This is a genomic window from Proteus vulgaris, assembly GCF_016239305.1.
In the GTDB taxonomy this organism is placed as follows: domain Bacteria; phylum Pseudomonadota; class Gammaproteobacteria; order Enterobacterales; family Enterobacteriaceae; genus Proteus; species Proteus vulgaris_C.
The window spans coordinates 57,672-115,342 of sequence record NZ_JAEHOQ010000005.1 but is presented as its reverse complement, the minus strand read 5'-3'; the positions used below and the strand labels follow the sequence as shown (position 1 = coordinate 115,342).

The following is a 57,671-nucleotide window of genomic DNA, read 5'->3' as shown; positions in this document are numbered from 1 at the left end:
TACACCAGAATATTGTGCAAGCGCATCTACCGTTTTTTGCCCATAACCGCGATACTGAATACCATCATACATACGGCCTAATACTCGTGCGGTATCTTTTATCGATTCTTTATGTCCAATTTGGCTTCCGCCCCCTAAATAAGTCACTCTGGCACCTTGATCAAAAGCCGCAACTTCAAAGGCACAACGGGTACGAGTTGAGTCTTTTTCAAAAATAAGCGCGATATTTTTTCCTGCAAGATATTGAGTTTCTTCACCTGATTTTTTGGCTTTTTTTAATTGTGCTGACAATGTCAGTAGTTGTTGAATTTCAGCAGGTGAAAAATCCAGTAAACGTAAGAATGATTTTTGATAAAAAGGGTTCATAGAGTGATATCCTATTATTGAATTTATATTCAATTTATATTAATAAATATTCATCATCAACCCCTAAAGAAAAACTTTTAATTTAAACAGTCTGCGATAAGCACATCATATTAGGTATGGAGTGTTGATTCGCCCTGTGGGAGAATGAACAAGATACCTTTTCAGACTATTGCGGAGCATGATTATGGCGGACAGCAAAGAATTAGCAGAACAACGTGAAGAAACACGTCTTATTATTGAAGAATTACTGGAAGATGGTAGTGATCCTGATGCGCTGTATGCTATCGAACACCACATCTCTTGTGAAAACTTCGAAACACTAGAAAAAGCTGCAGTTGAAGTATTTAAATTAGGTTATGAAGTGACTGAACCTGAAGAAATCGAAGTAGAATCAGGTGAAATTTTAGTTTGCTTTGATGCTGTGAGTGAAAGTGGTTTAAATGCTGAGCTTATTGATGCTCAAGTTGAACAGTTAATGAATTTAGCTGAAAAGATGGGTGTTTATTACGATGGTTGGGGAACTTACTTTGAAGATCCTGACGCTGAGTATGATGATGAAGACAGTGAAGACGAAGACGACGAAGAGGAAGAGTCTGATAAGTCATCACGCTTACATTAATTTTTGCTAAATGTTGTCCCTTTGTACCTGATTTATCAGTGCAAAATAATAGCACCAGCCACAAAATTATTGCTTTGTGACTGGTGTTATTGGTTTTAAGGGTAGAGCCATTAATCCATTACACCAAATTTGCCATTGTCATAATCATCAAAAGCTTGTTGTAACTCTTCTTGAGTGTTCATTACAAAAGGCCCTTGTCCTACAATAGGCGCATTAATCGGCTCACCTGTTAGAATTAAAATAATGGTGTCACCCATTGATTCTAATATCAGTGTATCGCCATGATTATCTAACACTACCATATCATGTTGACGTGCAATTTCACTGTCATTGATATGTACAGCACCTTTCACCACAAACAGCATTGCATTATGACCTTCAGGAATACTGTAGTGTGAAACACCTGCATGATTTAAGCGCAGATCCCACACATTAAGTGGTGAGTAAGTCATTGCGATACCTTGGGTATCAGCATAATTACCTGCAATCACCCGGACATAGCCTTGATCATTAGGTAATTCAACATGAGGGATATCCTCTGCTTTCAGCGCCTGATAACGAGGCTGTGTCATTTTGTACGCTGTCGGTAGATCCACCCAAAGTTGCACCATCTCTAGTACGCCACCTTTTTTGGTCATTTTTTCAGAGTGATACTCTTTATGCAAAATGCCAGAAGCAGCTGTCATCCATTGCACATCACCTGCGGTAATAGTTCCAGCGTGACCTTTAGAGTCATGATGAGAAACCTCACCTTGATAAGCGATTGTTACGGTTTCAAATCCACGATGAGGATGCGCTCCTACACCACGGGCATTGGTAACAGGTTTAAACAGTGTTGGCTCGGCGTAATCCATCAGCAGAAACGGGCTATGTTTCTCACCATTTTCCTGATAGGAAAATAAGGTACTGACTGGAAAGCCATTACCTACCCAGTGTGAATTTGGCGCCGAATAAATATGATTAATCTGTCTGATAGTCATGATTGTTCTCCGAGTTAAGGAAAGAAACCGCAATAACCAAGACACAGAAGGAGGTAATACAGATTATTGCGATTTCTTAATGAGGCTGATCATAAAGTGTTCGCGTGATGAACAAAATAGGGGGAATTTGTTGATGGTGTTCAAAAAAAATGAATAACTTTAATGGCTAGAAATAAAATAAATGCAATAAAGAGAATAGAAATAATAAATAGGTTATATTTTAATAATTGATAAAATAGTTTTTAGTGTAATAGGCTTAATTGTTGATCTTTATTTTCAGAAGATGAAAAATAAAAACCACATTCTTTCTTAGCAACAATAAGTCAGAATGTAGTTTATTAATAGATTTATTTCTTAAATCTTATTTGCTTGTGTCGCCACAACCGCCAATGATTTTAGAAATAGAAACTGCTGGGTGCAGTAAGTAGTCATAGTTACAGTCTTTTTCTTTATTGTATACGCTACCAGTACAACCGGTCATTACAGTAATTACAGAAGCAATAAGTGCAATTTTAACAAAGTTTTTCATGAAAAAATTCCTTTTAAATTTTAGAGTTATAAAAGCCATTGCATGACTTTATCTGCATAAAGATATTAAATTAGCTATAAATAGCAATCTAAAAAATAAGAAAATTTTAAATAGAAAAGATGCTAAAAAATATTTAACTTAAGAAGTGAAATATAATTATCTAGAGTGAAATGAATAAAAAAATAAACTTGTGTTTTTTAATGATATTTAAGATAAGGAATTAATGAATAATAAATAACTAATAATTTAATAATAAATCAATTTGAAAAAATAGAGGATAAATAGAGCTCTTTTATATCATTTTAAAAAATAGAATTTGTGTTTATAGATGCTATTTTTGATAATAAAAACCCGCATAAAAATGCGGGTAAAGTCGTGGTCACTTTATTTATTGTATTACGTAGAGAACAACAAGAACGGCTTAAAGTGATTTCACCATACGGATCTCACAATCACTATGTCCTGTATTACCTAAGGCTTCATCAATAAATTCGAATCCTAATTTCTCATATAAGCCCACCGCAGCTTTTAAGATGTCGGTGGTTTCCAAATAGCAACGGTTAAAGCCTTGTGCTTTACCAAACTCAAGAGATTGCAGAACGATTTTTTTTGCAATACCTTTACCGCGCAGTTTGGCTGAAAGATACATTTTTTGTAATTCACAGGTATTGCCATCACCACCAGCAAGTGGAGCGACACCGCCACCGCCAACAACTTCTCCATCCATTTCAACAACCCAGTAAGCGCTACGTGGCTGGTGATAAACTTCATAGAGAGTATCTAAAATCGGATCGGCAACCGCAAAGCCTTTATCGGCTGTTAAACCATGTTCTGCGGAGACTTCACGAATAACGCGTGCAATGCCTGCGTTGTCTTTTTCTTCAATCGCTCGGATAACAATATTTGAGGTTATAGTTTGGGTTGCAGTCATAGTTGCACTCATCGTTTTCACTTGTTAGTAGAATATTTTTTGATTATTTATTGAGAGAGCACCGGAAAGGAACTTCTTCATTGAAAGTAGCACTGATGGCTACGAAAACTATCTTAATTGATTAAACATATTTGTAAACCGAGGATCTTTTTTCTTTACCTACTTATTCCCTTTATTCCTAGTATTATATTTTAGTGAGTGATTAAATTTAAGTGAAAATAAGAAATGGAAAGGAGTATTGGCGAGAATAAAACCGAGAATAATAAGAAATGAAGTGAAAAATGGTTTTATTTTTTGGCTGAAAGAAACTAAGCAAAAACCCGCGATAAACGCGGGTTTTTATTATCAACCTCAGTGTCTTTAAAGCGATAGTGCTTATAAAGAGGCGATAGAGACTTTCTGTGCGATCAGTTTTTCTTTGGCATTTAAGCAAGTTGCTAAGCGTTCACGCTCTTTAGCAACAACTGCTTCTGGTGCTCGACTCACAAATCCATCGTTAGATAATTTGCTATCTAAAGTTGAGATATCTTTTTCTACTTTTTCTAGTTCTTTATCTAAACGAGCAAGCTCTGCATCTTTATCGATAAAGCCTGCCATTGGAATAAGCAATTCTGCACCGCTAACCAATTTAGTCACTGATAATGGCGCTTCTTCACCTTCTGCTAATGGACGAATATCGGCTAAACGACCCATGGCTTTTAAGAAACCAATGTTGTCGCTGACACGGCGCTTAGCATTGTCATCCGCACCACGTAAGATAACATCAAGTGGTTTGCCTGGAGCAATATTCATTTCAGCACGGATATTACGAACTGCAACAATAACTTCTTTGATCCACTCAAGATCGCTAAGTGCGTGTTCATCCACTAATGAAGCATCAAATTCAGGGAAAGCTTGTAGCATGATGGTTTCACCTTCAATGCCTTTAACTTCCTTGACTCGTTGCCAGATTGTCTCTGTGATAAATGGAATGATTGGATGAGCAAGACGCAATAAGCCTTCTAACACTTCAATCAGAGTATGACGAGCTGCGCGTTTTTGTGCATCATTACCTTTGTGTACCGCAGGTTTTGATAGCTCAAGATACCAGTCACAGAATTGGTTCCAAGTGAACTCATATAAAATACCCGCGGCGATATCGAAACGATAGTTGTCTAACGCTTCACGATAGGCTTTAACGGTATTGTTAAATTCAGCTAAGATCCAACGGTCAGCCAGTGAGAATGTCATCTCACCACCTTGGTAGCCACAATCTTGATCTTCAGTATTCATCAGAGCAAAGCGGCTTGCGTTCCACAGCTTGTTACAGAAGTTACGGTAACCAGATAGACGTTTCATATCCCAGTTAATATCGCGACCCGTTGAGGCTAATGCCGCTAAGGTAAAACGCAGGGCATCTGTACCGTGTGCTTCAATACCTTCTGGGAACTCTTTGCTAGTACGTTTAGCAATTTTTTCAGCCATCTGTGGCTGCATCATATTGCCAGTACGTTTTTCTAGTAAGTTTTCTAATGAAATACCGTCGATCATATCCAGAGGATCAAGTACGTTACCTTTGGATTTTGACATCTTCTGGCCTTCTTCATCACGAATAAGACCTGTCATATAAACCGTATTAAATGGAACTTGCGGTTTACCGTCTTCGTCTTTGATAAAGTGCATGGTCATCATGATCATGCGAGCGATCCAGAAGAAAATTATATCAAAGCCACTGACCAATACATTTGTTGGATGGAATGTTTTCAGTGCTTCGGTATTTTCAGGCCAGCCTAAGGTTGAGAATGTCCACAGTGCAGATGAGAACCATGTATCTAATACGTCATCATCTTGGCGTAATGCCACATCAGCTACGATATTGTTTTCACGGCGAACTTCTTCTTCGTCACGGCCTACATAGACGTTACCTTCATTGTCGTACCAAGCAGGGATACGGTGACCCCACCACAGTTGACGAGAAATACACCAATCTTGGATATCGTTCATCCATGAGAAGTACATATTTTCGTACTGTTTTGGTACAAATTGGATATCGCCATTTTTAACAGCTTCAACCGCTGGTTTCGCTAAAGGTGCAGCGCGAACATACCATTGGTCTGTCAGTAAAGGTTCGATAACAACACCACCACGGTCACCGTAAGGTACGGTTAAATCGTGAGGTTTGATCTCTTCTAATAAACCTAAACGTTCAAATTCAGCCACCATCGCTTTACGTGCTGCGAAACGTTCCATACCTTGGTAGGCTTCTGGAATTTCAGTGCTATAAACGTCAGATTCAACACCGTTAGTGTCTAAGACTTCTGCACTAACACGGATATTGCCATCAAAATCCATGATATTAATCATTGGTAATTGATGACGACGTCCAACTTCATAGTCATTAAAGTCATGGGCAGGGGTAATTTTTACGCAACCGGTACCTTTTTCCATATCCGCGTGTTCGTCCGCTAAAATAGGAATACGACGGTTGACGATTGGAAGAATAATTTCTTTACCAATTAAGTCTTTATAACGTGGATCTTCTGGATTAACCGCAACACCAGTATCACCTAACATGGTTTCTGGGCGTGTTGTTGCGACAATCAGGTAATCTTTACCTTCAGCTGTTTTTGCCCCATCCGCTAAAGGATAACGCAAGTGCCACATTGAACCTTTAACCTCGCGGTTTTCGACTTCAAGATCAGAGATTGCAGTGTGTAATTTAGGATCCCAGTTAACAAGGCGTTTACCACGGTAGATAAGATCTTCTTTATGTAAACGCACAAAGGCTTCTTTAACGGCTTTAGATAAACCCTCGTCCATGGTGAAACGTTCACGTTCCCAATCAACAGAGTTACCTAAACGACGCATTTGGTTAGAAATATTGCCACCTGATTCGGCTTTCCATTCCCAAATTTTGTCGATAAACGCATCACGACCATAGTCATGACGATTTTTACCTTCTTCAGCAGCAATTTTACGCTCAACAACCATTTGAGTCGCGATACCCGCATGGTCAGTCCCTGACTGCCATAAGGTGTTTTTACCTTGCATGCGCTGATAACGGATCATGGTATCCATAATGGTCTGCTGGAAAGCATGGCCCATATGCAGGCTACCTGTGACGTTTGGCGGTGGGATCACGATACAGAAGCTTTCTTTCGTTGTATCGCCATTGGCTTTGAAATAGCCATTCTTTTCCCAATGCTGATACAGAGGTTGTTCAATCTCTGCTGGATTATAAGTTGTGTCGAGCGATGGCTCTTTCGGTGCGGATTTATTTTCCATATTTTTTACGTATTCAATAGGTTGGCGGCGTAGCCATTGTCAAAGTAAAGCCGACGCTACGATAAATTTTGTATCGTTCACGCGCCAACTGTTTCAATTGTTCATCAATAGGTACAAAGTCTATCACTTCATGGAAAGCTGTGGCAAAGTCTACGAATTGCGATTGCAAATTAATCAGAAGATCACGAGGTGCATTACCACGTTTTCCAGGCCAACATAACTCAACAGGAGCGCCATAACGAGGGCCTTCCCCTGCAAGATTATGAGGAACAAACTGATGAGGTTCTCTTGCCCATAATGCCTCATCAAGCAATTCAGCTTGAGCCTGAGACTCACAAACCAACAAAATACGTTTGCCTAATCGCCAATGTTCAGCGGTAAGTTGACAGGCAAGCCACTCATGGGGCTGTAAATCGTCGTGTATTGATGGGTGTTCCATTAAATAAAACGTGGCGTTTTTCATGATATCCCGATAACAGAAGGGTATTGCGTTGCAATACCCTTCTTGGAGTCTGCTCTATTTACCATAATAATAGGTTAATACCTTAACCCTGATAATTATGCGGTATTACTCGTCGCTATTCAAACCCGCGCGATTAAGTAAGAACTGAGACAGTAAAGAAACAGGACGGCCTGTTGCACCTTTTGCTTTACCAGAGCGCCATGCTGTGCCTGCAATATCCAAGTGAGCCCAGTTATATTTCGTCGCAAAACGCGCTAAGAAACAACCGGCAGTAATTGCACCACCTAAACGACCACCTGTATTTGCTAAATCAGCAAAATTAGATTCGATTTGTTCATAGAACTCATCGCCTAATGGTAAACGCCAAGCGCGATCACCGGCTTGTTCTGATGCATTCATTAACTCATGTGCTAATGGATTATGGTTAGACATTAATCCACTGTAGTGATGACCTAAAGCCACCATACATGCACCTGTTAATGTTGCGATATCCACAACTAACTCAGGCTCAAAACGCTCAACATAAGTTAATGTATCACATAGCACTAAGCGACCTTCAGCATCAGTGTTTAATACTTCAACGGTTTGGCCGGACATGGTTGTTAAAATATCACCCGGACGATAGGCTTTTCCACCCGGCATATTTTCACAACCTGCTAGCACACCAATGACGTTAATCGGTAATTGCAGTTCTGCAACCACACGCATCACACCATAAACTGTTGCTGCACCACACATGTCGTATTTCATTTCATCCATGCCGTCAGCCGGTTTGATAGAAATACCACCAGAGTCAAATGTTAGCCCTTTACCCACCAATACGATTGGGCGAGCTTCAGGATCTTTACTGCCTTTGTACTCAATGATAGACATTAAAGATTCATTTTGAGAGCCCTGACCTACTGCAAGGTAAGCGTTCATGTTGAGCTCTTTCATTTGTTCTTCGCCAATAACACGCGTAGAAACATTTGAAGAGGAGTCTGCCAATTGACGCGCTTGGGAAGCTAAATAAGCTGCATTACAGATATTTGGTGGCATGTTTGCTAAATCTTTACATGCTTTAATACCTGATGCGATAGCTAAACCATGGGCAATGGCACGTTCGCCACTAGGTAGTTCACGGCGAGTTGGAACATTAAAGACCATTTTACGTAATGGGCGACGTAATTCTGTCTTATTGCTTTTTAGTTGATCAAAGGTATAGAGGCAGTCTTTTGCAGTCTCAACCGCTTGACGTACTTTCCAATAGTTATTACGACCTTTAACATGCAACTCAGTGAGAAAGCAGACCGCTTCCATTGAGCCAGTTTCATTGAGCGTGTTAATGGTTTTTTGAATGATTTGTTTATATTGACGTTCATCCAACTCACGCTCTTTACCGCAACCGATCAGTAAAACGCGCTCAGAGAGAACATTAGGTACATGATGTAACAGCAATGATTGCCCAACTTTGCCTTCAAGCTCACCTCGGCGTAATAAGGCGCTGATATAGCCATCACTGATTTTATCAAGTTGCTCCGCGATCGGAGATAAACGACGAGGCTCAAACACCCCCACGATAATACAAGCGCTGCGTTGTTTCTCTGGGCTGCCGCTTTTTACATTAAACTCCATGCGTTCTCCTGAATATTAAAGACAAAAACGGAAAGTATCGTTTAGAATAGTGATCCGCATTAATCTACCCCATAGAAAGTTTACTTTTTATGTTAAGCTAAATGCATTAATTGAACACAACTAATTTAGCTAACTTATAAGCTTGTTCTTATTGGGAACCTGTTTATAGCATGTTTTGATATCATTTGGGCTGCAAGAATGTCTAACTGAGATGCACAAATGATAGATATACAACGAAGTTAGCGATTTTCCTGCAAAAAGACAAGTTTTCACAGGCATAACTAGCGTGATTATAATTCGATATTTAGCTCGGGAAACCCTAAAAAGTCAGATAGCCATCTTATTTATCTTGATGCTTATCTTCTTTAGCCAAAAACTGGTTGAAATTTTAGGGGCTGCTGTAGAAGGTAATATTCCTACAAACCTTGTGGTTTCTCTGCTGTGGCTGGGGATCCCCGAGATGGCACAGCTTATTCTACCATTAAGCCTTTTTCTTGGTCTTCTGATGACTTACAGCAAACTTTATGTTGAAAGTGAGATAACCGTCATGAATGCGTGCGGAATAGGTAAAAAAGCATTAGTGCAAGCAGCACTATTGCTTTCATTACTGACCAGCGCATTAGCTGCAGGAAATGTAATTTGGCTTATTCCATGGTCATCAGCACATCAAGAACAAGTGCTTGAGGATGCCAAGGCAAACCCAAGTTTAGCTGCCTTGATGGAAGGACAATTTAAAATGTCCAGTGACCGTAATATGGTGCTTTATCTTGGTAGCGTGAAAGGTAATCAATTCCAAGATGTGTTCCTCGCACAGTTACGTCCAACGCAAGATCAGCGTCCGTCGGTTGTGGTGGCGGATAAAGGCTATACCAAGGAATTGCCTAACGGAAATCAGATTGTTGTACTCAGTGAGGGAACTCGCTATGAAGGTACAGCTGTATTACGTGATTTTCGTATCACCGATTTTAATGACTACCAAGCTGTTATCGGGCATCGTGAATCTACCATTAGTAGTAATCGTGTAGAACAAAAAACGATGACAGAACTTTGGCATTCTAAAGAGACAGAATCTATTGCTGAATTCCATTGGCGATTAACCCTGATTTTCTCTGTTGTCATTATGGCTGTGATGGTGGTGCCTTTAAGTGAGGTTAATCCACGTCAAGGTCGCGTATTAAGTATGTTACCCGCAATGTTGCTTTATCTGGTCTTTTTCTTATTACAAAGTTCGCTACATTCTAATGGTGAAAAAGGAAAAGTTGATCCTCTCATTGCGATGTGGAGTGTTAATGGCGTTTATCTTGGCTTAGCTATCTTATTGAATATTTGGGATACCTTGCCTATGCGTAAATTCCGAGCTCGCTTTAAGAAAGGAGTTGCCTGATGTTTGGTGTATTAGATAGATATATCGGGCGTACTATTTTACAGTCGATTTTGATGACACTATTTTTGCTGGTTTCTTTATCTGGCATTATCAAATTTGTTGATCAGCTTCGTAAAGTAGGGCAAGGGGATTTTACCACACTGGATGCAGGTATTTATGCGATCTTAAATATCCTGAAAGATGTGCAGATCTTCTTCCCTATGGCTGCGTTACTCGGTGCATTATTAGGGTTAGGTGCATTGGCAACACGCAGTGAGCTGGTGGTGATGCAGGCGTCTGGTTTTACGCGTTTGCAAATTGCCGGCTCTGTGATGAAAACCGCTATTCCATTAGTACTGTTAACAGTTCTGATTGGTGAATGGGGGGCACCACAAGGTGAACAATACGCACGTAACTATCGCGCTGAAAAAATCATGGGTAACTCTTTAGTTTCCACTAACCGTGGTATGTGGGCTAAAGATGGCAACCAATTTATTCATATCAACCGAATAAAGAGCCAAAACGAGATGCAAGGCATCACACTCTATGATTTTAATAATGATAGAAAACTAGAAACTGTGCGTTATGCATCAAGTGCAACCTATGATGTTGATAAAAAAACGTGGATGTTGAAACAGGTCGAACAGTCAGACTTAACAGATCCACAAAAAATCACAGGTAAAAAGCAAGTATCACTTGAATGGCCAACACGATTAACGCCAGAAAAATTGAGCGTTGTGGCATTAGATCCTGATGCATTATCGATTAGTGGACTCTATCAATATGTTAAATATCTCAAACAGAGTGGACAAGAATCAGCGAACTATGAGCTGAATTTCTGGAAAAAAATCTTTGCTCCAGTCTCTGTTGCGGTAATGATGCTAATGGCATTGTCATTCATCTTTGGCCCATTACGCACAGTGCCAATGGGATTAAGAGTTCTAACTGGTATCTCTTTTGGCTTCCTGTTTTATATAGTCAATGAGGTTTCAGGACGATTAAGCCTGGTTTATGGTATACCAGCAGTGATTGCGGCATTAGTACCAGGAATATTATTCCTAACATTAAGTTTATGGTTATTAATGAAGCGTAATCGCTAGGTAATATCGATTTCTGTCAGAAAAATAAAAAGCGCCGTATAAGGCGCTTTTTATTTATATAACATGGTGATATCAATGATAAAAGTCTTTTGCTAACGCACGAACAAGAGCATTGGTACCTTGAGTTACTTCACTAAATTTAGTGCCATTCGGTTTACGAGTGATCACAACAAACACACCAATATTTAATTCAGGTATCGTTGCCATATAGGTATTAAATCCACCACCACCGCCAGTTTTTTGGTAGATAGCTGGAATTCCATTGGCTGGTGCCATATAAACCCAGCCTAACCCCACACCATCGGCACGACCCGCAACATCCATTCCTTCTATTGAAGAGAGTCGATTACGAGGAAAATAGACAGACTGCTCTTTACTTGCCGTTATCTTTCGCATGGCATTATGAGAAGTCAAAAAGCCTTGCATCCAACGTTGCATATCTGCTGGCGTCGAATACACGCCACCACTTCCTGCAGCTGCTATCGTGTCAGAGCATGGGCTTGGTTTATATCCGACTAATAATCGTTGGCATTGCGTGGCTGTTGGCGTCAATGTGGTATTGGACATTCCTGCGGGTTGGGTAACATATTGTTTTAAGAGTTGCGGATAACTTTTGCCTGATGCTTTTACCAAGGCGTCCGCTAATAAGTCATACGCTAAATTTGAATATGCAGCTTGATTACCGGCGGGTGATGTTAATGTTGCTTTTTTTAACCAGTTCCAACGATCGCCATGGGTTGGCCAAATAAAAACAGGTCTTCCCCATTTTCCACCTGGTTGTTCTCGTGGAAAACCACTGGTATGACTGGCTAAATGATAAAGACGGATAGGTGATTGAGCACTCACTAATGGGATATCAACACCATAGTAATTGTATTTTTGTAATGGATCAGTAACTAATAATTTCCCATCATCTTGTAGTTTTAGCATGACTTCACTGGTCATTAATTTTGTAATTGAAGCAATACGAATAAGTGAGTTCATTGATGGTGCATTGTGGCTTTCTGGTGTCGTAGTTCCAAAAGCACGGTTTAAGGTTTGAGAGTTATTGATCATGACAATAACCATGCCTTGAGGATTACTTTTTTGATAGATCTGAGAAGCATATTTATCAAACAACACACGAGAATCACTCACATTAGGGCTTAATACTGTCGGCCATTGTGTAAGTTCAGGTACATTATTATTCTGCTGATTTAACATAGAAGGTTGGGTTGCTGGTGGTAGTGATGAATGCTGACTACACGCATTCAATGTCAGCAAGGCGACTGGGATCATAAGATATTTTAGAAAATATTTTTTCATTTTTACTTTCAACAGAAGTCAGTGAGGTGAAAGGAGTGCGATCAACATAAATGTTTTATGTTTTAATTTGATGCCTTTCTTATCGCGCTATTTTTTCTTTATCATTTTTAATACAGCACCTAAGATAATACCAACAAATATGCCCGTTATAATCCAGCCAACAATACCCATAACAACGCCTTCTAATCAGATTTAAACCAAATTTTGATTATATTATCAGAAATAAGAATGTCTATCAGTGCAAGTGCCAGTTATCAGAAAGTTGGCATTAAATGTGTCAAATTGTCTCTGATATAAAGATAGTGAAGAAAAATTGCATCATAAAAAGATATTTTTCTCCTGTTTCTCATCTAAAAATGAGATAATTATTACCATTAAGTTACAATCTCTCTCGTTTATCGTGCATTTCAACTCTATTATTAGCTTTTCTTTATTATTAAGTTAAAATGTGTATATCAAGAAAATGTTAATGAATGGTGTTATTCTCTAAATAACTTTTGTTTTTTGAGTTAACTAACTAATAATGTCTGTGGATTTGGCTGTATTTGGTCGTTTATAAAGATAATATAAGAGTGTGTCATATTTTGTAATAATTTAATGATTGTGGGATTATGAAATTAAACTTATTATAGTTTCATCAAGTCGAGAGACTGAGAATATAAGCGTTACAGAGCAAAGATAACACAGCAGTAATAGAGTGAAGTAATAAGAAGGCATATTATAAACTAGCCTCTTAAATAATAAATAAGTTATATATTAGTAGTAATATTTCAACACCATTATATTAAATAGTAGTACCTTTATCTTTAAATTAAATTTACTAAATTAGTTATAAATACCTTGATATTAGATAGCAGTACCTTCGTTATAGTAACAAAGCAGTACCTTTATATTAGATAGTAGAACTTTCGTTATAGTAGTTATGTTATACCTCTGTTTTAAAAGTAAGTTTGTTAATTTAGTAGTAAATACCTTGATATTAGATAGCTGTATCTTCGTTATAGTAGTAAAGCAATACCTTTATATTAGATAGTAGAACTTTCGTTATAGTAGTTATGTTATGCCCCTGTTTTAAAGTGAGTTTGTTAATTTAGTAGTAAATACCTTGTATTAGATAGCAGTACCTTCGTTATAGTAGTTATGTTATACCTCTGTTTTAAAAGTAAGTTTGTTAATTTAGTAGTAAATACCTTTATATCAATAAAATGCAGTATCGATAAAGAAGTTTATTTATCATATATAAAATATAATTACCTTCTTCCTCACACCAGGGAAGAAAAGGGCAGTGACGCTATAAAAATAACTTATAGTCATTAAAATAAAATCAAGCCCTCTATTAGCAGTACTGTTGGATCAAAACACTAACCCAAGTTTTGATCCTTTTTTTGTTTATCGCTGTATAAAAAATAACATATCGAATATATTGGATAATAATTAAAGATTATTTATATGAAAAAAATATTGCTATAGAAGAGTAAGTAAATATATTTACTATTAACTTTCTTTTAACTAAATGAGAATAAAATAAAATATATAAAAAGAATAAAAATAAATAAAAATTTAAAACTGGATAAAATTGCCTCAAAGAATTTTGATGATTGATACAAGGCGATTTAAACCTACACAATAGTAGTTTTTGAATAACACAAGAATTGTACTTTTATGGTAACGCCACAACATAAATGCACTTTTTTTCGCCAATCAAGCTGAAAACTAACAATAATTGTTGCGAGGGTTCACCATGCAAGTATAATGAGCAGGTTTTCCAGACACACTTCTAGTGCCGGAGTGGCGAAATTGGTAGACGCAGTTGATTCAAAATCAACCGCCTTCGGGTGTGCCGGTTCGAGTCCGGCCTTCGGCACCAAAAAATCAGACGCTAACAGCGTCTTTTTTTATGCTTAAATTTTATGATTTTTAAGGTTTTCCTTTCTTCTTAACCTTTCTAGTTATACTCAAGTTAATCAATATCAAGTAGTTACTATTCATGGGCTGATCTTTATCGACGATCATAACCCTAGAAAGCCAATGAGTGAAAATACGGTAAACAACGCATTACGAGTGATGGGTTATGACACTAAGACCGAAGTCTGTGGACATGGTTTCAGAACAATGGCATGTAGCTCGTTGATTGAGTCAGGGCTATGGTCGAAGGATGCAGTAGAAAGACAAATGAGCCACCAAGAACGCAACTCAGTGAGAGCGGCTTATATTCATAAGGCAGAGCATATAGAGGAAAGGCGGCTGATGGTGCAGTGGTGGGTAGATTATCTGGATGCGAATAGGGAGAGGGAGATTTCGCTTTTTAGTTTTGCTAAGTTGAGTATGGGCTGGTTAAAAGGGATTCTGGAAGGTATGCATCTAGCATGCCTCATTTTTTTGCTAATTTTGATATTTGTAGGTGTATAACTCAGCCAAAAAATTCTATTAATTGCTCTAGTAATCTGTGAATGCTAAGGTACTTTCATCTTTGTTTTCTAACAGTTTGACTTAACTGCTTTGCTTCCTGCGAGACTGAGCAGAACATGGAAGACGCATGAATAAATCCAACTTCGATTTCCTGAAAGGCGTTAATGACTTCATTTATACTATTGCCTGCGCAGCAGAAAATAACTACCCAGATGACCCCAACACTACACTTATAAAAATGCGCATGTTTGGCGAAGCTACAGCCAAACACCTGGGTATGTTATTGGATATACCCCCTTGCGATAACCAGCACGACCTTCTGCGTGAACTGGGCAAGATCCCCTTCGTTGATGATAGCATACTCTCAATTTTTCATAAGCTACGCCGCATCGGTAACCAAGCTGTCCATGAATATCATAATGATCTGGATGATGCGCAGATGTGTCTGCGGTTTGGTTTTCGTTTGAGTGTTTGGTACTACCGTCTGGTAACTAAAGATTATGACTTCGCGCTTCCAGTATTTGTTCTGCCTGAAAGGGGGGAGAGTCTCTATCATCAGGAAGTTTTGGTACTCAAGCAGCAACTGGAGCAACAGGCAAAAGAAAAAGTACAAAGCCAGGCCGAGATAAATGCTCAGCAGCAAAAAATGATTGTGCTGAATGGCTATATTGCCATTCTCGAAGGCAAACAGCATGAAACAGAAGAACAGTCCAAAGCGCGAGTTTCTGCTCTGGAAGCACAGCTAGCGACAAAAAATGCAGAGCTGGCGAAGCAAACTGAGCAGGAACGGAAGGCCTATCATAAAGAGATAACCAACCAAGCAATAAAACGTACGCTGGATCTGAGTGAAGAGGAAAGTCGTTTCCTGATCGATGCTCAACTGCGTAAAGCTAAATGGCAAGCTGACAGTAAAACATTACGTTTTTCTAAAGGTGCTCGCCCTGAGCTTGGTGTAAATAAGGCGATTGCTGAATGGCCAACCGGTAAAGATGAAAATGGTAATCCAGGCTTTGCAGATTATGTATTGTTTGTCGGACTCAAACCTATTGCCGTCATTGAAGCCAAACGTAAAAATACCGATGTTTCTGGCAAACTTCCTGAATCATATCGCTATAGTAAATACTTTGACAATGCCTACCTGCGTGAAGTGCTACTTGAGGACAATTCACTTGATGAGGTTCACGAAGCAGTTCCAGAGTATGAAGTTAGTTGGAAGGACACCAGCGGTAGTCAGCGATTCAAAATTCCCTTCTGCTATTCGACCAATGGGCGTGAATACCGGGTGGCGATAAAAACAAAAAGTGGTATTTGGTATCGTGATGTTCGTCATCCAGCCAATATGCCAAAAGCCCTACCAGAGTGGCATCAGCCGGAAGAACTTATGGCTATGTTGGGCGGAGACCCCCAGAAGCAAAATCAATGGTTTGCTGATAATCCGAGTATGAGCGAATTGGGGCTTCGCTACTATCAGGAAGATGCTGTTCGCGCGGTAGAGAATGCGATTGTTGCAGGGCAACAAGAAATTCTTCTGGCCATGGCAACTGGTACCGGGAAAACCCGTACTGCTATCGCACTAATGTTTCGCCTGATCCAGTCCCAGCGCTTTAAACGAGTGTTATTCCTTGTTGACCGCCGCTCACTCGGTGAACAGGCTTTGGGGGCATTTGAAGATACACGTATCAACGGGGACACTTTTAACAGTATTTTCGACATCAAAGGTCTGACGGATAAATTCCCTGAAGACAGCACTAAAATTCATGTTGCTACAGTCCAATCACTGGTTAAACGAACTCTACAGTCAGACGAACCGATGCCGGTGGGGCGTTATGATTGCATCGTGGTGGACGAAGCACATCGTGGCTATATTCTAGATAAAGAGCAGACCGAAGGCGAGTTGCAGTTCCGCAGCCAGCTAGATTATGTATCTGCCTATCGTCGTATTCTCGACCATTTCGATGCGGTAAAAATTGCCCTTACCGCCACTCCAGCCATACATACAGTCGATATCTTCGGCGAACCTGTTTATCGTTATACCTACCGTACTGCAGTGATCGATGGTTATCTTATCGATCAGGAACCACCGATTAAAATCACTACTCGCAATGCCCAGGACGGTGTGTATTTGGCGAAAGGTGAACAAGTGGAACGTCTGAACCCACAAGGTGAAGTGATCAACGACACACTGGCAGACGATCAGGATTTTGAAGTTGCAGATTTTAACCGAGGTTTGGTTATCCCTGCTTTTAATCGTGCAGTTTGTGGTGAGCTTACTAAATACCTGGACCCAAAGGGACAGCAAAAAACACTGATTTTTTGTGTCACCAATAGCCATGCAGATATGGTAGTAGAAGAGTTACGTACAGCATTAAAAAAACAGCATCCGCAGTTGGAACATGATGCAATCATCAAGATCACGGGCGATTCCGACAAAGACCCGAAGAAAGTGCAGACGATGATCACACGCTTCAATAAAGAGCGTTTGCCAAATATTGTCGTCACAGTTGATCTGCTGAGCACCGGCGTAGATATCCCGTCGATCTGTAACATCGTGTTCCTGCGTAAGGTAAAAAGCCGCATCCTTTACGAGCAAATGAAAGGTCGTGCTACTCGTCTTTGTCCTGCGGTGGGGAAAACTAGCTTCAAGATTTTCGACTGTGTGGATATATACAATACTCTGGAAAGTGTAGACACGATGCGCCCGGTGGTGATACGCCCTAAGGTTGAACTAAAAACGCTGGTCAACGAAATCACCGACTCTGAAACGTATAAAATTACCGAAGCGGATGGTCGTAGCTACGCCGAGCACAGCCATGAACAGTTGATTGCCAAACTGCAGCGTATTATCAGCCTAGCAATGTATAACCGAGATCGCAGCGAAGTAGTAGATAAGCAAGTACGCCGTCTGGATGAACTCTGTCAGGATACTGTTGGAGTCGGTTTCGGTAGTTTTGCAATGTGCTTACGTGAAAAGGGGCCACAGTGGAGTGCAGAAGTATTTAACAAGCTACCGGGATTTATCGCCCGGTTAGAAAAATTGAAGGCTGATATTAATGCCCTGCGCGATGCGCCTATCTTCCTCGATATTGATGACGAAGTGATCAGTGTGAAATCCTTATACGGAGATTACGATACGCCACAGGACTTCCTGGAAGCGTTTGATGAACTGGTAAAACGAGCCCCTAATGCTCAGCCCGCGCTTCAGGCCGTCATCAATCACCCAAGGGATCTCACCCGCAAAGGGCTCGTTGAACTTCAGGAATGGTTTGACCGGCAGCACTTCGAAGAATCGTCACTACGTAGCGCGTGGAAAGAGACACGTAATGAGGACATCGCCGCAAGACTTATTGGCCATATCCGTCGTGCTGCTGTTGGCGATGCGTTAAAACCGTTTGATGAACGAGTCGATCATGCTTTGGCGCGGATTAAAGGCGAAAACGACTGGAACAGCGAGCAGAAGGGCTGGCTCGACCGTCTAGCTACCGCATTGAAAGAGAAAATCGTGCTTGATGACGATGTGTTCAAAACTGGTAATTTCCACCGTCGTGGCGGTAAGGTAATGCTACAACGTACCTTTGATGATGGTCTTGATGGCGTGCTGGATAAATTCAGTGATTACATTTGGGACCAGCAGGCCTGACGCGTTATCATCTATGGTAATTAAATCTTTTGCGGTCCTAAATGAGGGCTGCTGCTTTTTAGGGAATTAAACATGAATAATAACGATCTGGTTGCTAAGTTATGGAAACTTTGTGACAACTTGCGCGACGGCGGTGTTTCTTATCAAAACTATGTCAACGAGCTCGCCTCGCTACTATTTTTGAAAATGTGTAAAGAGACCGGTCAGGAAGCGGAATATCTGCCAGAAGGTTACCGTTGGGACAACCTAAAATCCCGTATTGGTCAGGAGCAATTACAGTTCTACCGTAACCTACTGGTGCACTTGGGCGCAGATGAACAGCAGCTCGTACAAGCGGTGTTCCAGAACGTTAATACCACTATTACCCAACCTAAACAGTTGACAGAGCTGGTCAGCAATATGGATTCACTTGACTGGTATAACGGCAGTAATGGCAAATCTCGCGATGACTTCGGCGATATGTACGAAGGGCTGTTGCAGAAGAATGCCAACGAAACTAAATCCGGTGCAGGCCAGTACTTTACCCCACGTCCGTTGATTAAAACTATTGTTCATCTGCTGAAGCCACAGCCACGTGAAATCGTTCAGGATCCAGCAGCGGGTACGGCAGGTTTTTTGATTGAAGCTGACCGTTATGTAAAATCACAGACTAACGATCTGGACGATCTTGACGGCGACACCCAGGATTTCCAAATTCATCGTGCCTTTATCGGCCTTGAGCTGGTACCGGGTACCCGTCGTCTGGCGCTGATGAACTGTCTGTTACACGATATTGAAGGCAATCTTGAACACGGCGGTGCTATTCGCTTGGGTAACACGCTGGGGAGTGACGGCGAAAATCTGCCAAAAGCGCACATTGTCGCCACCAACCCCCCGTTTGGTAGCGCGGCAGGCACCAATATTACCCGCACCTTTGTTCACCCAACCAGCAACAAGCAGCTGTGCTTTATGCAGCACATTATCGAAACATTGCATCCCGGCGGCCGTGCAGCAGTGGTTGTGCCAGATAACGTGTTGTTTGAAGGCGGTAAGGGTACCGATATCCGTCGTGACCTGATGGAAAAGTGCCATTTGCACACCATTCTGCGTCTACCGACAGGTATTTTTTATGCTCAGGGTGTAAAAACCAACGTGTTATTCTTTACTAAAGGTACGGTGGCAAATCCTAACCAGGATAAGAACTGTACTGATGACATCTGGGTGTATGACCTGCGTACCAATATGCCAAGCTTTGGCAAGCGCACACCATTTACCGAGCAGCATCTGCAGCCGTTCGAAACCGTCTACGGTGAAGACCCGCACGGCTTAAGCCCGCGTACCGAGGGTGAGTGGAGCTTTAATGCCGAAGAGAGTGATATCGCCGACAGCGAAGAGAACAAGAATACTGACCAGCACCAAGCCACCAGCCGTTGGCGCAAGTTCAGCCGCGAGTGGATCCATACCACCAAATCTGATTCGCTGGATATCTCTTGGCTAAAGGACAAGGACAGCATCGATGCCGATAATCTGCCTGAGCCGGATGTGTTAGCGGCAGAAGCAATGACCGAGCTAGTACAAGCGATGGGAGAGCTGGATGCGCTGATGCGCGAGCTGGGTGCTGACGATGAAGCTGATGCCCAGCGCCAGTTGCTGAACGAAGCATTTGGTGAGGTGAAGGTATGACCAATTTTGCATTTCCACCAAACTGGGAAAAAGTGGAACTTAGCGATATTGCAATATTTCAGAATGGGTATGCTTTCAAAAGCTCAACCTATTCTGATGCAGGCGATTTTGTTATCCGTATAGGTAATGTACAAGATACAGGCATCAATCTGAATAATCCTGCTTACGTAAATGCCACGAAACTAAATGTAGAGAAATTCAGATTAAGTAAAGACGATATACTCATGTCGCTAACTGGTAATGTAGGTAGAACAGCAATTATAAAAGAAGAACATCTACCAGCCGTTTTAAATCAACGTGTAGCAAGAGTTATTTTTTCCTCTTTGATGGAAGGAAAATTTAATTTTTATTTACTGCGTTCAAGCATTGTTCAATCAGATTTATTAAAGTGTGCAAAAGGTGCAGCACAACTAAATATAAGTACAAAAGATATAGATAAAATTATCGTTGGTATTCCATCGATTAAAGAGCAAAAAATCATCGTTGAAAAACTCGATACTCTGCTGGCGCAGGTAGACAGCACCAAAGCACGACTTGAGCAAATTCCACAAATCCTGAAACGTTTTCGGCAGGCGGTGCTGGGTACTGCATTAAGTGGATTGCTGATTGGTATAAATAAACGACAACATCATCCATTGTGTAGTGAATGGCAATGGCCAGATATTCCATCAACCTGGAGGGTTCATAAATACTCTGAACTTGTTGATAGCAGGCTTGGGAAAATGCTTGATAAAGCTAAAAACATTGGTTCTGCAACAAAATATCTTGGGAATATAAATGTTCGCTGGTTTGATTTTGATTTGGAAAATCTTCAGAAGATATTGGTGTCAGATGTAGAGCGTAAAGAATTATCGCTCAGTTCTGGCGATGTTTTAATATGTGAGGGTGGTGAGCCAGGACGATGCGCTATATGGAATGAACTGCAGGAGACACCTGTTATTTTTCAAAAAGCTTTACATCGAGCAAGGGTAAAAGAAAAAATTATTCCTGAATGGTTAGCTTATAACTTGAAAAATGATTCAAATAATCTCAGTTTATCTCAGCTTTTTACAGGAACTACAATTAAGCATCTTACTGGAAAAGCGCTGGCAAATTATCCAATTAGAGTTCCTCCATTAGTGGAGCAACAAGAAATCGTCCGCCGTGTCGAACAACTCTTCGCCTACGCCGATACCATCGAAAAACAGGTTAACAACGCTTTAATCCGCGTAAATAACCTCACTCAGTCGATCCTAGCAAAAGCGTTCCGTGGCGAACTTACTGCCCAATGGCGCGCAGAAAATCCAGATCTGATCAGTGGTGAAAATAGCGCGACAGCCTTGTTAGAAAAAATTAAGGCCGAACGCGTCGCTAGCGGTAGTAAAAAAGCCTCGCGTAAAAAGAAATAACAGACAAACGCTCCCGACAATGCGTCGGGAGCAATAATCCCTTAAGGTTCCATCACTTCAACGACTACGTCTGTTGACCAGTTTTCCTCGCTATTAATCACTTTTCCTTCTATACAAGCTTTCGCCATTTTGTGGAGCTGAGAAGTAACATCATCATTAAAGTCAAAACTGCGCCAGACATATGGGAAGTCGATACGCCAGTAGCCCATTCCCTGATCAAAGCGGATCTGCAGAACCTGACCATTGTCAAAATTCACCATCAATTTGCGATGGTGTGGAATATCTCGTGAGTAGTCGAATACAGTTATGTCAGCCGTCTTACCCATTGATGCTACAAACCACTGATCAGCAAAATCCTGAAAATCAGCTTCACTCATCCAGTCATGGAACGGGCGATTTCCTGGTCGATCTTTGTTTTTGAATAAGGTATCAATTGCTACTTTTGCATCTTTGGTCATTAATGTTTTTAGTGGCTTAAGTAAAGCGCTGAGTAGCGCCAGCGCCACCGGGTTTTGCAGATAGCGATCGGTATAGTGAATATGTGTAATCTGATTTGTCGTCATCAGGTTTTGCACTTTTTCATGGCCCTCTATAAGTACATCCCAGAAGCGTTGGCCAAACTGTGAAAACGGCCCATTCAGCTCTTTATGAATTTGAAGGTCTTTCACCAAATCACTGAAGTTTGCTGTAAGTTCTGGCAGTATAAACTCACGCAGTTCGGCAGGTTTATAGCATTGGCTACGAACCACCACTTCACCACTCTGATGCCAGTGTGGACCCGGTACCGTTGCTTGCTGACTATGTGATGCCAGTGTTATAACACGATCGGCGAAAGTGATCTGCGCCACAATAGGGAATGACACTTTCTGTTCGGTATGGCACAACCTCACCTCAATAGCTGTAAACTGTGCCAGTTCGCGCAACACTTCCGGATCATCAATATCCTCTGGAATGACAATCTCAACCGCGACATTGTCTTTTAACCGGTAGTTTAGGATTGCCGTGCGGAACTGGCGAGCATATAAATCCCACTCGTTGAGTGGTCCGTTCATCCACAGAGTGAGTTTATCGGCACCTTCGTTAATTGTGCGACGTACGGCATCTTCGATAGTACCAGGGCAATACTGCGCATCGGGTAGCGAGAACTTCTCTTCGTCTGGCAAACCAATATAGTAGCTGAAATCATCCCCCAGCCAGTCCAGTGCCGCTTTACGATCCAAGTGGTCATGATCGTGACGCGTTTGCGAATCAAGTAAACAATCACTACAGGCGGTATCGCAGTGGGTACACCCTAGTTGTTTGACCATTCCCAGCAGTATAGCTTCGATATGTAATGGTGCACTGGAAGCGAAGCCTGCACCGCCGCTAATGACGTCGTAAAGCTGAACGGCCAGGACTGATCCCTCGTTCTCTAGCCTAACAGGACGCACTGCATAGCCCAGCTCTGCTACAGAAATGCCCAGTGCATCTGCGAGTGCCCGTCGTAATGCAACTGTTAGAGTCATAGCTATAATACGCCCTTCTTCTGAGCCATCTGGGATATACTCACCGTCCTGTGGGCGACGTAAAATCAGTTCAAATACATCAGTGCGAGCTAATGCCCCTAATGTAACTTTTGTATTTAATGCGGTAGAACCAGGACAAATAACTCTCTGATTCTGGCTGTCGCGATCGGCTTTTCCTGGGCGTGGTGGATAATGCGCTTCCATTGATTTTGGTACGTCTTTTTCACTTATCATCGATTCCGCACGACCGCAGCTCAGACACAGAGCATAACCATGTCCGCCTTCGCCCATACTCTGCTGGAACACATGGCCATTAGTGCCTGAAGCCATAAATCCCATCTCTGGGTTTGGTAGTGGCAAGCGTTCAGCCTTAACAAATACCCAGGCCGGAACTACAGGGATAAACTTCATCGTTTCAATGTTGTTCGTTACTGAATCATAAGCATCTGTGACAAACCCTGCAGGTTGCAACACTTGACGTGTGTTGTCACGAGTAATTCGCTCACCACAGTCACCATTGGTACAAAATAATTCTACAGAGCTACCAATACCTTCTTCATAGCCTAACGTACCACATTTCTGGCACCGCCAGGCACGGTCTAACCGTTGGGCTTCATTAGTATCTGCATTGATATTGTGCCAGTGTAATGATACACCAGCAGAACGGAACACTCTTCCGTCTAGAATGATTTCCGCTCCTGGCGCATATTCGCGAATGGCAACAGACAAGTTGCGTGAAGGCAGTCCTTTATAACGTGAAACGTTATCTTCACGATCACCCTTGTTACGACTTTTATGTGTTTTTTCGCGGATATAGTCTTCCATAGTGAAGTTATCAAAGTTCACAACATCTGTCGGGAAACCATAGCCAGGTAGGAAGGTTCGCGCTGCCAGGTCGCGCAACAGATATTCATCACAATGCCGTTTTTTCTCTAGCTCTAGGCGCTTACGATATGGAGTATTTGGCTGTGATTCCTTTTTCTGTTTCACTAGATCGTGGTAGATTTCTAGCCAACGCTTTTGTAATCCTGTAATTGCATGGAAAGTTTTTTCTCGTAATAATTCCGCTCGTGCGCCATGCAGAGCTGTACCGTTTACCAGGCACTCAAGCGCATCATCAATTTTAAGGGTAGGGCGTTCAAGCCAAATCTTAAAGCTGTTACATACAGACTGCCCAAACTCTTCACCAAAGAACCACTCACTATTCAGATTGGTTTTTTCTTTCTCAGTTTCTCCTACTACATGACATAAATATTCTGACAGTAGTAGCGAATTAACATGGCGTTGCACCAAACGTTCTGAGTTCATTGCCACCATCGGTGCGGGGATCACTGTCTCAAATGGCCATAGTGGATTGGCGAAAACCTGTTGGTCGTGTGGGTTTCCTTTACACAGAGTGTAGGAGATTGCGCGGGATTCTTTACTACGTCCGGCTCGCCCTGCACGTTGTAAATAGTTTGCCGGATGAGGAGGGACGTTATTCATCACTACTGCGGAAATACCGCCAATATCCACACCCATTTCCATGGTGGTGGAACAGTTAAGGACGTTAAGCTGACCGTTTTTAAACATCTTTTCGTAACTTTGTAGGCGATCAGCTGATTGCTGTGCTGAATGCTCAGCAGTACGGTAGTAAAAGCCGCCCTCCACCACACGGTCGTTAATATCCGTCCAGAGGTTTTGCGAACGTAAATGATCCACAAGTGGATCTTGTGCTACCCATTCCCGGACTTGTGCTAACCCTTCGGCATAATCCAACTGTGAATGGTCGTGTTTCCAGACTTCAGGTAGTATCACTTCTTGTGCCATATAGGTGCTATATTGTGCATTAGTTAGGTGTTCAAACTGGATATGTCTAGGTAGGTAAGGAGTTAGTCCTTTGAAAGTAGTATCCAACAATTTATTGGTAACAGGACAAATATTCGCCTTTTGAATCAATGAGAATGTCAGATGTTCTTTCGGCAAGTAAAAGCGGTTACCGTCAGGTTTTAACACAGCCAGAGGGCCGGTTAATTGGAGCCAAGCCTCTTTCAACCATGCGTTAACTATATCGATGGTAATCGTATTTACGGTTCTGAATTTTGCCGCGAGTATTAGTAACTTAACCAAACGATGGGTGGTATTGCCGTGACGGATTTGGGGCCAACGTTTGACTTGGTTATCGTCAGGATCTTTCGATTCAGGATTGCGTACAAATTTTGCAGAAAAACGGCTACCAATCCAGTTCTTCAGTTCTAAATCCAGTTGAATGAAGTTGTTTTCTCTGACATAAAAATCCAGTGCGACTTTCAGAAAATCACGCCAATCATCCAAAGTTAGCCCTTGTTCATGCCAGTGAATAGGGAGTTTATGTAGCTTTTCTAACCCTTGATAACTAATCTGCACCAGCCCTTGTGTTTCAAGGCTGTTGGTTCGTTTCGGACGGCGCATAAATTCACGAAATAGAAGCATCTCTGAAAGCTTCAGCGGTCCACTGTTCTCAGTGAAAATCTCAGGTTTAAGATAATGGTTGTACTGCAGAATCGAGCCTTTGATATCCGCCTTATCTTTAAGCTCATTAATCATCTCCTGCCAAGTCAGTGAAGTTAAAATAGTATTAACTTTGCCACCTGTTGTTTTTTGTATGATTTGTTCAATACGTTCTGCTTTTTCTTCTGAGAGAATTGCCTCTTCCAGCAAACCCCAGTCACGAAATTTTTTTGCTTCATCTCTGGCCAGTGTCGCCATCTCTTCTAGTTTTGTTACATCAGCTTGATCGTTAGGTGTATTTATAGTCTGTTTTCTCTGATGCCAAGAAAGTATCTCCACTACACTACCACGCAAACGACTACGTTCAGCTTCTTGCTGCATCCTTACTGCCATCCGTGCTGTTCCCTGGCGGCTATCGGTAAAGGTAATTAGTCGTCGTCCTCGTCCTGGCAATGATAATGGGCCTACACCTTTTTTGCCTTCACCGCTGGCGAAATCCTGGCAGTATTCCAACACTGTTGGCACAATATTCGTGACATAAAAAGGACCTCCTAGCAATGCGCGTCTAAAGGGGGACTGACCTTTCCCGCCTTTATAGCCACAATTGCTAGCACTACAAATTTGTTCATTTTCGTTTATTGCTAAAGGAAGACTGTCTTTGTGAACAACGCCAATGCTCCGGGTATTACGATCGAGCCGCTGAATTATATATCCGAGCTCAGCATTGCATTCCGGCGCAATAATTTGTGGAGATTGAAAGTCATGTTCTTTTTGAACTTTTTCTCCCGATGTTTCAAAGTCATCAGGGATATCATCGTGAAGCGAGAATTCATCTCCACCTTTATTATCCCACTGTATGAGCTTCCCTTTTTTATCCTTCGCCAACAGATGCGGTTCGTTACATTCATTACAGAACGCAAGTTCAAAAACAGGGCTACCACACTGGCAGCTTTGTCGTTGATTCACATACACGTAGCCAAAAGGCCAGTTTTCTTCCAGTGCAGTGTTATGCTTCGCTGAACAATCTTTATCTGCGCAGGCCCATATACCTTGGGTATTACGTTGAAAAATATGCGCTCTTACTTTGAGAAAAGCAGGCTCTTGCTCGTTGGGACTTGTGCCCGTACAGAGATCGATCCAGCGTAAAACTTCTTGTTGCGTGTAATGATTTTTTGTCAGCTCGTTTAAGCGTTTTGTCATTACATCTAGTTTCATTGGGTGAGGTTGGCTGACTAGCATCTCGCGTATATAGCGGGCTTCTGGGGAATGTGTTAATGCACTATAACGCTCAAGGCTAATTCCTTCGTTATCGGAGTCTGGAATTTGTTCAAGCTCATCAAGTGTAACTGGATAATTTTTGCATGTATCAAGTTCCGGAATAACGCGATTACCTCCCAAAACATCTATACGTTCTTGTGGTATTCCTGACAGTTCTGATAAGAATTTTTTTAACTGCTTTTCTGAATCGCTTCCGGCAATGGTGGCTGACGTTGCAACAAAACGAATATCATCAGGCGTGACACCGAACGCAGTCATTACACGGCGAAGTTGTAGGGCTAGCTCAGCTGCTTGAGACCCTACATAAGTATGCGCTTCATCTAGAACTATCCAGCGCAATGATTTTTTTGATTTCGATTGCTGAATTATTGGAGCATCAACCTGACGAACCATCATGTATTCCAGCATGGTACCGTTTGTTACTAGTATTGGTGCTGGCTCTTCGCGCATTTTCTCTCGTGATAAAACTTCATTAGGCTTGTTTGCCTGTTCGCTTTTTACCGAGGCATGCAATTCTTCTGTGTTGCCGTTATATAGGCAGTATCGAATCCCTGAGCCAAATCCACTGGTCCATGCATCTAGACGTTCACGTTGCGAATTAATCAGAGCATTCAATGGATAAAGGAATAATGCTCTTACTCCTACTAGCGGTTGATTGTCGCTATCGCGTAACTCTCGATAAAGATCCTCTAGAACTGGCACCATAAAGCATTCTGTTTTACCGGAGCCTGTCCCGCTGGTAACAACAACCGAATGCTTTTTCTCAAGTAATGATCCCCAGCTAGCCAACTGATGAGTAAAAGGTTTCCAATTGGCGCCAAAACGATATCGCCCATTTTTTTCACTATCTAGAGAGTCAACTACCTCTTTGCTCAGCAATAATTTCTCTGTAGCTAGTGTTCTCATGGTGTAGTTTGATTCTTCCCAGCCAAATGTTTGCTCAAATACTGGAGATGCAAGGAAAGAACCTACTGTGCCACAATCAGCCCCCATCTGCTGGGCAAGATGCTCCCGGAGTTGAGGATTTGTAACTCCCATGATGCTAAGTGTCGCTTCTGTTGAGCGAGAGAGTGATTGTTCAATAAGTGAAGAAAAATAGCGTGTAGTCATTCTTGTCCCTTTTTATTTTTCGGCAATATTACGCAATAAGCTGTATTGGAAAATGGCGTTAAACCAACGCGAATCAAAATCTCTGACTTGTCTTAAGAAAAAAACGGTACTTGGTTCATTGCCAAAAACACTTTCAAATGTTGTTTCGCCACTGGCGACAGCGGCACAAAATACGGGTAACCAGGCAACGGAATAGCGGTATTCTGTATCGGGAGAGACATCAATTGCGGAGTCTGTTTGCGACAGGATCCAGTTGTAAAGACGAGAACCACCATATTCAGGCCAACGTGATTCACTATGCTCACGCAGAAGATCCTGATACCAATCCTGAACAATTTCTCTCATCATCGAATGAGGTATTGAACGTGGTTGTTTGCCTAAACTTAACCACTCCTGCACTTCATTGGCATAGGTAGGAAAAATAGTTCCCAATTGCTGATACATTTTATTCAGCAATTTTTTCTGCATTTCTTCCGGTGCCCCTTTATGGGCTAGGAAGGCTTGAAATATTTCTGCTGCGTTTTTAATCTCAAGAATGGGTAAAAATTCCCAGAAAATAGGAAATTCATTTTCAATACGGTTGAGATATTCAACAGACATTTCAAATTTAAACAACGACATTGCTAACGCTTGCGGATGTTGAACAAGCGCTCTCCATATTTCGAAGGTAGCCAGAGGTAAATATCCGTACTGTTCATATAAACTTCGTAGGAACTGCCAGCCTGAATGCGCTGGGCTACTAGCCATTTGGTCAAGAACCAAGGTGATTGTATTTACGTCTGAACGGGGGTTAAAAAGCTGAGTCGCTTTTTGCATAGATTGGATGGCGTTAACTTCAGTCTGTAAGGGGGGCTCGCCACGAATAAAACATGGTCGAAATGCGGTTTCTTCACCTTTTCTGGGAACTACCAGCCAAGGCCCATTCTTCTGTATTACCGAACTCAGCTCAAATTCACCAACAGGTACACCCTCGCTCATTCGTGAAGTGAGAGAAACAGGTTTTCTTTCAGGCTCACTCAGTAGCATGATGACTGGTGATGGGATCAGCTCAGAGCGAGCAGTCATTGAGTTGCTAAAAAGAACCTGCCTTTCATAATCGTAGTTAAGGCTGTATTTATATCGTCGAATTTGCCAGGTATGTATACTTCCAGAGCCATCTATACGCATTTCCACAACTTGGTCAATGCCAGTTTCCAGAGATAGTAAGTTCTCAATATGTTCTCTTAGACTATACAAATTGAGTTCAACCGGACGTTCGCCTGCGGTATAACGCCATTCATGCCACGCTTGCTGTCTCGCTCTGGACATTAAACGTAGTTCAAGGCGGAATCTTGCTGGTTCGCCATTTCGTCCAAAGAGGAATGTTCTGGTTCCCAACAGGTCATTAATAGTTATATTTTTAGGTAGGAGTTGACCATTAACATCTAGAACTAGGCAGCCCTTAGTCGGGAAAGGTAGAATAATTTCAATGGGATTACCAGCAAGATTAGGCGTCACCTGTAATACTAAAGAGGTTGGTGGCACCCCCTCCGCTTTAATCATTATTTCCGTTTTATTTACTGATTTTTTGCGTCCAACTTCGAGCTCTTTATCTTTTAATCTATACCAACAAGAGTGTTGGGTAGAAATAATTATTACACCCTCGTTTGCCTGTTCTCTGCTTTTAATTTCTAGTTGAAAATCTGAAGGTAAAATCCCTATCTTTCGGCGTAATAGCGTTTCATTATTTTCATTTCGAATCGAAATATAATGCGCTCCCATCGTTTCATGTAAATCACATCCGTTAATATTTTTACCACTTAGGAAACGTTCATAACGAATACTCTGTGCTATGGCAAATTTGTGAATGACTTTGGGTATGCCAACAAATGTTTCATAGGGGCTGCATGGCCAGGCGAACTGATTACCTTGTAAAGCTAAATAGGTATGTTTAACCTGTTCCCGACCGGTTTGAATTCGATACGTTTCATTACCTTCAAAAACGACGTCCTGACGTCCTTTTATAGACAATGTAGGATATCCCAGCGCTTGAGTATTAGAAGAGTAATCATCATGATTCGAAGCTAGATGACCTTCCGCAGGAAGAATGATGAGTACGTCACTTTTACGTACACTACAGGAAGCCTGACCTTGTAATAACCAGCCACTTTTGTCACTTACGAATGTTAAAGGAATATCTCCAACTGCAATTTCTCCTCCATCCAGCTTGATCGTGCCGACAATGATGCCTCCAGCTCGAGCCACTAATGATAAGCTTGCTGTTGGTTGCTGTCTGACAAAACGAATTTCGCTCTTGCGAAGCCTCACAGTCGCCTGCATTTTCTCAAGGCTAGCATATGCAGGCCCCAGACTGGCTACTTCTTCATTATCTTCATAAACAGCGAGTTCAAAACGAGTCGTTGATGGCTCACTTGAAATAGCAAACATTAACTCATTAGGAAGGAAAATATGTGCATGAATCTCATCAGGATGTTGTTCTGACCAAAAAAAATTACAACTAGTTGTTCTATTTTTTTGTAATCGAGGTTTAGTTTCAACAGTGGCGGTGCGCAAAAGACCATTAAGGAAACTGGTGCCAGTTTCATCATCTAGGGGCATTGGGAAACTATCTCGCCATTTAGGATGAGCACGGTCAAGTTCTTTGACGGGCTCTAAATGATTACTGAGTTCGTAAGTCTGAACAAGAGAGATAAGCTGATCTGCCATACTACTAATAAGTTCAACTGATGTGTCTTCCTTGAAAACTGTTGGAAGCTGTGACTTATCGACAACTATTTGCACTAAGGATAAAGCTGAATATCCTGATGAATGAGATTGGCCGTACTGATTAAGAATTTGAGAAAAAACAGAGTGGAAACGGCTATCTGATTCTTTCAATAGCTTGAAGGGCAGGCCGCCTTCACTAAATAGAGATCCTAAAAAGTTACGCCGTTCTGAATCATAGAAACGAACAGGGCGTCCCCAGTAGCCTTCAAGACCTTTTGGTACAATATGACTCAGTTCCGAAGCGGATAGAGATAAACCAAGAGCTTTATAGATAGGCTCCCAACTCCAGCCATGAATTCGTTCGTACTCCCTTCGATACCATTCTGCGCAAAATAGTGTAAAGCATGCTGCGTAACTTTTATCGTTTTTAAGTCCTTCAGCCTGCCCGACATTGCAAAGTAACCGCTTTAGTTCTTCATACTCATCACTAGTTGCATGGTATTCAAATAACGGGCGACTATCTGTTATTTTCAATCCACGGTGGGTTAGAAATTTAGTTAGCCAAGAAGTACACTTAATTAGATAAATGTATTCTGATCTACTCACAACAAACCTCTCGTTAATTAGAATTTAGCATAAGGTTTAAATATAATACTTAAAAAATATTAAACATTACTAAATTAACATAACAAGCAACTGATGAGATGGAGTAAATCACATTTTTGTGGATTATCAAGGATAGATCACTATCTTCGTGGTTATTCATTACTGTAGTAGTCATTTAAAACAGAAAGTGAGGTGATGTGTGAACGTTTCTATCAACTGAGGGATTTTGCTTCACAACACCTTGAAGCGGACGCCATCTTCTACTTGATTGATTAATCTATTTTACGCATTTTACGCTTTCCTCCCGCCCCTATATTCACCCCATTTTCCTTATCTCTGTCTGCATTATCTCACTGTATGTAACGTATTTATCCAACCAAATAAATTATTTAAGGAATTGATGATGAGTCGATTAGCCTCACACTTTGGACGTGCCAACAGTATTCGTCGAGAGCATACCAAGCATATGTTACGCCTACGTCGTCATGACCAAATTACAGGAATACAAGTGCCTGAAATTATCCTCTTAAATAGCCATGATGGTTCAAGCAGTTATCAAATGTTACCGGGGCTATTTAGAGCGGTGTGTCAAAATGGGCTAGTGTGCGGAGATACCTTTGGTGAAGTGCGTGTACCACACAAAGGTGATGTGGTAGGTAAAGTGATTGAAGGGGCTTATGAAGTATTAGAGACCTTTGATGCTGTCGCTGAAAAGCGAGAACAAATGCAATCGTTATTGTTACCGCCACCAGCACAGCAAGCCTTAGCGCAAGCTGCACTTACGTATCGTTATGGCGAGGAGCATCAACCAATTACTGAGGACCAAGTATTACAACCTCGTCGTTGGGAAGATAAAAAAGACGATCTCTGGACGGTATATCAACGTTTTCAGGAGAATTTAATTAAAGGAGGGTTATCAGGCAGGAATTCAAAAGGTAAGCGAGCTCGCACACGTTCGGTGAATGGTATTGATGGCGATATCAAATTGAATAAAGCGCTGTGGGTAATGACAGAAAAGATGTATGAGTATATTGACAAATGAAGCTCCATTGAGTGTTTAGGGAGGGTATAATGTGGGTAGAGACTAGGGCTCTACCCTATATTAACGCCGTCCTAAAGATTCTAATGTCCATATCATTTTTAAATAAAATAATAAAATGATCACAGCTGAAATAAATATACTCCAATTGAATAATGTATCTTCTTTTAATTCTGAGGCTAAATAAATACCATAGGCTACAATAATATAATCAGAAATGATTAAGAGTCGTCTTGCAAGAATTAATCGCTTTGAATAATGGTAATTCGTGGTATAACGTTTTTTTATTTCAAAATAGGCTATTACCCCTAATAAAGCAAAAAAATAGTAAGCAATATAGGGGATCATTTCATAATATCCCCATTAGTGTGATACTTCTGCTCATTCCCTTTATCATCAGTACATTTGTAGTAAGAATTGTTTTCATCATTGTTTGAAATCACAATGTAAAGTTCACAGTTCTCAACAATATCTTTTACATTAGTAATGCTTTGTGGTTCAGCAACAACCATCATCACATTATTAGAGTCTTGGTCTAGAAGAAAAGCATTCTGAATGTCATCTTTTATTTTGAATAAATTGATAGTATCACTAAGTATTTCAATACTTAAAAGTTTATCACTCATTTGTTTGTATGCTTTTTCTAAATCTTGTCGCGCGTACTCTTTAATAAATAGATTTTTCTTTGGATCACCAAATTCATTTAGTTTTGGGACGAGTTTTAGCTTACCATGCACAGATATTCCTAAATCTATAAGGTCATAAATAAGATTTCCAACAGACTCATTAAAACCAAGCTCTTTAGCAGCTATTTGATAACCTTTTCTTAGTGGCCCATGAATATCGTCTCGTCCTTCTACTAAACCTTCTATACCCTCGTAAATACCATTAGCGCCATGTGCAATTAAAGGAGCTCCGATAATACAGCCAAGCCCTGTTCCACATAATGCACCACCAGCCCACACCATGCCTGCACCACCAAAAATTGAAAGACCATTAGTTAACCAGTTTAGTGATTGTTCCAGTAAGCTTTTCTCTTCCTGTTTTAACTCAGCAGAACCTTGTTCATAACTTTTTTGGCCAGATTCAACTTGATCAACAATAAGATAAGCAAAAGCTTCTACTTGGCTTTGGAAGGCATTTTTTATGTCAGGATAATAGAGATGTTTTTCACAAAGCTCATCTGCACAATCAATCAGGTGTTGTGCATCAATTCTAATTTTGTTGCTGTCATTGGCAATAATAGGAGGAGCATAATGATTACTTGGTTGGCTAATTGGTTGCTGAATAGGAGCCTCGGTAGCTACAGGGCTATATGCGCGAGACATCGGTTCATCTTCTTTACTGTAGCAATCTGTGATGGAGTTTATTAGTCTTGCTTTACACGGACAGGAGCTGAAGCTATCCAGTGTCCCAGCCATCATTCTACCATTACTCCATACGTTGCTAACGCCACCAAGTATGTTGTATGTTCCCGAGTGTTTGCCACAGGTGACTATGTCGCCTTGACGTGCAGCAGACCTTCCATAAAATTGAAAGGTATAATCACCCGTTAAAATCTGACCACCACAGGTTGTTTTATCACCAACTCGTAAAAAATATCCTATAGCCATGGCTGTCCCTAAACGTAATTGAACTTAAGTTAAATGTTATTGTTGACCAGTGTTAAGGCATTGACAAGTTATTTTTAACAATTACTAAGGGTTACAATAGATAAGAGTAGAGTATTGACGTTATTAATAATATCCAATGAAAATGATAAAGATGCTATTATGGCAACAGCTTATGTAAGAGGGGGGATGGTGCTAATTAATCTAGTTTTCAAACCCCAAACTACTGGGTATACATTTAAGTATACAAAAAATTATCTATAAATTTATAATCAATAAAAACAACGCATTGCCTATAAAAAGCGAGTCCGGCCTTCGCACCAAAAAATCAGACGCTAACAGCGTCTTTTTTTATGCTTAAATTTTATGATTTTTAAGGTTTTCCTTTCTTCTTAACCTTTCTAGTTATACTCAAGTTAATCAATATCAGAACTTGCTATTTGCTATGGTATGTTGTTGATATCTCTAGATTAGATAATAGTTTGTACCAACAGATAATGATGGTATGCACTTGATGGTACATACCAACGGCTCAAAATATTGGCGTTTACAGTATCGCTTTGGCGGTAAGTAAAAAATGTTGGCTCTGGGTGTTTACCCGGATATTTCACTTGCAGAGGCCAGAGAGAAAAGAGATGCCGCCAGAAAGTTAATTGCTAATGGATTTGATCCAAGCGAAAAACGCAAAGAAGTTAAAGAAGAGCAGCAAAAGGAATTTAATACCTTTGAGAAAGTTGCTCGTGATTGGCACGCAACAAATAAGAAGTGGTCTGAAGGCCATAGCCATAGAGTTCTCAAAAGCCTTGAGGACAATATCTTTTCTACTATTGGTAAACGCAATATTGCCGAACTAAAAACTCGCGACCTACTTGAACCCATTAGAGCCGTAGAGATGTCTGGACGTCTTTGTGTGGCAGCACGTTTACAACAACGTGTGACAGCCATAATGCGTTATGCCGTACAAAGTGGTTTAATCGATTATAACCCGGCACAAGATATGGCGGGCGCAGTTGCCACTGGTAAACGAGCCCATAGAGCCGCGTTAGAGCTTAAACGCCTACCTGAGTTCTTACAACGCATCGATGATTATAAGGGAAGGCCTTTAACTAAACTTGCAGTCAAGCTTACCTTGCTAGTCTTCATTCGTTCCAGTGAACTACGCTTTGCTCGTTGGGATGAAATCGATTTTGAAAATGCCATGTGGACGATCCCTGCAGAACGCGAAGCGATAGAAGGGGTTAAGCACTCACATCGCGGATCAAAAATGCGTACTCCTCATTTAGTACCACTAAGCCGACAAGCCATTGAGACCTTAAAACAGATCTACCAATTCAGCGGTAATCACGAACTGATCTTTATCGACGATCATAACCCTAGAAAGCCAATGAGTGAAAATACGGTAAACAACGCATTACGAGTGATGGTTTATGACACTAAGACCGAAGTCTGTGGACATGGTTTCAGAACAATGGCATGTAGCTCGTTGATTGAGTCAGGGCTATGGTCGAAGGATGCAGTAGAAAGACAAATGAGCCACCAAGAACGCAACTCAGTGAGAGCGGCTTATATTCATAAAGCAGAGCATATCGAGGAACGGCGACTGATGGTGCAATGGTGGGCTGATTATCTGGATGCGAATAGGGAGAGGGGTATTTCACCGTTTAGTTTTGCAAAATCAAGTAATTCAATAAAGGCAATTTAAATGGGGGTATTGAGTTACTGGGGTATAAAAGAAAGCTGACAGGACATGGCTTCCGCCACACAATGAGCACTATTTTGCATGAGAAAGGATATAACGCGGTATGGATTGAAACTCAGCTCGCGCATATCGATAAGAACGGGATCCGTGGTACGTATAATCATGCTCAATATATGGATGGGCGCAGGGAAATGATGCAGTGGTATGCGGATTATATGGATGAGTTGGAGGGGAGTTTGGGTAATGTGTTGAGTATAAATTTTAAATAATAGTAACCATCTTTACGTCTAGACGTAAAGATGGTTAATGTGGAATTATTTTTTATACGTTTTAGTGATATTTTGGTCTACACATAGTGTATATAGGAAGAATACAGGATTATATAAGTGAATGTGAGGTATTGTTACAGGTGTAGGCGGATCACATGGAAAGCTTGATAAAATGTATTAAGTCATTAGTGTTTTGATTTATTGTGATTTTATTTTTAATTTTATACTCAACAGTGTGCTTATTTAGAACAAGACACCACCAAAATAGTGCTGATAACATTCTTCTAAGTAAGTTAAAAGAACATTAAGATTAACATCATTATAATCGGGCATGTAGGCTGTATAAAATAAGTACGCATCAATAATCATCCCCCTTCATCTATTTATTTATCGACGATGTACCGTTAGATAATGACTTGTTGCAATAACAGTTTATTTCCATTTTGATGAATTATCAGGGCGGGCATCAGAGCGTCACTAGCCAAAGTGAGTGTTACGCTATGCCTCGCTAAACCGCCTATGCCCAAAAATATGTTTGAGTCATAAAAATGCTCAGAAAGACAACGCATATTTTGTTGAACATAGTGCGGAATACATTCTCCTTTATTACTCTCGTTCATATTACTGTGCCAAAGAGCGGTTAATTGAGGACCACTTAATTGAAATTCACATTGTGTCTTTAATGCATCAGCAAAAGTGTCTCTCTCTGTGGCTATTGGGCGTAGAAGTTTTGCTTTAATCGGGGACTTTAGTTGTTCATAAAGCCCTTGAGGGGCAAGCAATAGGCTCGTGGCTTCTTCGCTGGCCGTCGGATCTAACTGAAACGTTAATATCGCGTATACTTTAGGCTCAAAAGAATTTTCATACAACGCTAATAGCCATTCATTGAACGACGCGTAGGGCAACATTTCGACAGTATCTAGCGGTAATGATAAGTGTACCGCTTCTTGTTGAATAAGCGCTTGCCAATCAGTCTTTTGTTCTTCTACTTGCCAATATAATGTTAGTGGTACAGTCAGATTGTATTGATGATAATACTCTGCAATTGGAGTCAATAATTTTTGTACCACCCTTTCTTGTTTTTCCCATAAAGAACATGACGTTAATTGTTCGAGCTTGAGGATATTGCCCTTATTGGGAGTCAATGAAGATAAAGGCCCATCTTCTTTTCTCTCTTCATCAATATGCGTTAATCGAGCATGCGTTAATAACCCAAGATGCTTACCCGCCCAGTGACGCCACTTTTGTCTAGCATCATCAAGTATGTCGGTAAAAAGTTGATGACGATAAGAGGCAAAAGAATAAATAAAGAGTCGGATTAAACCCGTTAATAACGTGGGACAAAGCGCAAAGACAACGATTAGCATGGTGTTATTTATTGTGGGTGATAGTATTTCACTTATGGATAAATAAAGGCCGAGTGCAAATCCAATTGCTCCCATAATAATCATGATAAATAACCAACGTATAAAACGAGGAGGTTTAGGGGCGGGTGGGGGCGTTAAGGAAGGGATTTTCCAACTTATCATGATTGTTCACCTGACGATGATAAGCTAGCAATCAGCGTACAACCACATTCAGTTTGAAAACCATTGAGTGCAACTTGACGCCCTGACATTATCATTCGCGTTGAACCGGGTAAAATAGCGTTTATTCCATGTCCTTGCTTAGGGCAATTTACCTTATCGCCGACAAGTGCTATCGGTTTACCGTACATGATGGAACCCGATGCAGTAATCACTTCACCGCCATGGGTTGTCTTATCACCTAAACGAATAATCGCGCGCATACTCACATCCTTTTATTGGCTTATCTGTTGTTTTTTATACTCAAAAGTACCGTCCCATTCGGGGAGTTCAGCAGGAGGAAGAGGGACGATTTTATCGATATCGGGGAATTTGGCGTTGGGGTGTTCATCTATTTCGTCACTAATCAAATCATAACGGCGAGACCGTTCTAAGTCGATTTGCTGTCCTAAATAATCTGGATTTGTAGGATCAGCTGTTTTAAAAGCATCCACTAATTGAAAAGCACTTAGGGAATTACCTTGTTTTGCCGCTTCATGAAAGTAGCCTAGTCCTTTGGAATAGTCTTTATCTATCATTGAATAACTCATTCCTAACCAATAAGACGCATCTTTAAATCCCTGTTCTGATGCGCAAGCAAGCATCGCACGTCCTAAATCTAGGCGATATAATTCAGGGACTCTTCCATCCATAAACTTTTGCCCTATCACATATTGTCCATCCGGATTGCCCATCACGGCGGCTTTTAACATATAACTAAAGGCGGCTCCTTTATCCTGCTCTACGCCATAGCCTCTTTCTAAATAAGTCCCCATAATGTAATAACCAAAGGGAATATTCATTTGAATTAAGTGCTCGACTAATTCGATAACTTCATCAGTTCGATATTTACCCACGGAAGGTTCAATATCCCCTTCAGCTATCATAAGTTGCAGATTACCTATCGCTTTATAATGGCCTTTTTCAGCAGCTTGGCGATATAGCTGCGCTATTTGATTAAAATTGGGATTATCCTGTTTACTTAATTGCACCGCCTGTTTAAACCAGCTGTCTGCTTGTGGATCTAACGGTGGAAAAACATCTTTTTCATGAACACAGGTAAATTGAAAGTTTTTAAGGTTATCATGCATTTGTTTTTTTGCTCCACAGCCTGAAATTTGCGTCAGCATTACAGTAATAAATAAAAGAATAATATTGGATTTAATTACTCTTGTTTTTTCCATGAGGTATTCTCATCTAAAAATTGAATTAACGGATGATAAGGTGATAATGGTGGAGTACTTTTCTGATTAATACGGTTTTTATTAACAATTTTATTCCATTTTTTAAATTCCTGCTTTAGACTACTATTCACATCCCCAGTATGAAGTCGCCATAAAAATTCCCGCATCTGTTTAATTATTCCTACGGCATCGGTATCTTGTATATTAATATTTAATTCGCTATCAAATCGCATACTGCGATAATTAATATTGCTCGATCCTAATGTCATAAAGACATCATCCACCATTAATACTTTGCTATGCACATAAGTCGGTTGCCAAAGAGATTTTTGTGTTATATCTGGATTAGTCGACACTAATGTGCAAATAATCGTATTTAAGTCCGGTATTCTTTTTTCTATCATTTCATTTTTTTATCTTCAGATAATTTGTCTTTCTTAAAAAAATTAGGACACAGATCAGGATACTTTAATTTTTTTAGCATATCGTAAGTCGTAAAACTCCCCACTTTCATTTCTTCAAGTGCCGTGGTATTTGTCACCACAAATAAATACAGGGGTAAATGATATCCTTCTGCTTTTCTCTTTTTTACTGCCTCTGTTAATGTTTTTACAAAAGGTGAATAACGGAAATATTGATTTTCCATATAAATATAATTGCGAGCAGTCGATATTGCTTGTTGATAGACTTTTTCAACATCACTTACTGACAAGTTATGGTATTCGAGCAAGTATGGGCGATGTCGGAGCCTGTTGGGATAACGCCGTTGTTGAACGATTTTTTGGCAGTTTAAAACATGATTGGGTACTTAAAATCCCACAGCCGACTCGGAAACAGATGAAAGAGGAGATTATCGCTTATATGCGCTATTACAACCTAGAATGGCTTCATACTGCCAACGGTGATCTGTCAGCCATTGAGTATGAACAAAATTCCTTAAGAAAAGTGTCCTAATTTTGTTGTGCAGAACAATGCGGCAGTTTGCGAGTGAAAAGGACATCGCCTATTGGTTTACTGAGTCATTAACGAACCTGAGCAAACGGTTCAATGCGGGCGAACGATACCGGTGAGGGCGCTCCCCCATCAATTCGATATGATAGTTGCTATCTTATCTTTTTATGAATGAGAAATAACAATATTAGCAAAATAGGTGTGCTAAAAATAACATAAGCTATTGCAGTATCATGATACTCTCGCAAACTCTCTACGAAAGCGCGCCAAACGGTAATTGGATCATCATTACCTATCACAGTATAGTTGTATGTAAAGCTTGAACTAAACCCAAAGTCAAAGATGGCTAAGCCTAAATAAAATAACAAAATCAAAAGAATAGTCAAAAACCACCTTAAAAAAGTTTTATTTATCATAAGTACTACCTAAGACCCCTCCACCCATTTCTCCACCATCAAAACTTGTTGCCTCTCCGCCTATTTTCGCTGACGATGTGGCAAATTCAAAAAATTGAATCATAGTCCCTTTATCTGATGGCGTCAGATTGTCGATATTTGGATACTGTTTATGGAAGTCACTTGTTACTTCAATGACATCAAGCTTCTTAAAATTATTTTTCTTGCCATCCAAATAATTTTGGAATGAAACAGGTACTGTGAACGCCTCTTCTCGTTCGATCGGATACTGCGTTCTCATTGGTGTATAACTGTCTTCAAATATCCGTGTGCCAGATTGCTTTAACCCCTTTACAGTATGGGTTGTACAATTATTGCCTGAGACATCATAAATATCTATAGACCTGCCGTTTCTACGGGTCAATTCACCTGCTTTTTCAGGAAGGTTGGGGATGCTGCCTGATTTCCAAAGGTTATTAAAATACGTTTCTGTTTTGTCTGTATCTGCATCCGTTATTTTAAAAACCCTTGCATTCGTAATGTATAATTCATCTCTGATATATTTTCGAGCGTCTTCACCTGTCATATATAGCAGTATTCCATCACCCGTTAAAATCTGACCACCACAGGTTGTTTTATCGCCAACTCGTAAAAAATATCCTATAGCCATGGCTGTCCCTAAACGTAATTGAACTTAAGTTAAATGTTATTGTTGACCAGTGTTAAGGCATTAACAAGTTATTTTTAACAATTACCAAGGGTTACAATAGATAAGAGTAGAGTATTGACGTTATTAATAATATCCAATGAAAATGATAAAGATGCTATTATGGCAACAGCTTATGTAAGAGGGGGGATGGTGCTAATTAATTTAGTTTTCAAACCTCAAACCACTGAGTATACATTTAAGTATACAAAAAATTATCTTTAAATTTATACCAAACAAAAACAATATATTGCCTATAAAATGCGAGTCCGGCCTTCGCGCCAAAAATCAGACGCTAACAGCGTCTTTTTTTATGCTTAAATTTTATGATTTTTAAGGTTTTCCTTTCTTCTTAGCCTTTCTAGTTATACTCAAGTTAATCAATATCAGTACTTGCTATTTGCTATGGTATATTGTTGATATCTCTCGATTCGATAATAGTTTGTACCAACAGATAATGATGGTATGCACTTGATGGTACATACCAACGGCTCAAAATATTGGCGTTTACAGTATCGCTTTGGCGGTAAGCAAAAAATGTTGGCGCTGGGTGCTTACCCTGATATCTCACTTGCAAAAGCCAGAGAAAAAAGAGATATAGCCAGAAAGTTAATAGCGAATGGTTTTGATCCCAGCGAAGCTTAATTGATTATAACTCTGCTTATAATATAACTGGCCAGTTCCTTACTACTACTCAGTTAGTGAATGATACAAACTCACCTGTGATTATGAAAAACCTATCAAAAAGAAATAATTTCACTTTTCTTTCTATTATTGTTTAGTGAGTATCGAATTAAGATAATAAATACGTATGAAAGAAATATAGATCATATTGTTTATCCAAAGCATAAAAAATAGTTACGTTATTATTCTAAAATAAGTATTTATTAGATTTTTTATTGTTAGTGTTTATTTTTACAACATCACGAATAATGAGCTTTATCTAATAAGAATAAATTTATTTGAGTAAAATTTAATATATTAAATTGAATTAAGTATTTTAAAGTCAATTGTGAGTGAAATGTTTTTTTTGCTACTTGTTCTTAACAAGTAACACTCTGTCATCTAAAAAAATAAATTGTAAATAACTAGGTAATAATACTTAATTAATTTATATGTGAAAATAGGATCATACAATTATGTTGGTGTTCTGTTTTAGATAGACAAATAAGGACTTAATAATGACACTCATTAGACAATAATTCTAAATTTGTTTTTTTGATTTAAAGCATTATCTGGATTGGCGATATTAAATGTAAGTATTGATATAAGCTCAGCCTATGTTTTGTTTATTATTTGTTTCAAAATTGTTTATAAAATTAAATGCGTGTGTATTTTACGTATTTTACGTGTAATTTTGCTGTTTCTTATTGAATATCAATAGCCAAGAATAGTCTTAATTTCTGATGAATAATGTCATTTTTAATCTTAATGCGAGTATTAATAAATTAATCTTCTGCTCATATACAGATTATCCTAATTTGTTTTTTGGTTTATTATACTTATTATTGATCTTTTTTCGATGCTATTCGATCTTTTAACCCTACATTCTATTAAAAATCATTACTATTTTTTATTTAATCTTAAGTTCTTTTACAAATTGAAAAGAAATATTTCAAGTTATAGTATGTGCGTAACGAAACTTAGTGGGTAATTAAAAAATATAAGTTAATTATTTCATTAATAATATCTAGGTAATTAGATTAAGGTTTAAATATCTTAATCTAATAAAGATAAGCTCTACTATTTTAAAAAAATGACGTTAGTCAGATATTAACTTACTTTTGAGGTATACATAATGACATTTAAGAAATTAAGCATCGTTGGCGCTGCAGTTGCATTATCTTTAGCATCTTTCGGTTCTATTGCTGATAATAATGGCGTAGTTAACTTCGTTGGTTCAGTTGTTGATTCTCCATGTAACATTGCTGACGAAAGTTTAAATCAAACAGTTAAATTTGGTGAAATTTCTCGTGTATTTTTAGAGCAAGGTAACGAAAGAGAAAGAGCATTCACTATTAAATTAGAACAATGTAACTTCGACAAATTCAAAAAAGACGAAAATGGCGAATGGTTACCTGTTAAAACTATGAAAATCCAGTTTGATGGACGTTCATATGCAGATGCAACAAATACACTGTTAGCAACTGACAGAACTAAAGCTAACAACGTTGGTATCGCTATTGATACTTACAAATTTGGTGAAGCGTCTGATATCTTAGCTAAAATGCGTAACAAACAAGGTACTAACGTACTTGAGTTTACAGCTTTAGCTAAAGCTGTTGATGCATCTAAAGAAGTTAAAGAAGGTGAATTCTCTGCTATCGCTGACTTCCGTATTTCATACGAATAATGCACCAATATATGTATAGGGGATTTTCCCCTATACATATTTAAATAATGGTAATGAGATGATGAAATTTAATAAAAATAAGTATCTGACTATTTTAAATACGATGGGAGTACTATTTTTTGTATCATCAGTCTCTTTTGCTTTTGATGACGTAGTAAAACCTAAAGTCCTCAAAGGTAATGCATCATTAGTTGGCTCAATTATAGCATCGCCTTGCTCTATTGAAATGGAAGATCGTTATCAATATATTCAATTTGGAGATATATCGTTATCTGCCATTGATAATAAAGTAAAGAGAGAAAGTTTAAGAAAGAAATTTTATATAAGATTATCGAGTTGTGTTAGTCAATATAGTGATACAGACAAAAAAGCATTAAATATTCAATTTAATGGATTAGAAGCTAATAATGATTCTATATTTTCAATGTCTGGAAGTTCTAATGGATTAGGTTTTTATATTTTAGATGAGGATGATAATATTATCACCCCTAATAAATCTTATTATATTGATCATCTTATATATCATACTAAAGATGCGAAAAGAGAACCTATATTAAATTATCAAATTGAGCTTGCTTTTACTAATCAAATAATAGAAGCAGGAAAACACTCTGCATTTGTGTATTTTTCAATCGATTATAAATAGATAATAAATTTATTTTGTTGAATCACATTATCACGGTGAATGAATATGCTAATTTCAAAAAATATGGCAAAAGTAGTTTTATTACTAACAATGTCACCGTGCTTCTATGCTTATTCTGTCGAATTTAATACAGATATTCTTGATGCTTCCGATGCCGCAAATATTGATATCAGCCAATTTAATAGTGCTGGCTATATTATGCCAGGGGATTACCATCTTACTATTTTTAGTAATGGTGAAAGGATCGGTCCTAGTCAAAAAGTCTCTGTTTATCCAATTGAAAAAACAGCATCTTCAGAAAATATATTTAATACTGTCTGTGTGCCTAGTAATAATCTCGAAAAATTAGGGTTAACAGAAGAAGCAGAAAAAAAAGTTCTAACACACCATGATGGCCAATGTTTAGATTTATCACCATTAACGGGGACAAATTTAACATTTGATTTGCCCGCACTTGCGCTTAAATTAACGGTTCCACAAACGTGGTTACAATATTCAGATCCTTCATGGGTACCTCCTTCACGTTGGGAAGAAGGTATTGTAGGTGCATTTATTGATTACACGTTATCACTCAGCGGTGCTAAATATAATTCAGGTTCTAAGTCTGTTTATGCATCTATGAATGGTACCAGTGGTTTTAATATGGGTGTTTGGCGTTTTCGTAGTGACTACAGTATGAGTTACCAGAAAGAAAACGGCGGAAATAGCAGTGATAAACATGAATCACATAATTTTGATTTCAATCGTTTTTATGCTTATCGTTCTATTAAAGCGTTGGCCGCGACATTAACTGTCGGTGAAAACTACTTTTATTCACAACTATTTGATGCTTGGCAATACACTGGTATCACCTTAGAAAGTGACGACCGCATGTTACCACCTAAGTTGGTAGGCTATGCGCCAGAAATTGTTGGTGTAGCAAAAACGAATGCGACCATTATTGTTAAAAGCCAAGATCGTATTATTTTAGAAACAACGGTTCCACCTGGACCATTTAGAATTCAGACTTTGGATAGCTCTATCCAAGGGCAATTAGATGTCACTATTCGTGAAGATAATGGTGAAGAACGTAAGTTTACTATTTCTACTGCAACACTGCCTTATTTAACTCGTCCTGGGCAAATCCGCTATAAATTAGTGGGGGGTAAATCACGTTATGAAGATCATAGATTAACGGGTGACACTGCAATTGGTGGTGAAATTTCCTATGGTGTGAGTAATGCGTGGAGCTTATATGGTGGTAGCCAATTATCTCAACACTACCAATCTGTTGCTGTTGGTGTTGGGCGTGACCTTTCTATGTTTGGTGCGCTCTCTTTTGATATCAACCAATCATTTGCTAAATTATCAGAGAGTGATAAACAAGGTCGTTCATATCGTGTGAACTACTCGAAATCATTTGATGAAGTAAAAACCAATATTACCTTTGCAGGTTATCGCTTTACAGATGAGGATTATCGTACCTTAAGTCAAGCCATGGAAGAGCGGAGAACTGGGCAGGATGCTTATTCTCCAAAAGAAAGTTACCAAATTTATTTAAATAAATATTTTGATAATTTCTCACTATCACTTAATTATCAACATAATACATTCTGGAATAGCCGTTCTCAAACACAATATGGTGTTTATGCGAATACGCGCTTCTCTTTATCTAAAGTGAAAATTCGCGATATTAACTTAACACTCTCTGCTTTCCGCTCTCAGCGTGAAGGCGTGAATGATGACACTTTGAGTTTGTATGTATCTGTGCCTTTCGATCAAGGTGGCAACCTGACTTTCTCTGAACAATATACAAAAACAGATGGAAAAGGGCGTTACAACCATAACGTGGGCTATAGTGGATATGATGAAGGTTTAAGTTACAGCATGAATGCAGGCTTAACACATGGAAAAGAAGTGGATTCAGAATCTTCATTTAGTGGTTATGTCAGCAAAGATATGAGTCTTGCAAACCTTGCAGCAAGTGCAAGTTATGTACCTAGTCAATATAAGAGTTTGAGCGGGACACTTTCAGGTGGTTTAACCGGAACATCTCATGGTCTGGTACTTCATCAACCTGCTTATGGTGATACACGCTTACTTATTGAAACACCGGGAATAGCAGGTGTTCCTATTGAAGGTGAATCAGTAAAAACTAATGCATTTGGATTAGCTGTTATACCAAGTGTTACTAGTTTCCGTAGTTCATCAGCGGCGATAGATGTAAGTGCATTACCGGATAACTATGACGCTATTGATACGATGACAGATGTCACTTTAACAAGAGGTGCAATTGGTTATCGTCAAATGAAAGTAATTAAAGGCTATAAGTTATTTGCTACAGTTAAGATGAGTGATGGTAAACATCCACCATTTGGGGCAAGTATTCGTAATAAAGATAATGTGGAATTAGGTATTGTTGGAGACGAAGGTATAGCTTGGGTAGTTGGTGTCGCTGAAAATGAAGAACTAGGTGTCTTCTGGGGAAATGAAAAGCGTTGCACCATTAATTTACCTGAAGCCATTGATCCCAAAACACAAATGCTATTAATGCCATGTAAGTGATGCTAATAAGGTTAACCGTAAATGAAAAAAGAATTTAATAAAACTGTTATTTCCACTCTTTTCATCTCATTAATGGGGATCTCTAGTGTTGCTCAAAGTGCAGTAACACTAGATAGAACGAGAGTGATTTTTCCTGGAACTGAAAAATCGATTAACATTACTATTCGTAATGATAATCCAACACTTCCTTATTTAGCACAAACATGGATTGATGATGCTAATGAGAAAAAATTAACAACAGGACCATTAATTGCGACGCCACCTATTCAGCGTCTAGATCCTAAATCATCAAGTATCGTTCAAATTAGTACGACACCTTCTATCGCATCATTACCAAAAGATAGAGAGACTGTTTTTTACTATAACTTACGTGAGGTTCCACCTAAATCTGAAGAAGCGAACGTTTTACAAATTGCATTACAAAGTAGAGTAAAACTGTTCTATCGCCCTGCTGAAATTCTGTCACAAGCAGACAGCATGTGGTTTCATAATGTGACATTAACACCGTCAGCGAAAGGGTATACCGTGAATAACGTGACACCTTTTTATTTAACTGTGATTGGATTGGCTTCAACACAAAAAGCATCTGAAACAGGTGCCTTTAGCGTTGTGATGATCCCACCTAAATCAGATCATGAATTCGCTGTACCTAAAACAAATGTTCCCTATATGACCATTATTAATGATTACGGCGGAAAACCGACGCTACAATTTAAGTGTGAACAAGCGAAATGCACAGTAGCAAAAGAAATGTAACATAAGGAATAGAATATGAATTCCCAGAAATTTCGTTATCTAAAAAATAGCTGTTTATCTATGATAATTTTATTATCTGGGAGTTATGCCTATGCCAAAATAATTACTATTGAAACAAAACCTTTACTAAATTCTACTGAGACGATAGAAAGTGCATATAACAATAAAAGCAGTGGTTATATTTATGTCACTGCTAATCTTGTCAGTTCACCCTGTAAGTTTATTGACTACAAAATAAAAAGTTATCGTCCAAAAAATAAATTTCTAAGTTATGATGTTTTTTTAATTACAGCGAATTTATCCGAATGTGGTATGGGTAATTCTTTTTCTCCACAGGCTGTTAAAAATATGACGGCACCGACTCCCATTAATTTATCTTTTATTGAATATGATCGTGTTTTGTCAAAGCAGAAATTTTCATTACAAAATGGTAGAAATGCATTGCAATTCGAAACGCGAGAATTAGGTGCTCATAGTTATCTGATGGAGATATATTATGAATAAGTTGATTTATCTACTATTGCCATTATGTAGCCTCTCCACTTATAGCTATGCAGGTGGTTCATTAGATATTTCTTTTATGGGAAATCTAGTTTCTACAGGATGTAAACTTCCTGAATCACCTTATAATTTAGAGGTTCAGCTTAATAAGATTAGTAGCAAATACCTTTATGAATATGGGCGTTCTCAACCTGTTGATTTTTCTATACCCATTGTTGATTGTTATGTGAGTGATTTAAATAAAACGATTTCAATAAAATTAAATAGTAATACTCTTGTAACAGATAAAGGTACTAGCTATTTAAAAACAGAAGGTGGCTCTAATGTTTTATTAGGTCTACTGGATAACAATGATGCAGTCATTAAATTTAATGAAAAAATTGATATGGCTCGTGTTTTAGTGACAGGTCAAAATGAACAAAACTTATTGAATTTTAAGGTTTATGCACGCCCACCTGTCACTGGGGATTTAAAAGAGGGTGCATTCTCATCAACCATTACATTTAATATAGATTATCAATAGGAGGCGATAATGAAAAAAATAATACTAGCGCTAACTATTGGCTTATTATATGTACCTATTTCATCTGCTGAAATTTATATTACCGTTAATGCAACACTAATTAATCCAGCATGTACTGTGACGGATGCGAAAGGAGCCAAAGAGCTGTTTGTTGATTTTCAAAATGTGGATGTTAATGCAATAGTAAAGACACCACCAAAAACTTTTGATGTATTAATTAAAGATTGTAACTTAAATAAAATGATGAATTTATATCTTTCTCCTAAAGATAATGGTTATTTTTCTTATAATGGTGTTGATGTATTAGCCACAACAACAGATCAATTAGGGATTGAATTTTCTGATATTACCAGTGGTAAACGTAAAATTAATGTTCAGCGTTATGAACGTATTACACCCATTCTTAGTAGCAGTAATTCAGGGAAAATATCACTAAGTACTCAGTTGGTCTCAAATCGATCTGGCACACAGCTTAAAATGGGACCTTTTACAGCTAATGTCTCGCTATTAGTTGATTATAATTAGAGGTTAGTATGAAGAATTTTTTAATAGTGCTAAATAAAATTTCTTACACTATTTTTGTAACAGGACTATTGTTAACAAATAATACAGTAGCGGCGCCAGCTAAAATATATACTAGTACTGCACAAAACGCTCAAGATGGATATATTATTGACTTAAGTCGAAATGCAAAAATCTCAACTATACCCAGTGTTGGTACTGATGGGGTTTATTATTATAAAATCGGTGATACTTATGTTATAAGTGATAAGGGATTACGTCCATCAGGGCGAGTTAATTGTACGGGGGCTTTTTATCAAGAGGATGCTAGTGTAAAAGCAACAAGTAGAGAAGGTTTTCATAGAATTTTTACTTATATTCCTAGAGCTCCAGGTAATGCAACAATTAATGGGTTACCTCTTTATCAATTGAGTTTTAATACCTTTGTGACTATTTATTCAAATAAAGGTATGGTGGATAAATGGATAAATTATAAAGCTGCAATATGTCAAACTGGTAGTGGTACTGCCACTATGAAAAGCTTTGTTTATCAATTCCCATTTGAAGTAACCGTTTATGTAAAAAAGAGAAACTTAGACGGGATTACGGTTATTCCTTCTTCTGATTTCGCTGGATATTCTCGTGCATACAGCACATTTCCATTAGCTCAAACGATGGCTAAATTGCCACAAATGATGCCAGTATCTAGTGTAACCGCACCTATGCGTTTAATTGGTGGTACTATTATTTCTCCAGCAGAATGCCGAACTGATGTAGGTGGAAGCTTAATTATTAACCACGGTGTATTAAATGCTGAAAAATATGAAAGTCGAGTCGTTAGACCAATTAATTTCTCTTGTGACCACGTTGTTCCAACCCCCGTTGAGTTTGAACTGTTTTATACCAAAGATGGTGATCCTCAACAACGTTTACCTTTAAAAGTCGATGGTACAGATAGAACTATCTATAGCAAAATTCAAATGATTGATGCTGAGACTGGTAATAGAGGACAGAAATTTATTTCTAGAGTTGGGCAATATAAGCAGATCCAAATAGAAAGTATATTAAAAGGAACAAATGCTAGTGGGGGAAATTATAGTGGTACAGCCGTATTAATTGCTGCTTATCCTTAATTCTTTCTTATTGATAAAAAACGCTATTAAATTTAATAGCGTTTTTTTTAAGATTGTGGCTTATTTAATTATCAACGGCTTTTTAATTAAACTCTAATACAAAGTTTGCGGAGGCACTCAGCTTGCCGGGTTTTACCTCATCACCATAACGATAATATTCAGCTTTTAATGGAACACTATTGATCCCACTGGTTAAATCTGCCAGTTTTACAAACTGATTATTAATTAATACCGTATCATCATTTAAAGGAGATGAAACCACAAAGCCCACACCTTTGGCATTATTTCTATTATCTTCATTATCGGGTTTAATAATTGTTTTTTGCCCTTCATAACTTGTTGTATTATGTGCCATTAATTTTATTTTAGCTGAAGCATCACCTGTACAATTAATTCTAAGATGTTCTTCGGCATATTGATTATCGCTTGGGAATCCGATATCAGAAAATGCGGTAATAGGCATTTTAGGCAAATTCATTTCAAGATTGGTATTTTCTGCACTACAAGATGTTGGCGCACTAATAATATTTACCGATAGACGATAACTGAAACCAACCGCTGTGGTTCCACCACCAGAATTAAAGCGATTAATTAATATAGAGCCAATATATTGTGTCGTAAAACGCTGTGATTTAGGGTTATCTTTAGTTGAGTAAACAATTACTGTAGCGTCTCTTGTATTAAGTTTAGGTGCATTAACAGGGATTTCTTGTCCAGGTTGGCTTCTAAATGCAAGACCAGATTGGTTTTCGATTAAAACATAAGCATAATCATCTAAGCCTACCGTAGGACCATTGCGTACAACATAATATGCAGGTCTACCATCAATATCTCCATAATATGTTGGTATTACACCACTACCTTCACTATATGTTGCATAAGCATAGAACTCAGCACCATCTGGGCAATCTGCGACTGCAACATCAGAGCCATCACGCTTAAATGTAAAACGAGCCACTTCTTGGTTCTTTTTAATCATCCCTTTTAGTTCAATCGTGCCACCTCTGGCATCCATCGTACCATGTTTGATCCCCCCGTTATTGACACAATCAGGTGCAGCATGGCTGTAAAAAGAGAGAGAAGATAAACTAAGAATAAAAATTAGAAATAATAATTTGTTCATCTTATTTTTTAAATTAGTCATTTTATTTCCTTATTTACACTCAGTATCTAAAATATATAAACCATTAACTGGCGCTGTATTATTAATGTCATAAGTTGCATGACAGCTTTTTTGCTCACCGTGAATAGTCCATGAAACCTGAATGTTGCCTTGTGGTTTATTGGCAACAAAATAGAGCTGATGGAAGCTCGCCACTAATTGCGTATCATCGTTATCAATTTCGGCTTTAGCGCCCATTGGGATGGTACTTTTATCAGGTGTCTGTAATGTCAGTAGAAATTTAAATCCTTTTTTAGCATCAAAATCCGCTAACACTAACGCCCCTTTGGTCGGAATAATATTACTAATAATATTGTTTGAGATTTCAGTGTTACTCGGGATCGAATTGGTATTAACGCTAATGCTATTTTTTTGGTAAGGTGACATACCAGAAACAACGGCTAACCCACTATTATTGGTTTTGATGGATTGGCCATTAACCACTTCTATGCCAGAGATATCCTTGGTCAATATTAATGCATTTGTTTGTTGTAATGAAGGCGTAAACACCGCGCCATATTGTGTTGCTACTAATGCCCCACTAATACCGTAGTTAATATTCTGTTTATCTTCTGTATATGAATATCCTGCATTAACGACAGCATTTTGTGCTTTATAAGAGCCATTTAAACCACCACTATAATTAATATCTTTATTGCCATATCCTTGATAAATATCCCAATTGGCTTGATTTTTATCACCATAGGTTCCGCTTAGACGTGCGGTTTGTAATACTTGGTTATCATTATTAGTCGAAATACCGTAATTAGCCCAAATGTAGTTTTCATTCCATGAAAATGGAATGCTAATATTCATACTTAAATCATGGCTATTTTTATTTTTATCGTTATAACGACTGCCATCATAATAAGTGTAATAAACGCTATAGTTAACTTTATTAATAGAGCTATTAATACCCGCATTATAAGAGTGAACGGTTTTCCCATCGATATACTTATAAATAACAGAATTCAAATTAACTGAAGCATTATTAGAAAATAAAGGCTGATTAATGGAGAATGTATATTCATTCTTCAATCCATTGCTTGGATTATATTTTGTGTCCTTGTGTTCCATTGCTTGTGTAAAATTAAGAAAATTGGCATCGAAATGGCGATAACCTACTAATGAAAGAGTGGTATCTGTTACTGATATATTTTTAGAATAATTGACTCTAAAGGCATTACCATGTAATGCATCATTGCCATGGTTAGTGGAGGATTTGGCATATAATAAATCTGTGGTGATTGCGCCATAGCTTCCTAAATTTACCCCTGTTCCGACACCAGCAGATTGGTATTTTTCACCAACAAGTACACCGCCATAAAGAGTAACGTAATCAGTTAAACCATAGAAAGCCTCAGTTTGAACAACATAGGCGCCATCACCACTATTATTACCGTCATATTTACCGGTTGAAAAGCTATATTTTATTTCACCTTTTCGTTCAAGATTGGCAATAGAAGAAAAGGGGACTATGAAATTTTTTTCAGAACCGTCGGCTTCAGTAACGCTAACATGTAAATTTCCACCACTATTCATAGGATAATAATCGGTAATATTAAAAGGCCCCGCAGGTACACTGCGTTTATAAATAACTTGGTCATTTTGAGTAATAGTGACTATAGATTCTGAATTGGCAATACCAGAAACACTCGGTGCATAAGTTCTATTTTGTGTTGGTGTCATTAATCTATCAGTGACTAATTTAATACCTCTAAATTTTACTGAATCAAATAATTGTGAAGAAGAATAAAGATCACCAATCATTAATTCACTATTAATGCTGATGATTGCTCTAGAAATCACATTACTTAGTGTATTCCATTTTTTATCTCCATTCTCATTCTTTGCCCATGTTGAATAGTTATTAAAGCGCCAAGATCCTAAGTTAACTTGGGTTTGAATATTGCCATAATAACTGTCTACTGTATTACCATGACTACGGCTATTAAATGAAGAAAAGGCATAATTAACTAATAATGCTGGAATACCTGAATCCCAATTTTTTATTTCATTTTCTTTTAATCTATCTTCGTTAACATATAACTGTGGTATCGTTAAAATATATTGTTTTCTATTTAAATCAAGATGGCCATAGGTATTATTGATATCGTTGAGATTAATAAAATCATTATTTTTGTTTTTATTAATCACCTCATGAGGGAGGTCAACACCTGCTTTATACCACTCTTCAGCTGTAAGACGAGGTGCTAATATTTTATTACCCTCTTCATCTTCCATGAGAATAAAATCAAACTCACGGGTTAGTACGCGATTATCATTCACAAAAAGGGTTACGTTATATTGACCTGGGGCAATACTATTCTCTCTAAAAACATTAAGGTCTTCATTGGTAACTTGTTGGGTACTCCCTTCAATATTTAATAGATTAGCAGGATAATAATCGTTTGCAGATATATTAGAAGAAGCCAATAAAGTACCAGCAACCAAGAGGTATAATGGTGATTTATTGAAATAATTATCCATTACTTTTTTCATATTGAATAATGTCTCTTATTATAATGAGAATTCAACTGGAAGACTTTTACCGAAATCATCAATATAAATTAATTTTATTTTCTCTTTACCTGAAATCACTTTATTTATATTAATAATGGTTTCTGATTGTGGTGCGAAGTAACTGGGTACTGCTTCAATTTCTTTGCCATCAATAATGAGCTTTCCAATATTTAAAAAATAGGGTGAATTGTTCACAACAACAAGATCGTTATTTTTATACGACCATTTCAATTGATTGATTTTACTTTCAATTTTAGGGTTATTTAGTGCGTCTGGTCGGTAGATAAGTTTAATTCTATTGGTCATAGAATAGCGTAAAACATTTTCTAAATTCTCATTGCTAGGTGCGACAAATTTCACATTGATCCAATATAGAGACTCAATATTATTGGGTAATGTAGTATTTTTAGTCACTTGTAAGGTGTTTTTTTGTTGTGCCATTAATTTGATTAATGGTGGAGTAATAACAAAATCTTGTGTTAATTTACCATTAAGATCTTCAACCCAAGACTGTAATAAGTAATTAGTATTTTTATCACTATTAAAAGCGACAAAACCTTCGTTATTATTATTTTCATTATAAATAACACGAGTGGTTTCTAAACCAAATCCAGCAAAGCTTGAGGTGATTGAGCTTAATAATAGCCCTAATCCTAAAAGTGTTTTTTTTAGTATCATAAATAAAGACCTTTTTAATAATCGCAGGTTAACGAATTAACCTGCGATTATTTATTATTGATAAGTTAGGGTGTAATTTAGAGTGGCATCAGCACGACCAGCTTCTACCTCATCATCGGTGCTGACGTATTTAGCAATAAAAGAGATAGTTTTAGATTTAAGGTCACCATTGTCTTTGATTTTATATTCTTCAGTGAAATTTATATTGTAAGGGGTACTTAAATCATATTGGTCGTAAATATGGATACCGACATTTTTAGCAGTATTAGGATCACTCGAATTATCTAATGCTAAAATTTGATCTGAACTACTGTCAGTTTTACCGGATAATTTTAATTTCACCGTACCTTGAGGGGGGCAGTTAATTAAAGAGATATCTAATTTACCATTACCCGCGCTACCACCAACTTCACTACCTGTACCATCAAATTCACTGGTCGCATAACGACCCATAGTGACATTACCATCAGAGCCTGTGCCGTTAATATCGATGGTACAAGTTGATGCATAAATTAAACCTGTAAAAGAAATTTGTCCTGATTGCTCTTCAGCAGAAGTTGTTGCACTTGCCGTTATTGCTGAAATAACGAAAGTGATTGGAAGTAGTTTTTTTGTTAAAATAGGCATTATTGATCCCTAGTGATTGATATAAATAGTATTTAATAGATCATATTAGGCGCTATTTATTCTAAGATTAGTTTATTCTACTGCTTATAAATCAACGAAAGGCATCAGGAGATATAAGCAATTTAAATAGATAGATCTAATAAAAATATAATCTTAAATAAAATAGCTTTTAGTATTAATCATAAAATTCATAATTAATTTTCACTACGTTACTTTTTATAATTAATACTAATTCTGGATACAGAAAATGACTTCAATTTTTGTACATGTGGATTCTATGTGGTTTATTTAATTATGTCTTATGCACAGTGTTACAAAATTTTCTTATGTAATTTAAAGAAATCATTAATAAGATAATAAAAATAAAATTATTTATTCTTTTTTTTCAATTGGTTAGTTTTTAATGTGGTATAAGGAAGAATGAGGGATAGTTTAAATTTACTTTATGGAAAATATATTTTGTTACAAATAGCATTAAGTTTAAAATATCAGTATGACAATACTTTATAATAAATAGTCATTTAAAGAAGAGTTTCTAATAATCTAGATAGAATAATTAATGAAAATAATTCCTATTAAAGTTTTTATGTTAATTTAAATATGTTGATTAAATTATTAATACTTAAAAATTCATCTTAAATACCTTTTATCGTATTTTCATTTTTCTATATAAAGTCGCAATACTTATTCCTAAGATTTCTGCTGCTTTCTTCTTTCCTTCCAATGTTGTTCCTGTTTTTTCTAATATGCTCATAATGGTTTGATATTCTGATGTTAAGCTTTTGGTTTTAAGAAGTTCTTGTGTGTTTAAAGATTGAGTTTGATATTCATGGGTTGTGTTAGTCTTGGTATAGACACGACTAAAATTTTCTTTTTCTAAAATATCGCCATGAGAAGTCTCTAACAAGTAAGGTGGAAGGTGGCTGAGGTTTAAATCGACGGTATCGCCTTGCATAACATACATATATTCAATCACATTGCGTAACTCTCTAATATTACCGGGCCAATCATAGGAATATAAGTAGTTAATAACAACGTTAGGGATCTTCGTGGAAGGTCTTTGATAGGTTAAAGCCAGATCATCAGCAAAGAATTGTGCAAGTTCTGCAATATCTTCTCGGTGATCACGTAATGCTGGTGTATGGATCGGAACAACATTGAGACGATAGAATAGATCTTCACGAAATTGCCCTTTATTTACCATTTCACGCAGATCTTTATTTGTGGCGGCAATAATACGCACATCAATATTAATCATATTATTAGAGCCAACACGGGTAATACTTTTTTCTTGAAGTACACGTAAAAGCTTGGCTTGTAAATGCAAAGGCATATCACCAATTTCATCAAGAAATAGGCTACCACCATGAGCTAATTCAAATTTACCAATACGCCCTTTGGGATCAGCACCACTAAAGGCGCCACGTACATAACCAAAAAGCTCACTTTCTAATAATTGCTCAGGAATAGCAGCACAGTTAATTGTAATAAAGGGTTGTTTTGTGCGTAGGCTTTGTTGATGAATAGTGTAAGCAACCACTTCTTTACCTGAGCCACTTTCTCCTGTGATAAGCACACTGGCATGACTTACGGCAACTTTACTTAACATGCTTTTTAAATGAAGCATATTTTGTGAATTACCAATTAAAGGAGAATGGGGATTTTCATCAACAGAAAGGGTATTTACCTGCGTCATATAATCACGGGCATCATGAAAGATAACCATGGTAAGTTGGTCATTATCAACCGATGAAAAGGTGATTTTTTTACACAGCACATGATAGCGTTGCTGGTTTAATATCAACCACGCTTCTTCATCACCATAAAGGATATCGCCTGTCATATCGATATCAAGAGATTGACCAATAAGCTCACAATCAAAAAAACGTAGAGCAGAAAGATTGGCATGCCAAATCTTACCTTGGCTATCAATAGCAATCACGCCTCTATCCATTACATCAATTAAATTTCGAAAAGTACCAAATCGCTCTTGTTCTCGAAGTCTTTCAAGGCATTCAAAAATACGGCTTGAGATCATTTCTGAAAACTGTTCGATAAAGGTAATAAAAGCTTGTTTTTGCTTCATCAAAAACATTTTTTGTTCTCGATTAGAACAGATAATTCCAATGACACCAATAACTTGGTTATTTAGAAAAATAGGGGCATTAAGATCAAGCTCTTCAGTGCAGGTTAAGCGATTTTGACAGAGCTGGCAGAGACTATTTTCTTTTGGATCTTCAATTAAAATAGTCTTTTGTACTTGTAGCACATGGCGATAAATATGCCCATTATTGGAGACATCTTGATTGAGCATATAGCGGTAACGACCCGTACCCGCGATACGAATTAAATTGTTATCAATAATTTCAACATCAGTACCAGTGATCCCTGCAATGGCATCGGTATATTTGCTGATTTCATCTTGCAGTGTACTAAGTAACGAGTGCATCAGATCCTCACCTTAAAGTTATCATTATTGATAATAAATTATCATCATCTATTTTTAATATTTTATTTAATTGTTATTTATTAATAAGTTAATTTGGTTTTGTATAAAGCTCACACAGTTTCTTATTATTGATAATTTATCAACTAAATAAAACCGTCTAGATCACAGCTTTTCTGTATCAGAAATTTCATATCTTAATCATCAAAACAATAAATATATTAAAAATCAATTAATTATATTTTTATTAGATACTTTTAGAGTAAGTTGGCATACATATTGCGATATAGGGGATAACCCTATGTATTCCGATTAATCGCGATATTGGGTTATCGCGAATTTTAAAGTGTGATTAAGAGGTAATTCCATGCAGGAGCAATTGCAGTACCTGATTAACCAAAGTTCATTTACGCGAAAACCAACCGCTGAGCTCGCCCCTTTTCGTTATGAAGAGTTAGTTAAAGCGTTAGATTTTCACAGAACTATTCCAGGATACGCACCTACACCGTTATTTCATTTACCCCAATTAGCCAAAACCTTAGGGATTGGTGAGTTA

At 38.4% G+C, this 57,671-nt stretch carries 38 protein-coding genes, 1 tRNA gene and 8 pseudogenes (2 of these 47 cut by a window edge); 24 read left to right on the top strand and 23 right to left on the bottom strand.

What is annotated here, in order from left to right; translation table 11 throughout:
• A protein-coding gene (gene argF, locus JEP40_RS05165; protein ID WP_198622737.1) for an ornithine carbamoyltransferase crosses the window boundary here: on the bottom strand, positions 1–366 show its 5' portion. Its footprint begins 639 nt before the window's first position; 366 of the gene's 1,005 nt are visible here — the first part of the coding sequence; the start codon lies at positions 364–366; the stop codon falls past the left edge of the window.
• A gap of 184 nt (positions 367–550) precedes the next feature.
• Between argF and rraB the strand changes: the two genes are divergently transcribed.
• Positions 551–985, top strand: coding sequence for a ribonuclease E inhibitor RraB (rraB, locus tag JEP40_RS05160; RefSeq protein WP_198622736.1), 435 nt, complete (start codon positions 551–553; stop codon positions 983–985).
• A 110-nt stretch (positions 986–1,095) separates the two neighbouring features.
• Here rraB and JEP40_RS05155 read toward each other — a convergent pair whose 3' ends face one another.
• The 6 genes from JEP40_RS05155 to pepA form a co-directional block, all read right to left on the bottom strand.
• A complete protein-coding gene (locus tag JEP40_RS05155; protein WP_198622735.1) occupies positions 1,096–1,965 on the bottom strand; it encodes a pirin family protein in 870 nt (289 codons plus the stop codon).
• A gap of 361 nt (positions 1,966–2,326) precedes the next feature.
• Positions 2,327–2,494 (bottom strand): YhfL family protein, encoded by a 168-nt coding sequence (locus tag JEP40_RS05150; RefSeq protein WP_036914671.1) that lies wholly within the window; start codon positions 2,492–2,494, stop codon positions 2,327–2,329.
• Positions 2,495–2,915: 421 nt separating this feature from the next.
• Positions 2,916–3,425, bottom strand: coding sequence for a GNAT family N-acetyltransferase (locus tag JEP40_RS05145; protein ID WP_198622789.1), 510 nt, complete (start codon positions 3,423–3,425; stop codon positions 2,916–2,918).
• A 375-nt stretch (positions 3,426–3,800) separates the two neighbouring features.
• A complete protein-coding gene (locus JEP40_RS05140) occupies positions 3,801–6,689 on the bottom strand; it encodes a valine--tRNA ligase (RefSeq protein ID WP_198622734.1) in 2,889 nt (962 codons plus the stop codon).
• 13 nt (positions 6,690–6,702) lie between these two features.
• Positions 6,703–7,152, bottom strand: coding sequence for a DNA polymerase III subunit chi (locus tag JEP40_RS05135; RefSeq protein WP_198622733.1), 450 nt, complete (start codon positions 7,150–7,152; stop codon positions 6,703–6,705).
• A 105-nt stretch (positions 7,153–7,257) separates the two neighbouring features.
• Positions 7,258–8,766, bottom strand: a complete 1,509-nt coding sequence (gene pepA / locus JEP40_RS05130) for a leucyl aminopeptidase (protein WP_036939243.1) — start codon at positions 8,764–8,766, stop codon at positions 7,258–7,260.
• Positions 8,767–9,052: 286 nt separating this feature from the next.
• Between pepA and lptF the strand changes: the two genes are divergently transcribed.
• Together lptF and lptG are read left to right on the top strand one after the other, a co-directional pair.
• Positions 9,053–10,150, top strand: a complete 1,098-nt coding sequence (gene lptF / locus JEP40_RS05125) for an LPS export ABC transporter permease LptF (RefSeq protein ID WP_198622732.1) — start codon at positions 9,053–9,055, stop codon at positions 10,148–10,150.
• On the top strand, positions 10,150–11,229 hold the full coding sequence (lptG, locus tag JEP40_RS05120) for an LPS export ABC transporter permease LptG (RefSeq protein WP_198622731.1): 1,080 nt from the start codon (positions 10,150–10,152) through the stop codon (positions 11,227–11,229). Before lptF ends, lptG begins: the two co-directional genes overlap by 1 nt.
• Positions 11,230–11,301: 72 nt before the next feature.
• On the opposite strand, the gene ampH is transcribed toward lptG, so the two are convergent.
• Positions 11,302–12,534: a D-alanyl-D-alanine-carboxypeptidase/endopeptidase AmpH gene (ampH, locus tag JEP40_RS05115; RefSeq protein WP_198622730.1), complete on the bottom strand. Its 1,233-nt coding sequence runs from the start codon at positions 12,532–12,534 to the stop codon at positions 11,302–11,304.
• A gap of 1,782 nt (positions 12,535–14,316) precedes the next feature.
• Here ampH and JEP40_RS05110 point away from each other — a divergent pair.
• The 6 genes and pseudogenes from JEP40_RS05110 to JEP40_RS05090 form a co-directional block, all read left to right on the top strand.
• Positions 14,317–14,401 (top strand) — tRNA-Leu (locus tag JEP40_RS05110).
• Between the two features lie 125 nt (positions 14,402–14,526).
• Positions 14,527–14,859: pseudogene (locus JEP40_RS05105) on the top strand (tyrosine-type recombinase/integrase); the annotation flags it as partial.
• A gap of 211 nt (positions 14,860–15,070) precedes the next feature.
• On the top strand, positions 15,071–18,580 hold the full coding sequence (hsdR, locus tag JEP40_RS05100) for a type I restriction-modification system endonuclease (RefSeq protein WP_198622729.1): 3,510 nt from the start codon (positions 15,071–15,073) through the stop codon (positions 18,578–18,580).
• A gap of 72 nt (positions 18,581–18,652) precedes the next feature.
• A complete protein-coding gene (locus tag JEP40_RS05095; protein WP_198622728.1) occupies positions 18,653–20,242 on the top strand; it encodes an N-6 DNA methylase in 1,590 nt (529 codons plus the stop codon).
• Positions 20,239–20,730 (top strand): annotated as a pseudogene (locus JEP40_RS19250) (restriction endonuclease subunit S); the annotation flags it as partial. The gene JEP40_RS05095 and the pseudogene JEP40_RS19250, both read left to right, overlap by 4 nt.
• A pseudogene (locus JEP40_RS05090) lies at positions 20,707–21,630 on the top strand (restriction endonuclease subunit S); the annotation flags it as partial. The pseudogenes JEP40_RS19250 and JEP40_RS05090, both read left to right, overlap by 24 nt.
• A gap of 41 nt (positions 21,631–21,671) precedes the next feature.
• Here JEP40_RS05090 and JEP40_RS05085 read toward each other — a convergent pair.
• Positions 21,672–27,992, bottom strand: coding sequence for a DEAD/DEAH box helicase (locus JEP40_RS05085; RefSeq protein ID WP_198622726.1), 6,321 nt, complete (start codon positions 27,990–27,992; stop codon positions 21,672–21,674).
• A gap of 12 nt (positions 27,993–28,004) precedes the next feature.
• Complete coding sequence (locus JEP40_RS05080) at positions 28,005–31,304, bottom strand: STY4851/ECs_5259 family protein (RefSeq protein ID WP_198622725.1); 3,300 nt, start codon at positions 31,302–31,304, stop codon at positions 28,005–28,007.
• Positions 31,305–31,475: 171 nt separating this feature from the next.
• Here JEP40_RS05080 and JEP40_RS05075 point away from each other — a divergent pair.
• Both JEP40_RS05075 and JEP40_RS05070 read left to right on the top strand, forming a co-directional pair.
• A pseudogene (locus tag JEP40_RS05075) lies at positions 31,476–31,580 on the top strand (antirestriction protein); the annotation flags it as partial.
• A gap of 124 nt (positions 31,581–31,704) precedes the next feature.
• Positions 31,705–32,346: a DUF932 domain-containing protein gene (locus JEP40_RS05070; protein WP_420094337.1), complete on the top strand. Its 642-nt coding sequence runs from the start codon at positions 31,705–31,707 to the stop codon at positions 32,344–32,346.
• A 60-nt stretch (positions 32,347–32,406) separates the two neighbouring features.
• On the opposite strand, the gene JEP40_RS05065 is transcribed toward JEP40_RS05070, so the two are convergent.
• Entirely contained in the window at positions 32,407–32,691 is a 285-nt protein-coding gene (locus JEP40_RS05065; protein ID WP_198622724.1) for a hypothetical protein, read from the bottom strand.
• Complete coding sequence (locus JEP40_RS05060) at positions 32,688–33,956, bottom strand: DUF4225 domain-containing protein (protein WP_198622723.1); 1,269 nt, start codon at positions 33,954–33,956, stop codon at positions 32,688–32,690. The genes JEP40_RS05065 and JEP40_RS05060 overlap by 4 nt, the downstream gene beginning before the upstream one ends.
• Positions 33,957–34,443: 487 nt before the next feature.
• Between JEP40_RS05060 and JEP40_RS05055 the strand changes: the two are divergent.
• Positions 34,444–35,655 (top strand): annotated as a pseudogene (locus JEP40_RS05055) (tyrosine-type recombinase/integrase); the annotation flags it as partial.
• A pseudogene (locus tag JEP40_RS05050) lies at positions 35,655–35,921 on the top strand (tyrosine-type recombinase/integrase); the annotation flags it as partial. The pseudogenes JEP40_RS05055 and JEP40_RS05050, both read left to right, overlap by 1 nt.
• A 404-nt stretch (positions 35,922–36,325) precedes the next feature.
• On the opposite strand, the gene JEP40_RS05045 reads toward JEP40_RS05050, so the two are convergent.
• Genes JEP40_RS05045 through JEP40_RS05025 form a run of 5 tightly spaced genes read right to left on the bottom strand, consistent with a single transcriptional unit; the run spans position 36,326 to position 39,316 of the window.
• A complete protein-coding gene (locus JEP40_RS05045; RefSeq protein ID WP_198622722.1) occupies positions 36,326–37,450 on the bottom strand; it encodes a hypothetical protein in 1,125 nt (374 codons plus the stop codon).
• The gene (locus JEP40_RS05040; protein ID WP_109395218.1) at positions 37,447–37,710 is read right to left on the bottom strand and encodes a PAAR domain-containing protein; all 264 of its coding nucleotides are present in this window, start codon (positions 37,708–37,710) and stop codon (positions 37,447–37,449) included. The genes JEP40_RS05045 and JEP40_RS05040 overlap by 4 nt, the downstream gene beginning before the upstream one ends.
• 12 nt (positions 37,711–37,722) lie before the next feature.
• The gene (locus JEP40_RS05035) at positions 37,723–38,670 is read right to left on the bottom strand and encodes a DUF6396 domain-containing protein (protein ID WP_232799157.1); all 948 of its coding nucleotides are present in this window, start codon (positions 38,668–38,670) and stop codon (positions 37,723–37,725) included.
• On the bottom strand, positions 38,652–39,074 hold the full coding sequence (locus JEP40_RS05030; RefSeq protein ID WP_198622721.1) for a phospholipase D-like domain-containing protein: 423 nt from the start codon (positions 39,072–39,074) through the stop codon (positions 38,652–38,654). Before JEP40_RS05030 ends, JEP40_RS05035 begins: the two co-directional genes overlap by 19 nt.
• Positions 39,071–39,316 (bottom strand): hypothetical protein, encoded by a 246-nt coding sequence (locus JEP40_RS05025; protein WP_198622720.1) that lies wholly within the window; start codon positions 39,314–39,316, stop codon positions 39,071–39,073. Before JEP40_RS05025 ends, JEP40_RS05030 begins: the two co-directional genes overlap by 4 nt.
• 56 nt (positions 39,317–39,372) lie before the next feature.
• On the opposite strand from JEP40_RS05025, the pseudogene JEP40_RS05020 reads away from it, so the two are divergent.
• Positions 39,373–39,624, top strand: a pseudogene (locus tag JEP40_RS05020) (integrase core domain-containing protein); the annotation flags it as partial.
• Positions 39,625–40,026: 402 nt separating this feature from the next.
• Here JEP40_RS05020 and JEP40_RS05015 read toward each other — a convergent pair.
• Positions 40,027–40,686 carry a hypothetical protein gene (locus JEP40_RS05015; protein ID WP_198622719.1) on the bottom strand — a complete coding sequence of 220 codons (660 nt, stop codon included), beginning with the start codon at positions 40,684–40,686 and terminating at the stop codon, positions 40,027–40,029.
• Between the two features lie 486 nt (positions 40,687–41,172).
• On the opposite strand from JEP40_RS05015, the pseudogene JEP40_RS05010 reads away from it, so the two are divergent.
• The 9 genes and pseudogenes from JEP40_RS05010 to JEP40_RS04970 all read left to right on the top strand — a co-directional run.
• Positions 41,173–41,361 (top strand): annotated as a pseudogene (locus JEP40_RS05010) (Arm DNA-binding domain-containing protein); the annotation flags it as partial.
• Between the two features lie 1,159 nt (positions 41,362–42,520).
• Positions 42,521–43,075, top strand: coding sequence for a fimbrial protein (locus JEP40_RS05005; protein WP_166540337.1), 555 nt, complete (start codon positions 42,521–42,523; stop codon positions 43,073–43,075).
• A 58-nt stretch (positions 43,076–43,133) separates the two neighbouring features.
• Positions 43,134–43,721 (top strand): fimbrial protein, encoded by a 588-nt coding sequence (locus tag JEP40_RS05000; RefSeq protein WP_198622718.1) that lies wholly within the window; start codon positions 43,134–43,136, stop codon positions 43,719–43,721.
• Positions 43,722–43,760: 39 nt separating this feature from the next.
• Positions 43,761–46,265: a fimbria/pilus outer membrane usher protein gene (locus tag JEP40_RS04995; protein WP_420094336.1), complete on the top strand. Its 2,505-nt coding sequence runs from the start codon at positions 43,761–43,763 to the stop codon at positions 46,263–46,265.
• Between the two features lie 21 nt (positions 46,266–46,286).
• A complete protein-coding gene (locus tag JEP40_RS04990; protein WP_165121786.1) occupies positions 46,287–47,021 on the top strand; it encodes a molecular chaperone in 735 nt (244 codons plus the stop codon).
• 15 nt (positions 47,022–47,036) lie between these two features.
• On the top strand, positions 47,037–47,525 hold the full coding sequence (locus tag JEP40_RS04985; RefSeq protein ID WP_198622716.1) for a hypothetical protein: 489 nt from the start codon (positions 47,037–47,039) through the stop codon (positions 47,523–47,525).
• Positions 47,518–48,045 (top strand): fimbrial protein, encoded by a 528-nt coding sequence (locus tag JEP40_RS04980; RefSeq protein WP_198622715.1) that lies wholly within the window; start codon positions 47,518–47,520, stop codon positions 48,043–48,045. Before JEP40_RS04985 ends, JEP40_RS04980 begins: the two co-directional genes overlap by 8 nt.
• A 9-nt stretch (positions 48,046–48,054) precedes the next feature.
• Positions 48,055–48,570, top strand: coding sequence for a fimbrial protein (locus JEP40_RS04975; protein WP_198622714.1), 516 nt, complete (start codon positions 48,055–48,057; stop codon positions 48,568–48,570).
• A gap of 8 nt (positions 48,571–48,578) precedes the next feature.
• Positions 48,579–49,679: a hypothetical protein gene (locus JEP40_RS04970; RefSeq protein ID WP_198622713.1), complete on the top strand. Its 1,101-nt coding sequence runs from the start codon at positions 48,579–48,581 to the stop codon at positions 49,677–49,679.
• A gap of 82 nt (positions 49,680–49,761) precedes the next feature.
• On the opposite strand, the gene JEP40_RS04965 is transcribed toward JEP40_RS04970, so the two are convergent.
• From JEP40_RS04965 to JEP40_RS04945, 5 genes are all read right to left on the bottom strand, one after another.
• Complete coding sequence (locus JEP40_RS04965; protein ID WP_232799156.1) at positions 49,762–50,823, bottom strand: fimbrial protein; 1,062 nt, start codon at positions 50,821–50,823, stop codon at positions 49,762–49,764.
• Positions 50,824–50,832: 9 nt separating this feature from the next.
• Positions 50,833–53,343 (bottom strand): fimbria/pilus outer membrane usher protein, encoded by a 2,511-nt coding sequence (locus JEP40_RS04960; protein WP_198622712.1) that lies wholly within the window; start codon positions 53,341–53,343, stop codon positions 50,833–50,835.
• Positions 53,344–53,361: 18 nt separating this feature from the next.
• Positions 53,362–54,042, bottom strand: a complete 681-nt coding sequence (locus tag JEP40_RS04955; protein WP_198622711.1) for a molecular chaperone — start codon at positions 54,040–54,042, stop codon at positions 53,362–53,364.
• Positions 54,043–54,096: 54 nt separating this feature from the next.
• The gene (locus JEP40_RS04950) at positions 54,097–54,669 is read right to left on the bottom strand and encodes a fimbrial protein (RefSeq protein WP_198622710.1); all 573 of its coding nucleotides are present in this window, start codon (positions 54,667–54,669) and stop codon (positions 54,097–54,099) included.
• Between the two features lie 646 nt (positions 54,670–55,315).
• Complete coding sequence (locus JEP40_RS04945) at positions 55,316–57,118, bottom strand: sigma-54 interaction domain-containing protein (RefSeq protein ID WP_198622709.1); 1,803 nt, start codon at positions 57,116–57,118, stop codon at positions 55,316–55,318.
• A 364-nt stretch (positions 57,119–57,482) separates the two neighbouring features.
• Between JEP40_RS04945 and dpaL the strand changes: the two genes are divergently transcribed.
• Positions 57,483–57,671 carry the beginning of a diaminopropionate ammonia-lyase gene (gene dpaL / locus JEP40_RS04940; protein ID WP_198622708.1) on the top strand. Its footprint extends 1,029 nt past the window's final position, so the window shows 189 of its 1,218 coding nt (coding positions 1–189); its start codon is at positions 57,483–57,485; the stop codon falls past the right edge of the window.

Excerpts from the sequence above, each read along its gene's own strand:
- JEP40_RS05005 (WP_166540337.1), top strand. The coding sequence starts at position 42,521 with ATGACATTTAAGAAATTAAGCATCGTTGGCGCTGCAGTTGCATTATCT.
- JEP40_RS05085 (WP_198622726.1), bottom strand. The coding sequence starts at position 27,992 with ATGACTACACGCTATTTTTCTTCACTTATTGAACAATCACTCTCTCGC.
- JEP40_RS04965 (WP_232799156.1), bottom strand. The coding sequence starts at position 50,823 with ATGACTAATTTAAAAAATAAGATGAACAAATTATTATTTCTAATTTTT.
- JEP40_RS04960 (WP_198622712.1), bottom strand. The coding sequence starts at position 53,343 with ATGAAAAAAGTAATGGATAATTATTTCAATAAATCACCATTATACCTC.
- JEP40_RS05060 (WP_198622723.1), bottom strand. The coding sequence starts at position 33,956 with ATGGCTATAGGATATTTTTTACGAGTTGGTGATAAAACAACCTGTGGT.
- pepA (WP_036939243.1), bottom strand. The coding sequence starts at position 8,766 with ATGGAGTTTAATGTAAAAAGCGGCAGCCCAGAGAAACAACGCAGCGCT.
- rraB (WP_198622736.1), top strand. The coding sequence starts at position 551 with ATGGCGGACAGCAAAGAATTAGCAGAACAACGTGAAGAAACACGTCTT.
- JEP40_RS05155 (WP_198622735.1), bottom strand. The coding sequence starts at position 1,965 with ATGACTATCAGACAGATTAATCATATTTATTCGGCGCCAAATTCACAC.
- JEP40_RS05000 (WP_198622718.1), top strand. The coding sequence starts at position 43,134 with ATGATGAAATTTAATAAAAATAAGTATCTGACTATTTTAAATACGATG.
- JEP40_RS04990 (WP_165121786.1), top strand. The coding sequence starts at position 46,287 with ATGAAAAAAGAATTTAATAAAACTGTTATTTCCACTCTTTTCATCTCA.
- JEP40_RS04945 (WP_198622709.1), bottom strand. The coding sequence starts at position 57,118 with ATGCACTCGTTACTTAGTACACTGCAAGATGAAATCAGCAAATATACC.
- JEP40_RS05040 (WP_109395218.1), bottom strand. The coding sequence starts at position 37,710 with ATGCGCGCGATTATTCGTTTAGGTGATAAGACAACCCATGGCGGTGAA.
- JEP40_RS04975 (WP_198622714.1), top strand. The coding sequence starts at position 48,055 with ATGAAAAAAATAATACTAGCGCTAACTATTGGCTTATTATATGTACCT.
- JEP40_RS05025 (WP_198622720.1), bottom strand. The coding sequence starts at position 39,316 with ATGGAAAATCAATATTTCCGTTATTCACCTTTTGTAAAAACATTAACA.
- JEP40_RS05095 (WP_198622728.1), top strand. The coding sequence starts at position 18,653 with ATGAATAATAACGATCTGGTTGCTAAGTTATGGAAACTTTGTGACAAC.
- JEP40_RS05015 (WP_198622719.1), bottom strand. The coding sequence starts at position 40,686 with ATGGCTATAGGATATTTTTTACGAGTTGGCGATAAAACAACCTGTGGT.
- JEP40_RS04985 (WP_198622716.1), top strand. The coding sequence starts at position 47,037 with ATGAATTCCCAGAAATTTCGTTATCTAAAAAATAGCTGTTTATCTATG.
- lptG (WP_198622731.1), top strand. The coding sequence starts at position 10,150 with ATGTTTGGTGTATTAGATAGATATATCGGGCGTACTATTTTACAGTCG.
- JEP40_RS05035 (WP_232799157.1), bottom strand. The coding sequence starts at position 38,670 with ATGGAAAAAACAAGAGTAATTAAATCCAATATTATTCTTTTATTTATT.
- JEP40_RS05140 (WP_198622734.1), bottom strand. The coding sequence starts at position 6,689 with ATGGAAAATAAATCCGCACCGAAAGAGCCATCGCTCGACACAACTTAT.
- JEP40_RS04995 (WP_420094336.1), top strand. The coding sequence starts at position 43,761 with ATGAATATGCTAATTTCAAAAAATATGGCAAAAGTAGTTTTATTACTA.
- JEP40_RS05045 (WP_198622722.1), bottom strand. The coding sequence starts at position 37,450 with ATGATAAGTTGGAAAATCCCTTCCTTAACGCCCCCACCCGCCCCTAAA.
- JEP40_RS05065 (WP_198622724.1), bottom strand. The coding sequence starts at position 32,691 with ATGATCCCCTATATTGCTTACTATTTTTTTGCTTTATTAGGGGTAATA.
- ampH (WP_198622730.1), bottom strand. The coding sequence starts at position 12,534 with ATGAAAAAATATTTTCTAAAATATCTTATGATCCCAGTCGCCTTGCTG.
- JEP40_RS05145 (WP_198622789.1), bottom strand. The coding sequence starts at position 3,425 with ATGACTGCAACCCAAACTATAACCTCAAATATTGTTATCCGAGCGATT.
- JEP40_RS04955 (WP_198622711.1), bottom strand. The coding sequence starts at position 54,042 with ATGATACTAAAAAAAACACTTTTAGGATTAGGGCTATTATTAAGCTCA.
- JEP40_RS05070 (WP_420094337.1), top strand. The coding sequence starts at position 31,705 with ATGATGAGTCGATTAGCCTCACACTTTGGACGTGCCAACAGTATTCGT.
- hsdR (WP_198622729.1), top strand. The coding sequence starts at position 15,071 with ATGAATAAATCCAACTTCGATTTCCTGAAAGGCGTTAATGACTTCATT.
- JEP40_RS05030 (WP_198622721.1), bottom strand. The coding sequence starts at position 39,074 with ATGATAGAAAAAAGAATACCGGACTTAAATACGATTATTTGCACATTA.
- JEP40_RS04970 (WP_198622713.1), top strand. The coding sequence starts at position 48,579 with ATGAAGAATTTTTTAATAGTGCTAAATAAAATTTCTTACACTATTTTT.
- JEP40_RS05150 (WP_036914671.1), bottom strand. The coding sequence starts at position 2,494 with ATGAAAAACTTTGTTAAAATTGCACTTATTGCTTCTGTAATTACTGTA.
- JEP40_RS05135 (WP_198622733.1), bottom strand. The coding sequence starts at position 7,152 with ATGAAAAACGCCACGTTTTATTTAATGGAACACCCATCAATACACGAC.
- JEP40_RS04950 (WP_198622710.1), bottom strand. The coding sequence starts at position 54,669 with ATGCCTATTTTAACAAAAAAACTACTTCCAATCACTTTCGTTATTTCA.
- JEP40_RS04980 (WP_198622715.1), top strand. The coding sequence starts at position 47,518 with ATGAATAAGTTGATTTATCTACTATTGCCATTATGTAGCCTCTCCACT.